Source organism: Bacillus sp. V59.32b (assembly GCF_003429085.1).
In the GTDB taxonomy this organism is placed as follows: Bacteria; Bacillota; Bacilli; order Bacillales; family DSM-1321; genus Peribacillus.
The window spans coordinates 1-50,232 of record NZ_QVTC01000012.1 but is presented as its reverse complement, the minus strand read 5'-3'; the positions used below and the strand labels follow the sequence as shown (position 1 = coordinate 50,232).

Below are 50,232 nucleotides of genomic sequence, written 5' to 3'. Positions count from 1 at the left end.
AAAGCGAGTAGATTCCATGACCATTTGAAAATCAACAATGGAATTTAACAGAGCCAATACTTAAAATACATTAGTGCAACACTAATGAAAAATAATCTATATTATATAGGCCCTCGAGTTTCTGCTGTAAAACTCGCCGTTTTGCTGATACTATGGATATTAAGAAAATAGAAACCGGTGATACATATATGTTTAAAATCGGATATCGAACGATGAAAACCGCTTTAGGGGCGACGCTTGCGATTATGATTGCCCAGTTTTTTGGCCTGGACAATTTTGCTTCAGCGGGTATTTTGACGATTCTTTGCGTCCAGGTTACGAAGAAGAAATCACTGAAGGCGGCCTGGTCGAGATTCTTGGCCTGCCTGCTGGCGATTGTGTTTTCAGCGATCCTTTTTGAAGCCATTGCCTATCATCCGATTGTAATCGGGCTGATGCTATTGTTATTTATCCCAACGACTGTAACGCTAAAGATCCAGGAAGGGATTGTCACAAGCAGCGTCATCGTCCTTCATTTTTATATGGCCGGGAATTTGACGGTGGATCTGGTGCTCAATGAAACGGCTCTGATTATAATCGGTATTGGTGTTGCCCTGATTATGAATCTTTACATGCCAAGTCTTGAGAATAAACTGGTCACTTACCGGGTGGAAATTGAAAAAAACTTCAGTGTCATTCTGCGGGAGATTGTTAATTACTTGCGGACCAATGAAAGCGATTGGGACGGTAAGGAAATAACCGAGACGAACCAGCTCTTGGAAGAGGCAAAAACAATGGCTTTCCGGGATGTCGAGAATCATTTTCTAAGGGGCGAGGATGTCTATTATCATTATTTTAAAATGAGGGAAAAGCAATTTGAGATAATCGAGCGGATTCTGCCCCTAGTGACGAGCATCCCGACAAATGTCAGGCAGAGCGGGATACTGGCTGATTTCATTCAAGAATTAAGTGAGAACGTCCATCCGCAAAATACGGCCATTGTATATTTACAGCAACTCGAGGAAATGAGAGGAAAAATCAAAGAAATGGAGCTTCCGAAAACACGGGAAGATTTTGAATCCAGGGCGGCTTTATTCCAGCTGGTGAGGGAAATGGAGCGTTATCTTGAGATTAAGCTATCCTTTAAGGGACTCCCTTTAGAAACGAAAGGCCGAATGAAAAACGACTCCCTTGTTTAAAATAAACGAAAAACGCAAGGGAGCGTTAACAACATGAAGCTACTACTATCCATTTTGCTTGCCATGATGGTTTCGCCAATCCATCCGGATGTACCTGCTGTCAAACCGGGTGACCCGTTTATAATCGTGAACAAGGCTACGAATAAGCTGGCATTCATCAAGGACAATGCAGTCCAAGAAGTTTTGCCTGCCGGGACGGGAAGAAGTCAGGAACTTACACCGGAAGGATTATTTACCGTAAAAGTGAAGGCGGTCAATCCTTATTACCGCAAACAGAATATTCCTGGCGGTGACCCGAAGAATCCGCTCGGGACCCGGTGGATTGGCTTTGATGCAAAAAATACAGCCGGGAGAATATATGGGGTCCACGGGACGAATCAGCCATGGACGGTCGGTAAATATATTTCAAACGGCTGCATCCGCTTGAAAAACGCCGATGTAGAAAGGTTATATAATAAAGTTCCGATCGGGACGAAGATTTTGGTTACGAAAACCAATAAAGATTTTTATACGCTTGCCAAAGAACAAGGCGCGATTAAATAAATAAACAGGGTCTTAGCAAATGTGCTAAGACCCTTAATTTTACATAAAAAATGCTATCATTCCTGACAATAATGAGGTTAACAGCATCGTTGCGATCATCAAATAAACGACCATTTTCCTGAAATTTCTATTTCTCATCATACTCTCCCCTACCTGAATTGATTACTATTATTGTAACGTGAGTGGTTACCTGTAGACAAGCAATAATGACGAACATATTTTACCCGTAGCATAAGCAGGATTATGCTGATTATTGTTGAATATTGTTATAGTCAGATAATTGTCAAACGTAAATGGGGGACTGTTATGATAAAAAATATTGATCATATTGGAATCGCTGTTTTTTCGATTGAAGAAGCCCTTCCGCTTTATACAAATGTCTTTCAATTGAAGCTTGAAGGCGTTGAAACGGTTGAAAGCCAAGGAGTCAGGGTTGCTTTTGTCTCTGCGGGTAATACGAGGCTGGAGTTATTGGAAGCGTTATCACCTGACAGTCCGATTGCAAAATTTATTGAAAAACGGGGGCAGGGTATCCACCATATCGCTCTGGGTGTGGAAGATATTGAAGCCAGGATCCAGCAAATTAAGGAAAATGGCGTTAAAATGATAGATGAGAAGCCAAGGCTCGGGGCACACCATGCAAATGTCGCCTTTATTCATCCAAAAGGAACCGCTGGCGTTCTTTATGAGCTTTGTGAACGGAATGAGACAGAGGAGGATCAGGAATGACGGACATCTATGAAAAAATCAATGAGCTGTACGACCGGCGCCGGGAAATTGAGCTGGGCGGCGGGGATGAACGAATCGAAAAGCAGCATGAAAAAGGAAAGCTTACCGCGAGGGAACGGATTGATTTGTTGGTTGATCCTGGTACATTTGTTGAATTAAATCCTTTTATTGAACACCGCAGTCGCGATTTTGGGCTTGATGGTGTGAAAGGGCCGGGAGATGGAGTCGTGACCGGTTACGGCAAAGTAAACGGAAAACCGATTTATTTATTTTCGCAGGATTTCACCGTTTTTGGCGGCGCCCTTGGTGAAATGCATGCTAAGAAAATTGCGAATGTGATGGATCTGGCAGCGAAAAATGGCGCTCCATTTATCGGGCTCAATGATTCAGGCGGGGCCCGTATTCAGGAAGGAGTCGTATCCCTGGACGGCTATGGTCATATCTTTTACCGGAACGCGATATATTCCGGGGTAATCCCGCAAATTTCTGTGATTATGGGGCCTAGTGCCGGGGGAGCCGTATATTCGCCTGCGATCACCGACTTTGTCTTCATGGTTGAGAAAACAAGCCAAATGTTCATCACGGGCCCAAAAGTCATTGAAGCTGTCACCGGAGAAAAGATCAGCTCTGAGGATCTAGGCGGCGCAAAAGTACATAACAGCATTAGCGGGAATGCCCATTTTCAGGGACAAACAGAAGAAGAAGTGCTTGAAATGGTGCGGAAGCTTATCGGCTATCTGCCACAGAATAATGAAGAAAAACCTTCTCGTGCAGAGTTTAATGAGGAAGATGATTACCGTCCGAACCTGACGGAGGCGATTCCCTTTGACGGATTGCGTCCATACGACGTCCGAACTGTCATTGTAGAAGTCACGGATGAAGGTTCATTTATGGAAGTGCAAAAGGATTTTGCAAAGAATATTGTAATCGGCCTCGCACGAATTAAAGGAGAAGTGGTTGGACTCGTATGCAACCAGCCTAAATTCATGGCCGGCGGTCTAGATATCGATTCTTCCGATAAAGCGGCCCGCTTTATTAGGTTCTGTGATTCCTTCAATATCCCGATCATTACATTTGAAGACGTTACCGGCTTTTTCCCGGGCGTAAAGCAGGAGCACGGCGGCATAATCAGGCACGGTGCTAAGATACTATACGCTTATTCAGAGGCGACTGTACCGAAGCTTACGGTCATTTTGCGTAAAGCATATGGTGGTGCCTATGTGGCTCTTAACAGTAAATCGATCGGGGCTGACCTGGTTTACGCCTGGCCGAATGCGGAAATTGCCGTCATGGGGCCACAGGGAGCGGCTAACATTATTTTTGCCCGGGAGATCCAGAACAGCGAAAACCCTGAACAAACGCGCGCCAAAAAGATCGAGGAGTACCGCGAAAAGTTTGCGAACCCGTATGTTGCAGCAAGCCAGGGAATGGTCGATGATGTGATCGATCCGCGCGACACAAGGATCAAGCTTGTCCAGGCACTTGAAATGCTCCGCAACAAGAAGGAATCCCGGCCGTTCAAAAAGCATGGCAATATCCCTTTGTAAATAACGTTTAAAATGCCTTATGTTCTATCCCGGATATTTGCCGCCGGTCGAGTATCAGGAGTATACTGATACAGTAGATCATTTTTGGAGGTATTGACATTGATTAATGAAGAGCGATTAGTCCAGGAGTTTATGGAACTGGTTCAAATTGATTCGGAAACAAAATTTGAAACCGAAATTTCCAAAGTACTAAAGGATAAGTTTACAGCGCTTGGCGTTGAAGTTTTTGAAGATGACACAACCGGCTTGACCGGACATGGAGCCGGTAACCTTGTCTGTACGCTGAAAGGCAGAAAAGAAGGAATCGACACGATCTACTTCACATCCCATATGGATACAGTGGTGCCGGGTAAAGGAATCAAGCCATCGATTAAGGATGGATATATTGTTTCAGACGGCACGACGATCCTCGGTGCGGATGATAAAGCCGGGCTTGCTGTCATGCTTGAAACAATCAGAGTATTAAAAGAGCAAAATATCGCGCACGGCACGATTGAATTCATCATAACTGTCGGGGAAGAATCCGGTTTAGTCGGAGCAAAAGTGCTTGACCGTTCCTTGGTTACTGCAAAATTCGGGTACGCACTTGATAGCGATGGGAAAGTCGGCAATATCATTGTCGCTGCTCCGACACAGGCGAAGGTCAAAGCGATTATTCAGGGAAAAACAGCGCATGCCGGCGTTGCTCCCGAAAAGGGGATTTCCGCGATTACGATTGCTTCGAAAGCAATCTCAAGAATGCCGCTTGGCAGAATTGATGAAGAAACAACAGCCAACATCGGGCGCTTTGAAGGCGGTACACAGACTAATATCGTTTGCGATCATGTTGAGATCCTTGCAGAGGCTCGTTCTCTAATTACAGAAAAAATGGAACAACAGGCCGACAAAATGAAAGAAGCATTTGAAACCGCCGCAGTAGAAATGGGCGGACGTGCCGATGTTGAAATAACCGTTATGTATCCAGGATTTAAGTATGGTGCGGGTGATCATGTTGTGGAAGTCGCTAGAAAAGCAGCCGAAAAAATTGGCCGCCCTTGTGAACTGCAGCAAAGCGGAGGCGGAAGCGACGCAAACGTCATTGCAGGTTTCGGCATTCCGACTGTTAACCTTGCAGTGGGATACGAAGAAATTCATACAACGAATGAAAAGATCCCGGTCGAGGAATTGTCAAAGCTTGGCGAAATGGTCATTGCGATTGTCCAAGAAGTAGCTAGAAAGTAAAGAAGTCAGAGGACGCTGAATTTTCAGCGTCTTTATTTTACATACAGAGTGGTAGTGTACCTGTTGACGAGTTTTGTTAAAATAGAAGTAAACGGAGTTTGACAAGGAAGTGACGGCGTGAACGAGATGTATCCCAAGAATGGCAGAGTAATCCTCCATGTAGATATGAATAGCTTTTACGCCTCGGTTGAAATGGCTTACGATCCCTCTTTAAAAGGCAAACCGCTCGCAATTGCCGGCAATCCCGAAGAAAGGAGGGGCATCATTGTAACCTGCAGCTATGAGGCAAGGAAATTCGGTGTAAAAACAACGATGCCCCTCTGGGAAGCTAAAAAACTGTGCCCTCAGCTGACTGTGATGACGCCTAATTTCGAAAGATATAAGAAAGCTTCATTGGCTATTTTTGAGCTTTTCCGAGGGTATACGGAGTTGGTGGAGCCTGTTTCAATAGATGAAGGATACCTTGATATTACAGACTCAGGTGATATTGGTTCACCGATCGAAATTGCTGAAAGCATCCAAAAGCGAATCTTTGAAACGATGGACTTGCCATGCAGCATTGGGGTCGCTCCAAACAAATTTCTTGCCAAAACAGCCTCCGATATGAAAAAACCGATGGGCATCACCATTTTGCGAAAACGCGACGTCCCGATCAAGATGTGGCCGCTTCATGTTGGTGAAATGCACGGAATCGGCAAGAAGACAGCTGAAAAGTTGGAAAACATCGGGATCAGCACGATTGGCGATTTAGCGAAAGCAAATGAAATTCAATTGAAACAGGTGTTGGGAATTAACGGACTCCGCCTGAAAGAGCGTGCGAATGGAAACGATCAAAGACAGGTCGATCCCGAGTCTATTTTTGAACATAAAAGTATTGGCAATTCAACCACCCTGCCGCATGACTCCACCAACCAAAAAGAATTGATCGATATATTAAGAAAGCTGTCGGAAAAAGTGGCTCTTCGCTTGAAGAATAAAGGGCTGGTTGGCCAGAAAATCGGCATCACCATCCGCTATAAAGATAGAAAAACGATCACGAGAAGCAGGATCGTCGAAAATCCTTTTTCAGCGGCGGACGAAATCCATGCCATGGCAGTTCGGCTTTTTAAGAAGCATTGGAAGGGAGAAAAGATCAGGTTGCTCGGGGTGACGGCCTTTGATGTCACCGAGAGAGAAGCAGCCTTCAAGCAGCTTGATTTATTTTCCTATCATAAGGATGCCGAAAAGGAGCCTTTATATAAAGCTTTAGACCAGTTACAGAATAAATATGGCAAGGATATCATTACAAAAGGGCCTTCTGAAATGAAAAATTCCCCGGTTGTGGCTGAGACCAGTTTTGGTAAAGACTTTTTTGATAATTTCAGTTTAAAGGACAGGAACATTGATGATTCAAAAAAAGAAAATAAATAATAACAAGTTAACGGGTAAAATATAAAGGAAAAAGCATGATGTTTGAACATCGCTGAGATAGTTGATATAGTAAGCCGATAAGGTAAAGAAGGGAAGAGAATCCATGTCAAAACAGCAAATTGGTGTAGTCGGACTTGCCGTAATGGGTAAAAACCTTGCGTTTAATATTGAGAGCAGAGGTTATTCTGTTTCGGTATACAACCGTTCAAGAGAAAAAACGGATGAGATGATGAGTGAGGCACAAGGTAAAAACGTGGTTCCTACATATAGTGTCGAAGAGTTTGTTTCTTCGTTGGAGAGTCCTCGCAAAATCCTGTTAATGGTCAAAGCCGGAGGCCCGACTGACGCCACAATCGAGCAGCTTAAGCCTTTGCTTGATAAAGGTGACATCTTAATTGACGGCGGTAATACATTCTTCAAGGACACTCAGCGCCGCAATGAAGAGCTTAGCGCGCTTGGCATTCATTTTATCGGTACTGGCGTTTCCGGCGGTGAGGAAGGTGCGTTGACCGGTCCTTCGATCATGCCTGGCGGACAAAAGGAAGCGTATGAACTGGTTGCGCCGATCTTAAAGGATATCTCTGCCAAGGTAAATGGAGACGCATGCTGTACATATATTGGTCCGGATGGTGCCGGTCATTATGTAAAGATGGTCCATAACGGAATTGAGTATGGAGACATGCAGCTTATCTCAGAATCGTATTTCTTATTAAAAAATATCCTCGGACTTTCCGCGGAAGAGCTTCACAGCGTATTCGCCGATTGGAATCAAGGCGAGCTGGACAGCTATCTCATTGAAATTACCGCTGATATTTTCAAGAAATATGATGAGGAAACCGGCAAGCCGATGGTTGATGTCATCCTCGATAAAGCCGGCCAGAAAGGCACAGGCAAATGGACAAGCCAGAGTGCACTAGATTTGGGCGTTCCACTCCCAATCATTACAGAATCCGTGTTTGCCCGTTTTATTTCTGCCCTTAAGGACGAGCGTGTTGCAGCAAGCAAAATACTAAGCGGACCTGAAATCAAACCGTTTTCCGGTGATCGGGACGGATTCATCGAGAGCATCCGAAAAGCACTATATATGAGTAAAATTTGTTCATACGCACAAGGCTTTGCGCAAATGAAAGCCGCCTCTGAGGAGTACGGCTGGGACCTGCGCTACGGGGAAATTGCGATGATTTTCCGCGGAGGCTGTATCATCCGGGCGCAATTCTTGCAGAAAATCAAGGATGCTTATGACCGCGATGGCCAACTGAACAATCTGCTTCTCGATTCGTATTTCAAAGAAATCGTCGAAAGCTATCAGGGAGCTCTTCGTGAAGTAGTATCCACAGCAGTCATGAACGGGATTCCGGTTCCAAGCTTCGCTGCTGCGCTTTCTTATTACGACAGCTATCGCACGGAAACGCTGCCTGCCAACCTAATCCAGGCACAGCGTGATTACTTCGGGGCACACACTTATCAACGCGTCGACAAAGAAGGAACTTTCCATACAGAATGGATGGAGAAATAGGTTTCATATAATGACGAAAGCGGACTAATCTTAGAGGTTAGTCCGTTTTTGGGTATAATTTTAGGAAATGCCGTTACTTCATGGTGATTTTAAGAAGCGATTATGAATTTGTACTAGATGATCCGGATTTGTGCTCGATGATGTGAATTTGTGCGCGATCATCCGAATTTGTGCTCGATGATCTGGATTTATGCTCGATCATCGGAATTTGTGCTCGATGATCCGGATTTGTGCTCGATGATCAGAATTTGTGCTCGATGATCCGGATTTGTGCTCGATGATCTGGATTTATGCTCGATAATCCGAATTTGTGCTCGATGATCTGGATTTGTACTCGATCATCGGAATTTGTGCTCGATGATCAGAATTTGTGCTCGATGATCTGGATTTATGCTCGATCATCGGAATTTGTGCTCGATAATCTGGATTTATGTTCGATCATCGGAATTTGTGCTCGATGATGTGAATTTGTGCGCGATCATCCGAATTTGTGCTCGATGATCTGGATTTATGCTCGATCATCGGAATTTGTGCTCGATCATCGGAATTTACGAGCTATTATTAAAATTACAGTAAAAGGAGCACAGATCTGTGCTCCTCCATTGTTAACGACGATGTTCCACAAGGTCAATGACGCCAAGAACCACATGGGCCAATCCAAATCCGAATATGGTATTAGCAACCATTTTATTGGAACCCTCGTTCTGTTTCATTGCATAACCAGCAGCTGTTACAGCAGTACCTAAAGCAGTGGGAATCAGGCCTTCACGAACGTTCATGGTTATACCCTCCATTCGTAGTCAGGTTCGGTGAAAAATCACCATTGTTAGTCTTGCCGAAGCAGGCGGAAGTATGTAAGGAACATATACACAAAGGAGCGATATGAATGAACATCCGAAATATAAAGGAAGATGATTATCCACACATCATTTCCCGCTTGAATGATTGGTGGGGTGGGCGTAAGATGAGTTCCATGCTGCCCAGGCTTTTCTTTCAGCATTTTAATGATACGAGTTTTGTCATCGAAAAGGATAGAGAAATAGCCGGTTTCATCGTCGGATTTCTTTCACAGACGGAACCCAATACAGCGTATGTGCATTTTGTAGGGGTTAACCCCAATTTCCGCAAACAGGGCATTGGCAGACAGCTGTATGATAGGTTCGCAAGTTCTGTTGCTGTGTAAAAGGTGTGGACACGATAAAATGCATAACATCGCCGGTTAATCGGAATTCGATATCCTTTCACAGTCAGCTTGGCTTTACGATTATTCAGGGAGATAAAGAGATAGATGGGATTTCCGTACATAGCAATTACGACGGGGAAAATGGGGATAGAGTCGTTTTTGCGAAAAAAATTTAGTCAGAAAATCCTATGGAAAATAGTCCATATCGGATTTTCTTTTTTTTGTCCAAAAAGATACCCTTAAAGAAAAAGATCAGATAATATTTGATGATTTCCAACATAAGCTGATAAGACAAAAGGGAGGATGAACATGCCGATGCTTTGGATTGTTGGATCAGTGTTTCTCTTTTTGATCATCCTGGAATCAGGCGTGTCGTTTTGGATGAATAAAGGAACGGCTAAAAAACACCGAGAGATCCTCGATTCAATTAGAGGGAAGATTTTTAGAAATAAATCCAAGTCAGTAAATAATTAATTAATCCGATTCGGTGGATATTTAATCCAAACTCGCAATAATTAATCCAAATCACCAAATAAGGCGCATCATGAGAAAAAGGATATCCCGGTCGGGATATCCTTTTTCTTTAAGCGTTACTCTTCAAGGTCGAGGTTTTCTACAGGCCACCAGAAATGTTCGTCTTTTTCCAGCAGTTCGTCAGCGCATTCAGGTCCGGTTGTACCGGCTTTGTAGTTCGGGAAAGTGCTGTCCTTTGTCGTTTCCCATACTTCGGAAATGCTATCGACAAATTTCCATGATAAGGCCACTTCGTCCCAGTGCGTAAAGTTCGTGGCATCGCCTCGCATGCTATCGAACAGAAGCTTTTCATACGCCTCTGGTGTGTTAAGTTTGTCGCTGCTTTTATTTGAATATGACAGCTGTACCGGTCTCGATCTCATACCATTTCCAGTTTTTCTAGCGTTCAGGAGAAGGGTGATGCCTTCCTCAGGCTGAATATGGATGACAAGGAGGTTAGGGTGAAGCGTTTCTCCCGTTTTGTAATACAAATTCATCGGAATGTCCTTAAATTGGACCACGATTTTAGTTGATTTAATGTCCATCCTTTTCCCGGTACGAATATAGAAAGGTACACCGGCCCAACGGAAGTTGTCAATCATCAGTTTCCCAGCGACGAATGTTTCCGTGTTTGACTCGGGATCAACCATTTGCTCTTCCCGGTAACCGGGAACATTTTCCCCATTCATTGTGCCTGAGCCATACTGGCCACGCACAAAATATTGATTCACTTCTTCCGCAGTCATCGAACGAAGGGAACGAAGCGCACGCACTTTCTCGCTGCGGATTTCCTCGGTAGTCAACCGGATGGGCGGTTCCATCGCAAGAAGTGCAACCATTTGCAGCATATGGTTCTGGACCATGTCTCGTAATGCCCCGCTCGTTTCATAATAACGGCCGCGTTCCTCTACACCAAGCGTTTCACTTGAAGTCACCTGAATATTGGAGATGTAGCGGCTGTTCCATAATGGTTCAAAAAGAGCGTTGGCAAAACGGATGACCTCAATATTTTGTACCATTTCTTTACCGAGATAGTGGTCAATGCGATAGATTTCGTCTTCTTCAAACGCAGTACGGATCCGTTTGTTAAGCTCCAAAGCACTTTGAAAACTGTGTCCAAACGGTTTTTCAATGACAAGGCGTTTATAGCCGGTTGTGTCAGTGAGACCTTGCTCTCTCACCTGTTCTGCGATTGTTCCGAAGAACTCAGGAGCCATGGCAAGATAGAAGACACGGTTGCCTTCAAGCTGATAATGGCTATCTAAACGGTCTGCGATCTCCTTCAACTGTATGTACGATTCGGAACTGGTCACATCATGCGAATGATAAAAAAAGTGAGAGGCAAAGTCGTCGATGTTTTCCTGTTCATTGGTGAAGGTTAGAATCGAGTCCTTCACATTGGCTTGGAATTCTTCATTGGTAAGAGGCCTTCTTGCCACGCCGACAACGGCAAATTTATCTATCTTTTCTTTTTGGAATAATCGATAAATGGAAGGGAACAGCTTGCGCTTAGCCAAGTCCCCGGTTGCTCCGAATATCATGATTAGTGCGGACGGTTTATTATTTTGAACCAAAGCTAAAACCTCTTTTCCTGATCAATTGCTTCTGAAAAAATACTCTTTCAATATATAATTTGTTAAACAGTAACGCAAACATATTGCATACATCCTTATTCTTTTTCAAAGAAATGTATTATATTCTTCTATTCCTTATGAATAGATTAAAACTTCCCGATATATGTAAATAGGTTTTTTGGCCTATGAATTTTGACTTTTCTGATAAATACTTTATATTTAATTAAATAGAATAAATTAATGTATATCAGGGGGAATGGAGCGATGAAGGGTTTTCACTATCGGGATTATGATGCGCTGGGGCTTGCGGAATTGCTTAAAGGAAAGGAAGTTCAGACCCAAGAAATATTGGAAGAGGCCATCAACCAGATTGAAGCGATTAATCCCAATTTGAATGCGGTTATTAATAAAATGTACGAGCAGGCAAAAGCTGCCGTCGGCACACTTGATATGAATAGCACTTTTGCAGGCGTGCCAATGCTTCTAAAGGATATAACCCAGGAGATTGAAGGAGAAAAGATTACATCGGGATCAAAATCGTTCCAGAATTATCTTGCTGTTCGTGATGCCGAATTTGTACGAAGGGTCAGGAACACAGGAGCCGTTTTTCTTGGACAGACGAATGTGCCTGAATTTGCTTTAATGGGCATTACAGAGCCTGCTTTTCACGGCCCAACGAGAAATCCTTGGAATACAGAGCATACACCCGGTGGTTCTAGCGGTGGATCAGGGGCGGCAGTCGCTTCTGGCATGGTGCCGATTGCCGGAGCAAATGATGGAGGAGGCTCCATTCGGATACCTGCTGCTTATTGCGGCTTGTTTGGATTAAAGCCAACAAGAGGCAGAACGCCTGCCGGGCCGAAATTGGGCCGTCAATGGCAGGGTGCTTCCTCAGACCATGTGCTAACCAGAAGTGTTCGGGACAGTGCGGCGATGCTCGATCAAATCGCTGGATATGAAAAAGGAGCTGCTTTCCATGCTCTCCCGTTTGATGGGTCATACTTGGAAATTGTCCAAAACCCAACAGAAAGAAAATATCGAATCGCTTTTTCGACTGAATCCCCGATAGGCACCGAGGTGGATCCAGAATGCATCGAAGCAGTGAGGAAAACAGCCAAATTGCTGGAATCGATGGGGCATTCGGTCGAGGAGAAAAAACCCGCGGTCAACGGGAACAAGCTCGCGAATAGTTATATGATGATGTACTTTGGAGAAGTGGGAGCAACCATAAGCGATCTTGAACAGCAGCTGGGGCGTAAAGTCAAATTCGATGACGTAGAACCAACGACATGGCTTTTAGGCCTTCTTGGTAAAGCGGCAAGCGCAGAAGAATTTGTCCTCGCTTTACGGGAATGGGATCAAGCAGCCTTTGAAATGGAAACCTTCCATGAAACTTATGACTTGTATATGACACCTACCACTGCGTTTCCACCAGCAAAAATCGGCGAGTTGAATTCAAGGGGAGCGGAAAAGGTGATGCTTGACATTATCGGGAAGCTTGGCGCTGGAGGGCTGGTCAAAAAAAGCGGGATGGTTGATAAAATTGTAGAAAACAGCTTAAAGCGGACACCGTTTACCCAATTAGCCAATCTGACAGGCCAGCCGGCCATGTCCGTTCCGCTTCACATTACTGCGAACGGACTGCCTTGCGGGGTACAATTCATTGCCGGGAGGGGGCGGGAGGACTTGCTATTTGAATTGGCGGCCCGGCTTGAGACTTTGGAAGAGTGGACTGACGTAAAAAGAAATCCCATGTTTTTGGGGCAGCCAATAGGTCAGAATTAGAAATGTTTTTATAAATTGGAGAGGGAATCGCTCACTTAAGCGAATTCCCTTTTTATGTTATAGTGGTTGCATACATATTAGGTGGAGGTAGTGGATGTGGATTTTGTTTTTTTAGGGACAGGAGCAGGAATGCCGGCGAAGGCAAGAAATGTATCCTCGATTGCCCTGCAACTCCTTGAAGAGAGAGGGGCAGTGTGGCTGTTCGACTGTGGCGAAGCGACCCAGCATCAAATTCTTAAGACGCCTGTGAAGCCTGGCAAAATCGAGAAAATCTTTATTACCCACCTGCACGGGGATCATATCTTTGGATTGCCCGGCTTGCTTGGAAGCCGATCATTCCAAGGAGGCACGGACGAGCTTATCGTTTACGGTCCAGTGGGAACAGAGGAATTCATTACGACCAGCATTCGAGTGAGTGGAACTCATTTGAAGTACTCGCTCAAGATCGTTGAAATTACAGAGGGCATTGTGTTTGAGGATGAACAGTTTACGGTAACGGCACTTCCGCTTGATCACGGGATTATGTGTCTGGGCTACCGGATTGTTGAACGCGATCGCCCGGGAAGTCTGCTTATCGACAAGCTCCGCTTAGAGGGAGTAAAGCCTGGTCCCGCCTTCAAGGCATTAAAGAATGGCGAAATTGTCCGGCTTGAGGACGGCAGGATTTTGCACGGAGCCGATTATCTGAATCCTCCGCAAAAGGGCCGGATTATCACGATTCTTGGCGATACGCGAACCTGTGACAATGCCGTGATCCTGGCCGGGGATGCCGATTACCTTATCCATGAAGCGACATTTTCAAAGCATGAATCTGAAATGGCGCGTGATTATTACCATTCGACAACTACACAAGCGGCCCAAACCGCAAAACAAGCTAATGCCAAACAACTGATCTTGACTCATATAAGTTCGAGATATACGGAAGAAGATGCGAAAATACTCAGGGCAGAAAGCAGAGAAATCTTTCCAAAAACCGTCATCGCTGAGGATTTGCTTAGTATCAAAATTCCGCTATATCCGGGGAATGGAAGTTAAAAAAGCCCTCTTAATCGAGGGCTTTTTCATACACTATTAATCAATTCATATTTTCTTCAGGTGTTGACACTTCCACCGCGATAATAATTCCAACAACTGAAACGATTACTAAAGAAAGCACGATTAAAAACATTTTCTAACGCCTCCTTTTAAAAAACTTTTGATGAATGATTTAAAACAGCTTAAATCCTTTTGAACCAGGTGGTGCGTGTTCGATCATATTCATGAATGGAATCGCATAAGCAATCAAAATGAGCGCAACCAATACCCCAATCCAGACATACCAGTTTTCGAAAATGGCCGGCGTTTTCCCTGAATGCTCGGAAACTTCAGCGACCGGAAATTCTGTTTCCCCTTTCGGAGCAAAGAACAACAGCTGTATGAAGATGTAAATCATTAAGATAATACCGATGAATAAAATGCTTCCGCCAATCGCCTGAAGAATCTGGTAAGGGACCCATTCGGTTGCCTGAGCGCTGCCGCCGTATGTTGAATAAGAAGAGCGTCTTGGAGCTCCGAGTAAACCCTGGAAATGCATCGCTCCCGACATAATCGTCATCCCGACTGTCCAAACGATGGTTTGGACGATGCCTAAGCGGTTGATGCTTTTTGTAAGTGTCCTTCCTGTAAGAGAAGGGATGAGCCAGTAGCAAATTCCAAAGAACGTCAACAATACCGTCGTCGCCACCGTTAAATGAAAATGTCCTGTAACCCAGATGGTGTTGTGAATCACCTGATTCATTTGGTGGGATGCGTTAATTAAGCCGCCCGCGCCGCCTGGAATAAAGGCGAGCATCCCGACAAAAGGAGCAAAGAAACGGACATCTCCCCAAGGAAGGGTTTTGAACCATCCGAACAATCCTTTTCCGCCGTTTTTCCTGCCTGCTATTTCAAAGGTCGCGAACATGGAAAATGCCGTCATCAAGGATGGAATCACGACCATAAAGGTGAGAACAACCTGGACAAACTTCCATCCCGGGTCTATGCCGGGTTCTGTTAATTGATGGTGAAAACCGACTGGAATCGAAAATAATAAGAATAAGATAAATGATAGCCTTGCAAGTGAATCCGAAAATATCTTGCCCCCGATGATTTTAGGAATGGACACATACCAAACCATATAAGCAGGCAACAACCAAAAATAGACAAGAGGGTGACCGAAATACCAAAACAAGGTTCTGCTGACCAACACATTGATTTCATCGGTTATCCCGAGTGACCACGGGATAAATTGGATTAATACAGTCGCAGCCACTCCCAATGTCGCCACAAGCCATAAAACCATCGTAATCACGGCCATAAAACTGAGGACGTGCGGCATCTGGCCTTTATTTTCCCGCTTCCACCTGATATATTTGGCAAACATGCTGAAACCGCTAACCCAGCTTCCAACAACAAGAAGGGCAAGGCCGATATAGAAACCTGCGTGAGCCATAAGCGGTGCATAGAAGGTATATAAAACAGATGCCTCTCCGATTAAAATGTAAAAGGCTGTAAGAGCGGTTCCCACAGTCATGAGCCAAAATCCAACCCAACCTGTTACTCTTTCCCCTTTTGAAAAAGCACCGCTTGTTTTGCTGATGCTAGCAAATAGAAATCCGATAATGAAAAATGTAGTTAATACAAGTCCTAATAAAACTCCGTGTACCGTTAACAGCTGATAGTATCCAATTCCGGCGGGCAACTGATAGGTTCCAGAACGCACGAGCGTCTGAAGCAACCCGCAAAGACCACCTAAAAGCAAGGCTGTGAAAGCGACATAAATATGAGCCAAAGTCAGTTTTGCATCTTTTTTATCAATCCCTAATTTACTTTGCATTATCTGTCACCTCGATTGTTCCGTACATCATGTGATGTCCTGTTCCGCAATATTCATTACACACGACAGTAAACTTTCCCGTTTTTTCATGGGTGACCGTTAATTCACTCACATAGCCTGGTTCTACTATCATGTTTACATTCGTTCCTGCTACGGAGAATCCGTGAACCACATCAGTGGTGGCTACTTTATAGGTTACTTTTGCTCCTTTAGGAATCGTGACCGTCTTATCATCTTCGCCCAAGTCATAATTGAAAGCGGAAGCGACAATGACCAATTCATATTCGTTTTCCCCAATCTTGTGGAGGCCTGGTTCTGTAAATGGAGCTGTTTCTTTTACCTTTTCAGGATCGATCATATGGTGTCCGCTTGGCGGATGATTCCCCATAGAAAAAGCCTGGACCCCGACAATGGTTAAAAATAAAATTAATGAGCCGGTACCAAATAGAAGCCAAATCTTTTCAAACTTATGGATTTTCATATTTTTCACCTACTTGTCTATGTATTATCTTGAAAGAAATAAAGCGTAAACACTAAACCAGGAGACGATCAGAAACACTCCCAATATCATGACGGAAGCGAGTGTCCCTTTTAGCGTATCTTCCTTCTCCTCTTTCTTTTTTTGGGCCAATTTAATCACCTCTTTTTTTAAAAAAGTCCATCGCTTACATGTTTAATTTTACCATTGGCATAGATTGCAAGTTATCTATGTTATCAACAAAAATGTGAACGTCGCCATCTTGCTTCCACAATGTACCTCTATTCTTTTAACGTTTCACCATAGTAAACTATGAAAGTTAAAAATCTATGAAGGAGAATGGAAATAGTGAAAAAGTTTTTTAGCTTTGTTATCATAGCTTTTCTTTGTATAAGCCTTAACCCGGCTAAAGGGGAAGCGGCAAATCATACCCTTTCGATCGGTACTGTTAAAACAGACGATGCGAAAGTATACAGTTCACCTAAACTGGGTTCTCCGGTTTTATCGGTCTTAAAAAAGGGAGAGCAATACCCGATTATCTCTTCGGCAGCGGGGGATTCCGCAATTAGCGTCATCCATACCGTAGTCTCCGGCAACACCCTATGGATCATCGCTAATCAGTATGGGATCACCGTAAGCGAGCTGCAAAAAGAAAACAAATTAACGACTACCAAAATCAGTGTCGGTCAAAAGTTGAAAATACCGCAGAAATATCAGGTCTATACGGTCGCATCAGGTGATACGCTTTGGAAAATTGCAACAAAATACGGGGTTACAGTCAGCGATGTAACGAAGCTGAATAACTTACGTTCAACGAAGCTGTCCATCGGCCAAAAAATCAAGATTCCGGATTATTATGCCCAGGTTCAATTACTTGGCGGTAAAAAAGGCTGGATGAAAAAGTCCCTTCTGCAAACGAAGGCACAAAAACGCATCGTCATGGGCTGGAATTATAATGGGACGACAGACAGTTATATTCAACAACTAAAACAGCCAAATTTAAATGTCGTATCACCGCGCTGGTATGCATTAAACAGCACGGAAAACGCAGTCTCGGTTTCTGTTGATGCACGGTATGCCCAAGCCGTCCATGCCGAGGGGAAACAACTTTGGCCGCTATTTGGCAATAAATTTGACCCTGCCTTAACCGATTCTGTGCTCAGCAATCCGCAGAAACGGCTAAAAGTAATCTCAACGCTAAGAGATTCACTCGTGCAAACCGATAGCGATGGAATTAATGTAGACTTTGAAAATATCAATATCAAAAACAAGCAGGATTATGTAGTTTTTATCGGGGAACTTAAAAAGGCTCTTCAGCCACACGGAATCATCGTGTCTGTGGATGTGAGCCGGGAAAACGAAGACCCGTTCTGGTCAGGAAGCTTTGACCGGAAGGAGCTTGGCAAGATTGCCGATTATATCGTGATGATGGGATATGACGAGCACTGGGGAGGAAGCCCGAAAGCGGGATCGGTCGCCTCCTTGCCATGGACGAAAGAAGGGATCGAGCTCTTGATGAAAGAGGTGCCGTCCCACAAGATCATTCTTGCTGTACCATTCTACACCCGGGAGTGGGTTACGAATCTATCAACAGGAAAAGTAACCAGCCATGACCGGACGATGGCCCAGGCGAATCAAATCATTTCATCCAAGGGCCTTCAAAAGGTGTGGGATCAAAAAACCTCACAAAATTATGTGGAATATACAGCGGGTGGAGAAAAGCATCAAATCTGGCTCGAAGATCAAAAGTCAATCGGGCTTCGCATGAATTTGGTAAAACAAAATCACTTGGGCGGAGCAGCTGCCTGGTATATCGGTTCGGAAACAGCTGATATCTGGGGCGTTTATCATTTTAATTAATGAAAGAAAAAGACCGTCGGGGCGGGAACGCCGGACGGTCTTGCAACAGGAAAGACAGAAGTAATCCACCAACACCAGGTGGATTATTTTTTTAGAGATTAGTAAGTACCCTCATTCTCTTTAATGTCTTTGTAAATACTTGTTTTTAAATGGATCATTATTAGTCTTAAATAAGCATAAATAGATGTGATAATGAAAAAACAATAGAATAGGTGTCTCAAGGGTGGTCAGCTCATCCCCGTTAGAAAGGGGGTGGTGCTGTACAGTTTCTGACGCTTTGATGTTTGCTTGTGCTTTTGCAAGCTTGATCCTTGCTGTACTGTCATTCGATAAGAACCACAAAAAATAATCCACCCTTGAGCTAGACGGCTAGTGGTGGATTATCTTCCCTATTATGCTGAGCCCCTTTGAAGGGAACCTCTATTGCAGGACCGTTTGGTGCTCCAACACCAAATGGTCTTTTTTAATATATGCAATACTTTTGTTCTATTATACCCTGGATTTTCAAAAAATCAAACAAGCTATGCTTTGTCACTTGCAGAAAAAAGTCGAGCGAAAAACTCTTTCTTTTGTTTACTTGCAGTATCCTTGATCCAGGCCTGTCTGGGATTTCCGGAACCTCAATAAATTTTCGTCCCATTATTTCAGTGAATCCGAGATGTATGGTCTCTGTTTTTCAGTTTTGTAGGGTATTTCTAATTAAAGTCAAACGGACTTTACTCAGCGGCGGAGCACTGTGCCCTTTGAAATCTCCTGGCTGATTTGCTGTCCCATTCGTTTGGATTGCTGCGCTGCTTCCTGAATGCAGGAGATGAGTGCTTCTTGCACACCGTGTGCTTCAAGCACTTTAATGCCTGCTTCCGTTGTCCCTCCAGGGGAGGTGACCTCTTTACGGAGAGTGGCCGGGGTTTTGTCCGAGTTGCTTAGCATTTCAGCGGCGCCGATTAATGTCTGGATGATTAATTGCTTTGCCGTTTCTCCGTCCAAGCCGATTATCTCCGATGATTTCTCCATCGCTTCCACAAGATAATAAATATAAGCAGGACCGCTTCCAGATAACCCGGTGACGGCGTTCATTTGTTCTTCCGCAACGATGGCGACCGAACCGATGGTTTCAAATAATTGGCAGGCAAGTTCAAGATCGTCCTGTTTCGTGTATTGATTGACGGCAAGTGCAGTTGCGGACTGGCCGACTGCCGCCGATGTATTAGGCATCGCCCGGATGATCGGAATTTTTTTGGAAAGAATTGCTTCAAGGCTTGAGATATTCACGCCTGCCGCTACCGATATAAATAGCATTTTTTCAGTAATGTGAGACTTCACCGCATCCATTGCCGCCAGCACATCCTTCGGTTTAACAGCGAGCACGACAATTGCCGCTCCATCCAACAGTTCAGCGCTGGATCTGCAAACAGTCACGCCATAGCCATTTTGTAAAGAAGATAGTCTCCCCTCATCTGACCTATTTGCTATATGAATGTCTCCCGGTTTTGTGACACCCCTTGTGATCATTCCTGATATGATGGCCTCGGCCATTGAACCCGCACCAATAAATGCGATTTTGCTCATGAATATCCGTCCTTTTGTGTAAACGATTTTTTAATAAAAACAAAAAGACCCCTCATCCAATAAAGGACGAAAGGTCTAGCTTCCGTGGTACCACCTTTGTTCATCTTTCGCGCTGAAAGATGCAACTCAAAATCCGTTATCGCCGGAATTACGTTAGGTTTGCCTAAAGGCTCATAAGGTAGGTTCAATAAACCAGAGGGCGGTGAAGCTTTTCAGCCGCTGGGCTTCACTCTCTTTCGCCATAATTTATCTACTAGCCTTATTCTAATGCCGTGTCGTATAGTTACTAGTGATTATGGAGGATGGACAAGCTTGCTGTCAAGTTTATTTTTTTGAGAAAAATCAAAAAAATTCTATCATCATGTTCATGAAAATAATGACAATTATCCAGCATAGAGGTAAAATATTTACTATTAAATCGTTTTCTATATAAATATAATAATTCAAGGTGGATAAGTGACTATGTGGAAAAATAATATTGCTAAAATTTCCTTGCCGACCCCGTTTGCGGTAGGAAATGTAAATGTGTATCTCATTAAAGGCGATACATTGACATTGATCGATACAGGCTTGCAGACCGAAGATGGGAAAGAAGCACTTGAACAGGGGCTCCGGGAGCTTGGTTTGAAACTGGGTGATATTGAACAAATCGTATTAACGCACCATCACCCTGATCATGCAGGCGGTCTTGGTTTTTTTTCTGAGGATGTTTCGATATACGGTCATCCTAATAATCAGAGATTTCTGCTTATGACTGAAGATTTTATGGTGGAGCACGAAAAATTTTATCTCGATTTTGCAACACAGCTGGGGGTTCCGGCCGAATATAGATCATTGATTACGCAATTCCGTCGCTCGGCAAAGTATATTAGTCCGCGTACGCTTCGTTCCGGCCTTTTGGAAGGAGACAGTATACCGGGCCATCCGGATTGGAAAGTGATCGAAACCTTTGGTCATGCCCAAAGCCATATTTCTCTTTACCGTGAAAAAGATGGTGTGATGATTGGCGGAGATCATTTGCTCGAAAAAATATCGCCCAATCCACTGATGGAGCCTCCAATCGAAAAGGGGAGTGAACGGCCAAAACCGCTGTTGCAATACAATCACTCTTTAAAGAAATGCCTTGAATTATCGATAGCCATGCTGTACACAGGCCATGGCAATGAAGTGTTTGACGTTCCGGGATTGATCAAAAAACAAAGGGAACGGCAGCATCAGCGGGCCATGAGCGTCAAGAAGATGATTGAGGAAAAGCCTTCCACTGGCTTTGAAATATGCAAGCAGCTCTTCCCTAGTGTCTACCAGAAGGAATTGGGGTTAACGCTTTCAGAAACAGTCGGCCAGCTTGACTATTTAGAGAATTTGGGAGAAATCAAAGCGGAAACCAATTCAGGAACAACGATTTATTCTGTCAACCAATGATGGAGGTGAAACAAGTGAGCAGACTGCAAGGCAAATGTGTGGTCATAACCGGAGCTTCAGGCGGGATTGGCAGGGAGACGGCAATCCGCTCTGCAAGGGAGGGCGCACGCGTCGTCCTTCTCGCCCGAAGCATTGATAAATTAAATGAGCTTAAAAAGGAAATCACAGCGCAATATCAGACAGAAGTATACGCTTTTAAACTGGACGTGGCGGATACGATAGCCATCAAACGGGTATTTGAAGAGATTAAGGCAACTGCCGGGGATATTGATGTGCTGATCAACAACGCGGGCTTTGGCGTTTTTAAAGAAGCCCATGAAGCGGACCTCGAGGAAACAAAAGCGATGTTCGATGTAAATGTTCTTGGCTTGATTGCCTGTACCCAGATGGTTCTTCCTTCCATGAAACGGCGCCAAACAGGGCATATCATTAACATTGCCTCGCAAGCCGGGAAAATCGCCACGCCCAAATCAGGTGTCTATTCGGCAACGAAGCATGCGGTATTGGGCTACTCGAACAGTCTCCGGCTTGAATTAATGAAAGACCATGTTTTTGTGACAACCGTTAATCCGGGACCGATTGCGACAAACTTTTTTAATGTCGCGGATGAGTCGGGCACGTATGTGAAAAACGTCGAAAGATTCATGCTGCAGCCTGATTATGTCGCCGAGAAAATTGTCGCCGCGATTTTTACGAAAAGACGGGAAATCAATCTCCCGGGCTGGATGAACCTGGGGAGTGTTTTTTATACGCTATTCCCGAGGACGGTGGAAAGACTGGGGAAAAAGGCGCTTTTTAAGAAATAGGGACGATATCCTGAATTTATGTGTTTAATGCGCGTGTAACCACTTCCGAGATTTTTGATCAGATAGAAGAGCGTAGACTTTCCTATCTTCATAAGGACAACTACACCTAATCTTCGCCTTATGACTCGCCAATTCTTTATCTATTGTTCTGGAGGGGGAAGAAATTGATGGCAAGGGTTATTTTGCTTCTGCATGTATTTGTTTGTATCCTGCTTGCCGGCTGCAGTCTAGAGTTTGGAACTCATAACGAGGCAATCAGCATCGGGGCAGCCGGATTTATCACGGACCTGGCAGACGGAGAAAGCGTACTCATTAAAAATACATACTACACACTATCAGAAGATACATCCATTAAAGACTCCGACGGGGAGGAACTGAGCTTTAAAGATTTAGAAATAGGCATGAAGGCAAAGGTATGGTACGAAGGGGACCTGAAAGAGTCCATTCCAAGCCGGGCTGATGCGAGACTGATTATGATCCAGAAAGACAGACAAAGTTTGACGGAGCAGAAAGTTGTCGCATCGGCTATTTCTTTTCTGCAAGAAGGTGAAAGTCAGCGTTTTTTTGTGAGAAAGGTCACCTATCTGGCCGCAGAAAAGGCTTATCAGCTTGAGATGATGAGCCGGTCGAACACGGACGCTTCTTTTTTCGTGACCGTTGATGAGCTTTCCTATGAAATAATATATCAGGATTGAAACTTGCTAAAGCCCCTGGTGCGAGCCAGGGGCTTTACGTTTATTTTCGATCGATCTCTATATTAAGTATATCCTCAAACGATATATGATGCTCCTCGCCTGAATCATCCATAACCGAAATCACTTTAACAAGCTCATTAATTTTGGCTATTTGCCCTCTCACAGAATGAAATCCGTGATGCCGATAAAACGTAACCTTAACATTCAACGTGTGGCCCAGCGCTACTCGTATAATGTCGTTTAACTCTTCCAGCTTCTGCTCGTCAAGCTCTGGCTTCGTTACGTGCTTTTGTTCCTCATAAAGATCGGCAAGCATTTTCTTATGTTCGGGTAACATCATGGCCGTCCATTTAATCGAACCTCTGTCTCTCATGCGCGGTGCCCCCCGATCTTCTTGCTTCGTTCAAGGGCAACGCCGGCGTCCGTGTAGCTGCGTGCCCGCAGAATGGCCGTTGAGCCGTATTTAGCCCGAATGCTGTCCATTACATAGCCGAGCTGGTGTTTTCTCTCGTTGTTTTCAAACAGGTTGAGCTGGGCGCCGTCGTCGGGGCTTAAGTTATTAAGTGAAAGGTGGACAGAACGGATGATGCCTCCGCTATGATTCTCTTTAAACAAGTCCATACAGATATTATAGACATCAAGGGTGACGTTTGTTGGGAGGTCAACACTCCGGGATCGGCTAAAACCACCCCCGCCCTGGTATGTGGAGTAGCCGATGCCGAAATGGATCGTGCGGCCACTCATGTTAGCGGTGCGGGCGCGCCGGCATACTTCTTCCGCCAAATCGAGCAACACGGCCGGTACCTCATCACCGGTATAGTCCCGTAAAAGGGTGATGCCGTGTCCGTATCCCTTTTGCGTGCTGTGGCTGTTGTCGCCTGGATTTCCCAAGACAGGGGAACGATCAACGCCCCAGGCATGGTACCATAATTGTTCGCCCATGATGCCATATCGCTTCTGTAAGAGGGGGAGAGGATACTGGGCGAGATCACCCAGTGTGACGATCCCCAGACGGTTCAGGTTTCCTTTCATCCGGCGGCCGATGCCCCAGATTTCCTCAATCGGCAAAGGCCAAAGCTTTTCTTGGACATCTTCATATTGGCATTCGGCGATTCCTTCCTTTTTGGACTTCGTGTCAAGAATAACCTTTGAGAGAAAGCGGTTTGGGCCAATGCCAATGCAGCTTGGCAGGCCAAAGTCCTGCAAGATCGCCTTTTTGATTTTCTCGGCAACCTCGAATCGATCCCCAAACAAAGCCCGGGTGCCATCAGCCGTGAGCCAGAATTCATCAATCGAATATTGGTGAATCGCTTCCATGGGGACGAATTCATTCATTCGTCTTGTAATGGCAGTCGATATTTCTAAATAAAGACCCATGTTTGCTTCGACCACGCGAATACTGGGGTCGTGAGTCGGGATTTCAAATAAACGGCTGCCTGTTTTAATGCGATAGTGCTTTTTCATCATCGGTGAAGCTGCCAGAACAATGCTTCCTGACCGTTTTTTGTCGCCGACAACTGCGATAAAGGCAGTCAATGGATCCAACCCAAGATTAACGGCTTCAACTGAAGCAAAAAATGATTTCATATCCACGCAAAGAACATCGTGGCGGGGAAGGGTTGAGTAATCGATCATGACATGATCCCAACTCTCTCCACGAACCTAAACCGGAACTGGTCCCTGTAAAGGCTTTTGCTGCCATCTTTTTTATCTCTGTTGTTATTCATGATTATGCACCCCTGTATAGCACTTTTGTTCTATTATATGCGAACATATGATCCGTATTCAAGATTTAAAAGATGGAAATGAGAACAAATGTTTCATATTTTGTTTGGAGATAGGAAAATGTAATAGCAGGAAAATCCCAGAGACTGAAATCAGATTAATTAACAGAGTGTATTACTTAAGGTATAATAATAACAGGGTTTCCTGAAGAGAAAGGGGATTTAAGATGAACATAGAGTGGACTGAAGGAGCGATTAAAAAGGCTACCGAGAAAGTGAATGGACAGAACGGATATCTTACATTAAAATACGATACGGACGGATGCGGCTGTGTTGTTAGCGGAGTAACAGCCCTTTGGTTTGCCGATGATGTTGAGCAGAATAGTGAAAGAATCGAAACGAATTATCTGCCGGTTTATATAGAAAAGTCCAAAATGATTTTTATGGACGATGTGATGAAAATTGATTTTGTACCAGATGCAAACAGCTTCCAATTAAAAAGCCCAAACGGGATGCTTAATCCGCGCATGAGCTTTTTTGACCGGACAGCAGGATAAAATGAAGCGGGGCTGACATTTACGTCAGCCCCTTTCATTTTCTTCAGAAAAAACAAATTCGCTCAGGAAACGGTCAATCACTTCCTCGTATTCTTCCTTGTTTTCATTATAAGATTGGGCGTGGGCTCCGACGGCGGGGAGATAGAGCTGTTTCGCACCTTCTTTTGCTTTGTATAGCTCTTTTGTCATCGCGACCGGGATGAAATCGTCCGGCACGCTATGGATAAACAATACCGGTTTTCGTATGTTTTTTACAGAAGCGATTGGGGATATATCCCTGATGCGGTAGCCGCCCCGTAGCTTGATGAAAGCATTCCCGATCGGAAGCACCATCCAATCAGGAAGCGGAACCTCTTTTCTTAATTGATGCTTTAGCTGTGCTTCAAAATCCGAAAATGGACAATCGGCGATATAAAAATCGGCTCCATCCTCAATGGTACCCGCATATAACAAAAGCGTGGCCGCTCCCATTGATTCACCGTGGATACCAAGCGTGATATCGCTGCCCTTTCTTCGCTTTAATTCATCAACGACCGCTTTTAAATCAAGCTTCTCATAGTGGCCATAGCTGCTTGTGCGGCCCCCGGACCCGCCATGACGGCGATGATCATAGATGACTGCATTGAAACCGCGCTTCAAAAAGATATTCATATATTTAATCGAGTTTATTTTATTCTCTGTGACACCGTGGCAGATAATCATCCATTTTTTGGTCTCATGGGGTTCAATGAACACACAATTCAATGGATAGCCGGAAGGGGAAGAAACCCAGACTTCTTCTTTCCGGAGGGCATCGAATTCAGAAACGATAAGACGCTTTGCTGTAATTTCCCGATCACGGACAAACGTTTCTTCCTTCTTTTTCATATACAGCACCCGATTTGAAAAATAAACACCGATACCGATTATGTAAGCGAAAATGCTTCCCAGGATAACAAACCATTTCTTCATAAAAAATCCTCCAGTTCATTCCACAATCATTACTTAATTTTACCATTAAGTAAATGGGAAAAGCACCTTTGAAAAAGAAGCAAGGCAGACGTGGTATAATGAAATCATGAATCCAGGGAGGAAATGCTGATGAAAAAGAAACAGCAAACACATAAAAATCAGAATCAAAGCAAGAAAAAAGAAGATGATTCCTTAAAGCTTGGAGACCTTATTAATGGCGATATAATGGCGAAGCTTCGCGAACAGCAAAAACAACTTTCTGAAGAGGAAGCGACGAAAAAGGCAGCCGAGGAAGCGAAAAGGAAAGAGGAACGCAGACAGAAAGAAAAAAATAAATCCTTCGAGGAACTGCTAAATGAAAGCGGGATGGATTGGAAGAACTTTAAGTAAGTGATAAGGGAGTCCGATCGACTCCCGTTTTTATTGGCAGAAAGGAAAGTATAAACTTTCCTTTCTGCATAAGTGCAACTTCGTCTCTGCCTTCGCCTTAAAAGGCTCGTCAATCGACGAGTTTTCTTTAAAAATTAAGTGTGTGGCGGATTTTAGTTGAGGAATAATAAACTTTCCTCTCATTTTTCCAAAATCGTGACAAGATTGAAATCGGGGACTGGCTACAAAATGGAGTTTCACGCTCCAAAAGTCCTTAACCCGGCTACAATCAGCAGAAAACCGACGACAAAAAAGAAATTTCCGCTATGAAATGCTGCGTTGACTACAAAACGAAAATCTCCGCTACAAAAGTCCTCAACTCGGCTACAATCAGCAGAAAGTCAGCTACAAAAAAGAAATTTCCGCTACGAAATGCCGCGTTGGCTACAAAACGAAAATTCCCGCTACAAAAGCCCTCAACTCGGCTACAATCAACAGAAAGTCAGCTGCAAAAAAGAAATTTCTGCTACGAAATCCCGCTCTGGCTATAAAACGAAAATGCCCGGAACAAAAGTCCGCAACCTGGCTACAATCATGAGTAAGTTAACTACAAAAAATCCTCGCTACAAAACCCGGAACCAGCTACAAAAAATCAGATTCCTTTATCTAATCCCGGTGTGCTTCATAGGTGCTGGCTTTTGTCAGCTTTTTAAGAAGGGTGATTTCTTCCTCGGAAAGCGGAGCCGCATTGAGGGCCCGGCAATTTTCACGTAGCTGCTGGATTGAACTGGCTCCCGGGATGACCGCGCCGACAGCCTTGTGTGATAGTACATACTGAAGGGCAATTTCATTCATATATCTTGGTGAAAGCTTGTCTTTTAAAGCAGGCAATAATTCTTCAAGCTCCGCATAGCTGTAGTCTAGAAAACCTTGTTCCTTAACAGTAGTTGAAGCTTTTTCAAGCATTTTATCGCTCAATAGCCCTTTCGCGACCGGACCTCTGGCGATGATATGGATGTTGTTTTCCGATAAAAGCGGCATCCATTCCTCAGGACGCCGGTCAAGCAGGCTGTACTGCATCATGACGGAAACAAGCCCGGATTTTTTAACATATTGCTTAATGACGTTCGGTCGTATGGAAGAAATCCCGTAATAACGGATGACTCCTTCTTTTTTCAAATCCTCAAATGCCCCGATGGTCTCATCGATATTGTCTTCTGTCGTGCCGCCGTGAAGTTGGTAAAGGTCGATATAATCGGTAGCTAGACGCTTTAAGCTGTCTTTGACTGCTTTCTTTATGTAGGCACCGGATGGATCCCAGCTCCAGCTGTCTTTGCTTTCATTCCAGCGGTTGCCGACCTTTGTGGCAATGACGACCTGGTCCCGGACAGACTTTAGCGTTTTGCCGACAATTTCTTCATTGCGACCGAAATCATATAAATCAGCAGTATCAAAGTAATTAATCCCTGCGTCTAGGGCTGTTTTTATAATGCGGGCTGCTTCTTTCTCGTTCGTTCCAAGCGACATGCAGCCCAGTCCCATTTCCGAAACGTTCAAATCGGAATTGCCCAATCTTCTTTGTCTCAATGTACCCACTCCCTTTTTAAATATATTGTATAGCAGGGAGCGGCTCATCACAAAGAATTCACTTGACTCGTTTTGCCGGTGCCTGTCGATGCACATCCCGAACCCAGTCGTTTACATACGCATATTGATTCTGATATTCTTTGAGCTTTTCTCTGATTTCCCAGCCTTTTCCCACCAGTACGATTCCTTTGTCCAATACATATACCTTCATTCATAACAGCCTCCATAAGTGAAGTTTTCCTGTGTTATGGTAAAATGTATGAACAATTGTCCTTACCTTAGAACAGGGAGTGAAAAAATGAAGAAGTTTGAAGAAAAGACAGTATCAACGGAAAAGATATTTGAAGGAAAAGTAATCAGCCTGCAGGTCGATGAAGTTGAACTGCCAGATGGAAATCGAAGCAAAAGAGAAATCATCAAGCATCCGGGTGCGGTTGCAATCATCGCTATTACGCAAGAAAATAAAATCGTCATGGTGGAGCAGTACAGAAAAGCAATGGAGCGCAGCCTTGTTGAAATACCAGCAGGAAAGCTTGAAATCGGCGAAGAGCCGCTGCACACCGCATCCCGGGAGCTAGAAGAGGAAACTGGTTATGAGTGTGAAAGAATGGAGCATGTCATCTCCTTTTATACTTCCCCGGGATTTGCCGATGAACTTGTCCACATTTACTTTGCCCATAACCTCCAGAAAAAGGAAAATGCGGCCCCGGGAGATGAAGATGAATTTGTAGAGGTGTATGAACTAACGCTTGAAGAGGCAGAACAATATATGAAGGAAGGAAAAATCCGCGACGCAAAAACCGCTTATGCCGTTCAATATTTGCAGCTTAGAAAGGCGCTGGAACAATAAATGAAAGCTTATTACGTCGACCTGCATATCCATATCGGCAGGACGAAGAGTGGAAAGGCTGTAAAGATTACAGGTGCCAGGACATTGACGCTCGAAAATGTGCTAAGAATATCCCGGGAACGAAAAGGCCTTGATATGATTGGGGTCATTGATTGTCATTCGCCTGAAGTATTGGAGGAAATCGAGGATCTCATCAGGAAAGGGGAGATTTCCGAGAATCCGGAAGGTGGCCTCCAATACGGCACAACCACGCTCATTCCCGGCTCTGAAATTGAAGTGTATGACGGGAATAGCAAGGGACCCATTCACGTGCTGGCTTATTTTCCAACTCTTGCAATCATGAAGGAATTTTCAGCGTGGATGAGTGGCTATGTCTCAAATATTACGCTGAGCTCCCAAAGAATTTACTGTGATGCCCGGACGCTGCAGCGCACAGCAAAAGCTCTTGGCGGCCTGTTTATTCCAGCGCATGTTTTCACCCCTTTTAAGAGCCTTTACGGAAAAGGAGTGGATAAGAGCCTGGAGGAAGTGCTTGATCCCGCTCTGATAGATGGGGTTGAGCTCGGACTTAGTTCAGATACGTCCATGGCTGTAAATATAAGCGAGCTGAACCCGTTTACATTCCTAACGAATTCAGATGCCCATTCACTTAATAAAATTGCGAGAGAATACCAGAAGATGGATCTTGCGAACCCGAATTTTATCGAGCTGGAAAAGGCGTTGAAAGAAATGGATGGGAGGAGAATTTCAGCCAACTACGGGCTGAATCCCTGGCTTGGCAAGTACCACCGCACCGTTTGCCAGGTATGCTTGTATCCTGTGGAGGATATAGATCGCATCTGTCCGGAATGTGGGAGCAAAAAGATCATTAAAGGCGTCTCACACCGGATTAAAGAGCTTTCAGCGGAATCTCCGCCGACAAATTTAAGAGAACGTCCTCCATACATCCATCAGGTACCGTTAGAGTTCATTCCCGGCCTCGGACCAAAGTCGATGGAACGTCTGCTTCAGGCGTTGGGAACGGAAATGGACATCCTGCACCGCGCGAACATCGAACAAATAAAGGAAATCGTCCCCGACAAAATCGCCGGCTATATCGATTTAGCAAGAAAGGGGAGGCTTGACATAGAAGCCGGCGGTGGTGGCAAATACGGGAAAGTAAAAACGGAATAGGTGTTTTGGATAATAAAATCCCAGCTTGGATAATAAATCTTCAGTTTAGATAATAAATCGCTATTCCGACAATAAAAACATGCTTGTTCGGGCAATAAAACCGTTAGTTCGAATAACAAACCGATCTCGCCGTCTATCCAGCCTCTATTTTGACAAAAGAAATTGCCCGTCCACCACAGTGGACGGGTCAGACTGTAGACAAACTGGATGAAATCGAGTTTGCCTGCAGTTATTTTTTTATTTGGCCTGTTAATGGGGTCTGTTGATTTCCGTTCCAGGCGCTTCGCGCACCTTAGGGGCGGGCGGTGAGCCTCCTCGTCGCATGCTCCTGCGGGGTCTCACCTGTCCCGCTGCTCCCGCAGGAGTCTTCGCGCCTTCCACTCCAATCAACAGGCTTTTAAACGTTTACTATGGAACGTTCCTAAAATCCATTTTAAAATGGGGACAACGTTAAGGGGACTTAAAAAATTGTTGATGCAGGCGATGCTTACTTTCGCTGCCGTGAATTTGAAGAAGATAGCAAACTGGACATGGCAAGGTCCAGAAATGGCCTAATAAATAAGGCTAAGTGAGGTCCATTCACACTCAAAATAAGCAAAAATAGAAATAATCACTAAAAAGGGGTTCGGAATGAGACCATTCCGAACCCCTTTTGTCGACAATCTGGCCCGTCCACCATTCAGTGGACGGGTTTTCATCTCTCATTTAGCAATCTTCGCATACACGCATGTATCTCTCAAGTCCAAACCATCAGCGCTCAAGCTGCTATTCCGCAGGATGCCTTCGAGCGTGAACCCTAGTTTTTCAGGAATATGCCGGCTGTTTTCGTTTGCCGGGTCGCAGCGGATTTCTACCCGGTTTGCCCCGTAATAGTCAAATGCAAAGGCGGTAAGCGCTTCGACCGCTTCAGTCATATAGCCTTTTTTCCTATGTCTCGTATCAATCCAGTAGCCAATCTCGAATTTCGGCAGATCCCAATCTATTCTATGAAGTCCCGTAGAACCGATAAACATATCATCCGCTTTCCGGTAAATATGCAGACGGAAATCCTCCCGTTCGATAAAACTCGCATAAGCCTTGCGGATGCCCGCTTCAGTATCGTCTTCCGTGGAATCATGCTTAGCAAATGGAAGCCATTCTATCAATTCTGTTTTTGAGTGTGTAATCGCTTTATGGACCGTTTTTCCATCGCCAGGCATGCAAGGTCTAATGTAAAGCCTTTCTGATTCTATCCTATCAGGGAATTCCCTCAATATCGGTTTCATTAAAATACCCCCAGATAAACAATATGGAAAATCATAACATATGTCAGCGGATATGGTAACCTTTTTTGCCGGATCACAGTCATAAATGATTCTTCCAAACATAGAATCTAGTAACGACAATTGGGAGGATTGAAGATGAAAAGAAGGTCTGTCATTCAAAACGCTGCAATTAAACATATCACTGAGCATTCCTCGCTGTATGTATTCATAATCGTTTTGTTTTTAATGGGTGTCATATTTGGCGCCGTCCTTGTGAATAGCCTGAGTTTTACGCAAAAAGAGGATTTATTTTATTATCTATCCCAATTTTTTGGACAGGTTTCACAGGGGAAGATCACGTCCGACCATGAAATGTTCTTACAAAGCCTGTCCCATAATGTAAAATATATCGGGTTTATCTGGATTCTTGGCATCTCGGTTATCGGCTTGCCGGTTATTTTGATTCTATTATTCTTGAAAGGAATGGTAGTTGGGTTTACCGTCGGCTTTTTGGTCAATCAAATGGGATGGAACGGTTTTTTGCTTTCCTTTGTCTCCATCTTGCCGCAGAATGTCTTTATCGTTCCAATCTTTATCATTATTGCCGCTCTTTCCGTTTCACTCTCAATGAAAATGATCCGGAGAGTGTTTTTAAAGCAGGTTCGCGAACCGTTAAAGCCGATTATCTCCCGCTATGTCTTTTCGCTGGCGGTTTCAATCGTATTTCTCTCAGTCGCGGCGGCAATTGAAGCTTACGTGTCGCCTCCACTGATGAAAAGCGTCGTAAGTTTTCTTGGCAATTAAACATTCCTTGTATCATAATATTTTTCCGAGGGTCCTTTAAATCAGTTTTGACAGTTTTCCCTCTTTTGTTATAATAATATAGATAGCGGCGCGCGGGAGGGAAAAGGGATGGAAAACAGAATTGATAGAATAAAAAAACAGTTGCACTCGTCAAGCTATAAACTTACGCCTCAGCGGGAAGCAACCGTCCGCGTGTTACTTGAACATGAAGAGGATCATTTAAGCGCCGAAGACGTTTACCTCCTTGTCAAAGAAAAATCGCCGGAAATCGGTTTAGCAACTGTGTATCGTACGCTTGAATTGCTTACTGAATTAAAAATAGTAGATAAAATAAATTTTGGGGACGGAGTATCCCGCTATGACCTGCGGCAGGAGGGTGCCGCCCACTTTCACCACCATCTGGTGTGCATAGAATGTGGTGCTGTCGATGAAATCCAGGATGACCTGCTTGAAGACGTGGAGGCCATTGTTGAACGGGATTGGAATTTCAAGATCAAGGATCATAGATTAACGTTTCATGGAATCTGCCATCGATGCCATGATAAATTAAAAGATGAAAATGAATGATAGCCGCCCTTTCCCGTCATGGAAAGGGCTTTTGTATAGATAAATTCCTTATTATGGACCATTCTCTCCGTTATTATGTATAAAACTTGTCCTTCTTGGCATAAATTGAAATAAGTGTGAGGCGCAAGAAGTAGAACGGAGGGGAAGAAAAGCACATGAGATCATCGATTAAGCTTGTTCTGCATACAGGAAAAGTTTTCATTCTTTTTGTGGGCTTTACTGTTCTTTTTTATATCGGAATGATATGGTTAAATGAGGAATATGAAAACTACCATCGGTATGACGAACCCAAAGGAGCGGCAATTAAAGTTACAAAGGCTGTGGAAGCTCGCGAGGGTTCCTGGGTAGACCGGTTAATGCTTTTCTATTTAGACGGGGAGTAATGCAAATGGAAGACCAGCTAAGAGATTTTATTCATTTTTTAACAGTTGAAAAAGGGTTGGCCAAAAATACGCTTATTTCATATGAGCGTGATTTGAAGTCGTATATGTCCTATGTGAAAAATGTTGAACAGCTGCCGGATTGGAATGACTGCCGCAGAGTGAATATCATTCATTTTCTAGCTCATTTAAAGGATCAGGGGAAGTCTTCGAAAACGCTTGCCCGCCATATCGCATCGATCCGTTCTTTCCACCAATTTCTGATTCGCGAAAAGGTAAGTGATACCGATCCATCGGTTCATATTGAAACACCCCAGGCGGAGAGAAGTCTGCCGAAGGTTTTGAGTCAGGAAGAAGTTGAGGCTCTTCTTGAAGCTCCTAAACTTAAGGATCAATACGGGTTCAGGGATAAAGCGATGCTTGAGCTGCTTTATGCAACTGGCATGCGGGTGAGTGAGCTGATTAATCTCGAGATCAGCGATATTCATGGATCGATGGGATTTGTCCGCTGTGTCGGAAAAGGGAATAAGGAACGGATCATTCCGATCGGCAAAACAGCACTGGCTGCGATTGAACAGTATTTGGACCGGGGCCGGGGGAGGCTTGCCAGCCATAAGAAAAAAACGGATTCCCTTTTTTTAAATCACCATGGAAACAGGCTTACACGCCAAGGCTTCTGGAAAATTCTTAAAAAGCTGGCCCGGGAAGCGAATATTGAAAAAGAACTAACCCCGCATACGTTAAGGCACTCATTTGCGACGCATTTATTGATAAACGGGGCCGATCTCCGCGCTGTCCAGGAAATGCTCGGCCACGCGGATATTTCAACAACACAAATTTATACACATGTAACGAATGTTCGTTTGAAGGATGTCTACTCCAAGTTTCATCCGCGTGCGTAAAATAACTAGATTAATAGTTAAGAGAGCTGACTAAAGGATAGTCAGCTTTTTAGGCACATAGGAAAAACCAATCTGTAATATGTACAGCTATGTTAAAGTATCGGCTTGGAAGATCGTCAATCTGCTAGTCTTCTATAGAAACAATCAGAGGGTGTTCTTCGTTTTTACATAACATTTGGCAGAAACAGAACCAATCGTTTACAATATAGATGTCAGACTTCCGACATTAAAAGCGGTTACATATGATGAGAGATTATTTGTTCGTTATAAGGGTAAAATGAAACCATATATAGCCTTGAAAACATTATATTTTTATAGGAGGGATAGCATGAAGGAGAATTCAGACTTTAAACGAATATTTTTGATGGTGATGGACTCTGTGGGGATCGGGGAGGCACCTGATGCTGAACTGTTTGGAGATAAGGGAGCCGACACTCTTGGCCATATTGGAGAAAGAATGAATGGATTAAACATGCCGACTCTTGGCAAAATGGGCTTAAGCAACATTCGGGAAATTAAAGGGATTCCAAAGGCTGATCAGCCAACTGCTTATTATACGAAAATGAAGGAAGCTTCAACGGGCAAGGATACGATGACCGGCCATTGGGAGATTATGGGGTTGAACATCACTACCCCGTTTCGTGTCTTCCCGGATGGCTTTCCTGAATTGCTCATCCAGGAGCTTCAGGCCAAAACGGGCCGCAGCATCATTGGCAATAAACCGGCAAGCGGAACCGAAATTCTAGATGAGCTCGGCGAAACGCATATGAAAACAGGGGCGCTGATCGTCTACACATCTGCGGACTCCGTTCTGCAAATTGCCGCACATGAAGATGTAGTGCCAATAGACGAGTTATATAAAATCTGTGAGATTGCCCGTGAAATTACAATGGCTGATGAATTCAAGGTTGGCCGGGTAATTGCCCGACCGTTTGTCGGTGAACCGGGAAGCTTTAAAAGGACATCCAATCGCCATGATTACGCGTTAAAGCCGTTCGACAGGACCGTCATGAATGAATTAAAGGACGGAGGGTACGACGTGCTTGCGATCGGCAAGATTTCCGATATTTATGATGGCGAGGGCGTAACCGAATCATTGCGAACAGTATCCAATATGGATGGCATGGACAAATTGCTGCAGACAATCGATATGGACTTTACCGGATTAAGCTTTTTGAATCTTGTTGATTTCGATGCGCTATATGGACATCGCCGGGATCCGGAAGGTTATGGCAAGGCGCTGGAAGAATTTGATGCCCGCATGCCGGAAGTACTTGATAAACTGACAGAGGATGATTTATTAATCATTACGGCAGACCACGGAAACGATCCCGTCCATTCCGGGACGGACCATACACGTGAGTATGTACCGCTGCTCGTTTACTCCAAGCGGTTTGGAACCGGGAAAGAGCTTCCGGTAAGAGAAACGTTTGCTGATATCGCGGCTGCCGTAGCTGCCAATTTTAAAGTGAAAATGCCGTCTTACGGCAAAAACTTTTTAGGGGATATTAAATAAGGAGAGTTATAAACATGTTTGAAAAACTGGAAAAAGCAGCTTCATTTATTGAAGGAAAGCTAGATGGAAAGCCTGAAATCGGGTTAATACTTGGATCCGGCCTCGGTGTCCTTGCAGATGAAATTGAAAATCCTGTGAAAATCCCATATGAAGAGATCCCTGAATTTCCTGTTTCAACAGTGGAGGGGCATGCCGGCCAGCTGGTGCTTGGGGATTTAAGCGGCAAGAAAGTCGTGGCAATGCAGGGAAGGTTTCACTTTTATGAGGGCTATTCCATGGATAAAGTCACTTTTCCGGTCCGTGTCATGAAGCTTTTAGGGGTCGGAAAACTGATTGTCACGAACGCGGCAGGCGGGGTCAATGAAGGGTTCCGCGCAGGAGATTTAATGCTGATAACCGATCATATTAACAATACGGGGACAAACCCGCTGATCGGTCCGAACGATGCGCGTTTTGGCCCGCGTTTTCCTGACATGTCAGAAGCTTATAGCAGGGACCTCCAGGCTGTAGCAAAAGACGTTGCCGGAAAACTGAATATTGATCTTAAAGAAGGTGTGTACGTTGGCAACTCTGGGCCAACCTATGAAACTCCCGCTGAAGTTAGATTAGCGAGAGTGCTTGGCGGCGACGCGGTCGGCATGTCTACCGTACCGGAAGTGATTGTTGCCAGGCATTGCGGCCTGAACGTTTTGGGGATTTCCTGCATCACAAACATGGCAGCCGGAATCTTGAATCAACCGCTCTCCCATGAAGAAGTAATCGAAACGACGGAGCAGGTAAAAAGCAGCTTTTTAAGCTTCATCAAAGAAATCGTAAAAGCTATATAGAATAAACCTCTATTCTAAAACCAAAAGAAGTGGTGAATCGAAATGAGAATGGTTGATTTAATTGAGAAAAAGCGTGATGGCCTGGAATTAAAGAAAGAGGAAATTGAATTTATCATTACAGGTTTTACAGATGGCTCCATTCCTGATTATCAAATGAGCGCGCTCTCTATGGCGATCTATTTTCAAGGAATGACAGAACTTGAGCGCGCTGATTTAACGATGGCCATGGTTAATTCCGGGGACAAAATTGATCTTTCGGCGGTTGAAGGCATTAAGGTCGACAAACATAGTACGGGCGGTGTCGGCGATACGACCACTCTGGTACTTGGCCCGCTTGTAGCTGCCGTCGGTGTTCCTGTCGCCAAGATGTCCGGCCGCGGCCTTGGGCATACAGGTGGGACGGTTGATAAACTGGAAGCAGTCAAAGGCTTTCACGTTGAAATTGAAAACAGGCAATTCATTGACCTGGTAAATAAAAATAAACTGGCCGTGATCGGGCAAAGCGGAAACCTGACTCCTGCCGATAAGAAGCTTTATGCGCTTCGCGACGTAACCGGGACGGTCAACAGCATGCCGTTGATCGCAAGCTCGATCATGAGCAAAAAGATCGCGGCGGGTGCCGATGCGATCGTGCTGGACGTGAAAACAGGCGCAGGGGCTTTTATGAAAACGCTTGAAGATTCAGAAGAACTGGCAAGAGCGATGGTCAATATCGGGAACAATGTCGGCCGCAATACGATGGCGGTCATCTCTGATATGAGCCAGCCGCTTGGGTTTGCGATCGGAAATGCTCTGGAAGTGAAGGAAGCGATCGATACGCTAAAGGGAGAAGGCCCTGAGGATTTAACCGAGCTTTCTCTTACGCTTGGGTGCCACATGGTTTATCTAGCGAAAAAAGCCGATACCCTAGATGAAGCTCGTACATTGCTTGAAGAAGCGATTAAAAACGGGTCAGCCCTTCATGCATTTAAGGTGTTTCTCGAAGCCCAAGGCGGGGATCCATCAGTTGTGGATGAACCATCGAGACTGCCTCAGGCAAACTTCACTATCGAATTGGAAGCGAGAGAAGAAGGGTATGTGTCTGAAATCGTAGCGGATGAGGTGGGGACTGCTGCCATGCTGCTCGGGGCAGGACGTGCAACGAAGGATTCGGTGATTGACCTGGCGGTAGGTCTGGTACTGCGCAAGAAAATTGGCGATGAAGTGAAGAAGGGTGAATCACTTCTAACGATCTATAGCAATTTTGAAAATGTAGATGAAATTAAACAAAAGCTATATGAAAATATTACGATCTCCAAGGATAAAGTCGAAAAACCAACGCTGATCTACAAAGAAATAACTGAATAATCTATAGAAAAAAGCTGCGGCAAAAGTTCTCAACCTTTTGCCGCAGCTTTTTTGTATGCAAAAAACGGCAACTGTACACTTATGCTTTCTTTCAAGGCTCTTCACCATAACTGGTCATTTAATATTGATTAACATAATATCTCAGTCAATTTTGCAACAAAGTTGATTGGCGAGGATATGCCGAACTCCTCGAAAATGCATACGCATTTTCTCGTGCGGTGCCTATGCATGGATGATGATTCAACGTCCTGCGGGAAAAGCAGGCCAGTTAACGGAACGTCGACTAAGATCTGCCACGTCCTTATGTCTTACGTCGACGCCAATACATCCTGTGTAAGTCCCGGAGGCGTGCCATTTGCCGAGGAGGCTTCCGGACTGCCCGCGGAAAGCGAACACCTGGAGCGGAAATCAACGGATAGTCAAAGCTTAAACGACTTCTTTTGGTGAAGAACCTCTTTCAAGATATTTCTCCTTTTTTGGAATCATATTTGTATAAATATGGTGCGTTTGGAAATGCTGTTAGCGTTACATTGAATTTTCCCGAGTGGATGATTCCGTTTCGGGTTAACGCGTGATTAAGATTAGGAGGGATTTCTTAGATGAAGCGATTTCTTTTTCTTTGCTTCACAGTATTGATAGCTACTAGTGTAATCGTTCCAAATGTTTTTGCGGAAGGAAAAACGAGTGTGAATTTGGCTGAAAATGCGAAATCAGCCATCTTGATAGAACGAGATACTGGGACCATTTTGTATGAAAAAAATTCAAATGAGGAACTCCCACCCGCAAGCATGACCAAGATCATGACCATGGTTTTGATCATGGAGGCCATCGACAAGGGAGAATTAACGCTTAAGGAGAAAATTCGGACAAGTGAATACGCTGCGTCAATGGGCGGATCGCAAATTTTCCTTGAACCAGGTGAAGAAATGACCGTAGAACAAATGCTTCAAGGCATCGCTATCGGGTCTGGAAATGATGCATCTGTAGCAATGGCTGAAAGGCTTGCGGGTTCAGAAGAGGAATTTGTGGAACAAATGAACCAAAAGGCAAAGGAGCTGGGATTGAAGCATACAAAATTCCAAAATGCGACCGGATTGCCGGAAGAAAATCATTACAGCACTTCACACGACATGGCGATTATGGCTAAAGAGCTGGTTAAATACGAGATGATCACGAAATTTACAGGGACTTATGAAGCTTATCTACGTGAAGATACCGACAAAAAATTCTGGCTTGTTAATACAAACAGACTGGTTAAGTTTTATCCTGGTGTAGATGGACTGAAAACCGGTTTTACAAACGAAGCAAAATATTGCCTGACTGCGACTGCGAAAAAAGGGGACATGAGAGTGATTGCTGTCGTGATGGGAGCTTCTTCTCCTAAAGAAAGAAATGCCCAGGTGACCAAAATGCTCGACTATGCTTTTTCGCAATATATGGCCCATCCCATTTATAAGCGGGATGTCGCTTTGAAGCAAGCTAAGGTCAGTAAAGGGAACAGAAAAACGGTGACTGGGGTGACAAGCGAACCGATATCGATCTTGACGAAAAAAGGCGGCAATCCTAAAGACTTTACTCAAAAAATCATTCTGGATAAAGATCTGAAAGCCCCAATTAAGCAAGGCGATCAAATCGGCACTTTGAAATTTTTCAAAGATGGAAAGACCGTGGTGGATTCACCGATCGTTGCAAAGGAATCGATCGATTCGGCAAGCTGGTGGGAAATGTATAAACGTGCTTTTGGCATGTTTACCCAAACAAAATAAAACACCTGTCAGAAAAAAGAATATGGAAACTACTTTCGACGAATAGGCACTAGTTTTGTCAGGTAAGAAGGAAAACGCCATACGAAAATCGAATTTGACTCACTAGACGACAGATAAGGAGGCTGTAAATAGTGAGTCTTGTCATTGATATGGAAGCCAAGAATGCTGTGCTTTGCATCCGATTAAAAGGAGAACTGGATCATCATGCAGCAGAAGAACTGAGAACCCGGGCCAGTACAGCCATTGAAAAGGGTAGCATCAAGCATATAGTCCTCAACCTGGGAGAACTTTCTTTTATGGACAGTTCAGGGCTTGGAGTGATTCTGGGCCGCTATAATCAAATCAAACAAAATAAGGGCGAAATGATCGTCTGCGCAATCTCTCCTTCGGTGAAGCGGTTATTTGAAATGTCAGGATTGTTTAAAATCATTAAATTGGAACTTTCCGAGGAAAACGCTTTACAAAGATTGGGGGTTGCGTAGTGATGAAAAATAAGATGGATATTAAGTTTTCAGCGTTAAGCCAGAATGAATCTTTTGCCCGTATCACAGTGGCTGCTTTTATTGCCCAACTTGATCCAACTCTGGATGAATTGACGGAAATTAAAACGGTCGTATCAGAAGCGGTCACAAACTCGATCATTCATGGGTATGAAAATGACCCGGATGGAATCATCTATATTTCGGTTGTGATCGACGGGGAAGCCGTTGAGTTGGAGGTCAGGGATGAAGGCAGTGGAATTGACGATGTAGACGAAGCCGTTCAGCCGTTATATACGACAAAACCGGAATTGGAGCGTTCCGGAATGGGATTTACAATTATGGAAAACTTTATGGATGAGATGAAGGTCATTTCCCATAAAGGCGAGGGAACCATCATTCGATTAAAAAAGCACTTAACAAAAAGTAAAGCTTTGGCGAATTGAGGGAGCAATGCATATGGATGTGGAGGTTAAAAACAAGAAAAGCCAGGTCCATTTAAAAGATGATGAATTACGGGATTTAATCCTGCGCAGCCAGAGTGGGGACCAGGAAGCAAGAGACATGATTGTGAAAAGCAATTTGAGATTGGTGTGGTCTGTAGTCCAACGTTTCTTAAACCGGGGTTACGAGCCTGATGACCTGTATCAAATCGGGTGTATCGGCCTGTTGAAATCCGTTGATAAATTTGATCTGTCATTTGAAGTAAAGTTTTCGACCTATGCAGTTCCAATGATTATTGGCGAAATTCAACGGTTTATTCGGGATGACGGTACAGTGAAGGTCAGCCGTTCATTAAAGGAAATGGCGAATAAAATCCGACGGGCAAAAGAAGAGGTATCGAAAACACTTGGTAGGGTACCAACCGTGAATGAACTTGCCGAGCACCTGCAGCTATCTCCTGAGGAAGTCGTCATGGCCCAGGAAGCAAGCAGGCTGCCATCATCCATCCATGAAACCGTTTATGAAAATGATGGGGACCCCATAACACTTCTCGATCAAATTGCTGATACGAACGAATCGAAGTGGTTTGATAAAATCGCTTTAAAAGAAGCCATTTCAGAACTCGACGAACGGGAAAGGCTTATCGTATATTTGCGGTATTATAAAGACCAGACCCAGTCTGAGGTAGCCGTCCGGCTCGGAATATCACAAGTCCAAGTATCAAGGCTCGAGAAAAAGATACTCAAGCAAATGAAAGACCACATGAATCCATGATTCGTGTGGTCTTTTTTGTTGCGGATTTGACCATTTAGTTGCGGAAATATTAGTTAGTTGGGGATCTCTTTTTTCGTTCCGTAAATGTTGGGTTTATGTTTTGTTGTTTAAAAGCTAAGTAAAAGCAAAATAATATAGTAAGCGAGTGATAGATAACGGTTGATTTGAAGTTTAAAAACGAATATTATAAGTAAGGGATTTGTATTTATTCGGATTTTATATATTGTATGGGGGTTTTTGATTATGTTTGAAAGATATTTTTCACTAAAAGAGCACGGTACTTCAGCACGCACAGAAGTATTTGCCGGTATTACAACCTTTTTAACCATGGTCTATATCATTATTGTAAACCCTGCAATCCTCGGTTCAGTCGGGATTCCATTTGAACAGGTATTTATGGCAACGATTATAGCTGTCATAATCGGTACGTTGATCATGGGGTTTGGTGCGAAGCTTCCGATTGCGATCGCACCCGGTATGGGGCTGAACGCTTATTTCGCGAGTGTTGTAGGAGCACATGGTTTATCATACCAAACCGTTTTTGGAACGGTATTTATCGCCGGATTATTGTTTATTCTTCTGAGTGTCACAAAGTTTCGAGAAATGATCATTACAGCCATTCCAGCTTCATTGAAGTATGGAATTACGTCAGGTATCGGTTTGTTTATTGCCTTTCTGGGCTTGAAACAGAGTGGAATTGTTGTGCCAAATGAATCAACGATGATCACGCTTGGTGATTTACATGAACCTGTTACGGTGTTATCGATTGTTGGTTTGTTTCTGACACTGATTTTGATGGCAAGAAACGTAAAAGGCGCGTTGTTTTTTGGGATGCTCATAACAGCCGTTATCGGTTATTTCATGAATCTGTTGCATTTCGAAAAATTCGTTTCAGCACCGCCGGCTCCTGTTTTTTTCGATATTGATATTGCCGGCGTTTTTTCGAATGGCTTGTATGCAGTTGTCTTTGCCTTTTTGCTTGTCACGCTTTTTGATACAACCGGTACGATGATTGCGGTCACCGAACAGGCCGGGTTGATGAAGGACGGGAAATTTCCAAGAGCTAAGATGGCCTTTCTTGGAGACGCGATTGCGACGACAGTAGGTTCGTTATTTGGTACAAGCCCGTCATCCGCATATGTTGAATCCAGTTCAGGCGTTGCTGCGGGAGGACGAACGGGCTTAACTTCTGTTATTGTAGCGGTATTATTTGCTGTATCGATGTTCTTTTCACCGCTAATAGCGGCGATTGCCTCTCTGCCAGCGATAACCGCCCCTGTTTTAATTATTGTTGGCTGTTTTATGATGGAAGGACTGGCCAGAGTCAATTGGAAGGAGTTTGATGAGGCGTTTCCGGCATTTGTGATCATCCTTACGATGCCTTTGACATCAAGCATTTCGACCGGGATTGCGATTGGGTTCATCACCTACCCGTTGATGAAAGCTTTTAGCGGAAAAGCTAAACAAGTTCACCCACTCATTTTTATTTTTGGTGTCATTTTCTTAATTCAAATGATTTTCTTCCCAACACATTAAATCGAATCTACTAAAAAATGATCGTCTCCTTGCAGACGGTCATTTTTTTTAGTAATTTTTGGTCTTTTTGTTTGATTTGTATGTAAAAGGCCAGGAAATACATACTACACATAAAAGGAAATTGACGTGCGAGGTGTGTGAGTGATGGAAAATCTGGTGTATGTAAGGATGCGTCACCGCGTGCAGGCAAGACAGGATCAAGTAGTGAAAATGCGGGATATTGCAAAAATCTTGGGTCCGAAAAGCATAGTGAGAGAGCTTGAGGAAAAGGATGTATTAAAAGTCACCGCTGAGGATAAAAACATTATCATTGTGGATCTGGTCCAGCTGATAAGAGGGATCCAGGAGCTTGAGGAGGATGTGGAAATTCAGGCAGTCGGTCCGGCCCAGACAATTATTGAAGTCATCTATGAGAAGAAAAAGGTTTCTTGGCCGCTATTTGTTTCGGTCTGGCTTCTTTTATTTATCGGGGCTGCCATCACAATTATGAATTTTCACGTCGATGTAAGCATGCAAACGGTCCATCAAAATCTGTTTAAAATCATTACCGGCAGAGAAGACAGCAAACCGCTGCTCATCCAGATTCCCTACAGTATTGGACTGGGACTTGGCATGATTTTATTCTTTAATCATTTTTTTAGAAAACGATTTAATGAGGAACCGAGTCCTCTAGAAGTAGAAATGTTCAATTACCAGCAGGATTTAGATCAATATGTCATCATGAATGAAAACAAAGAGAGCATAAGGCGAATTGATGACAGGTAAAATCCTCTTCAGTGTTTTTGTCGGATTAGCTGGTGGTCTGGCAGTCGGGGCCGGGTTTGTAGCCTTCCTTACAGTGCTCAAAGTGATTCCGAGGCTGACTCAGCTCACAAAAACGATGAAGATGATTCACTATTATGAAATGGCTATTGTTATGGGTGTTCTTACGGGAGGTTGGTTAGGACTCCAAAATAATATTCTCGGGATGAGCAAGCTTTTCTTAATTCCGATTGGATTAGCGGACGGGATCTTTAACGGAATGCTGGCAGCCGCCTTGACGGAGGTTTTAAATGTATTTCCGATCATTTCTAAACGGATTGGCATTCAGGAAAAAATCGTTTATTTGATTATGGCGATCGTGTTTGGAAAGATTGCCGGTTCATTATTTCAATGGATCTATTTTGTGGACTTATAGCAACCTATATATTTTAATGATTGGCAATTGCCGAAGGGAAAATGGGTATGGCGGAACGAAGAAAAGTCATTTTTATAACAGATGGCGACGAGTATGCAAGACGGGCCGTGGAAATGGCAGCCAGGGAAATCGGAGGCCGGTGCATTTCGATGTCACAAGGTAATCCATCTGTTCTTTCGGGATCTGAAATCGTTTCGCTTATCAAAAAGTCTCTGCACGACCCGGTCCTGGTCATGTTTGATGACAGCGGTTATGTCGGGGAAGGAGCGGGTGAGACGGCGATGCGCTATGTTGCTGGCAGCAAGGATGTCGAGCTATTGGGAGTCATTGCAGTCGCTTCTAAAACAAGGCATGCGGAATGGACGAAAGTGGATATATGCATTGATCGAGACGGGGAGCTAACCCCATATGGAGTAGACAAATACGGGGCCGTGGAGCATGAATTAGGCCGGATAACCGGAGATACCGTTTATTGTGTGGACGAGCTCAAAGCGCCTATTGTAGTCGGAATCGGTGATATCGGTAAAATGGCCAGGAAAGATGATTATAAAATAGGTGCGCCTATCACGAAGTTGGCTATTGAAATCATTCTTGAAAGGAGCGGAAATCATGGCAACCGAAAGTAAGGAAACGATGAAAGCGATTCCTGACAGTACAACCGAAGTAGAACGATACATGAAGGAGAATGCAGGCCTAAACGTCAGCTTTGATTTTGGTGTCAGAAAAATTACAGTTTTGAAAAAAGAAATTCAGATATACTACGTAAATGGACTTGTTGATACAAGATTTGTCATTGAAATCATTGAAGCCATTGTCGGTTTGAATGAAACGGAAAGAAGTACTACCAAATTATATGAAATCGTAAAAAACAGAATCGTACATCAGCAGGTCAAGGAAGTTGAGAATCTGGATGAAATGGTTGTCGAGGTATTATCCGGGCTGATCGCAGTCGTCGTCGATGGCACTGGAAAAGCAATCATCATTGACACCAGAAGCTATCCTGGAAGAATGCCGGATGAGCCGGATACGGAGAAAATCATTCGCGGCTCGCGTGATGGATACGTTGAAAACATCATCATCAATACGGCTTTAACGAGGCGGAGAATCCGCGATGATAGATTGCGTATTGAGATCATGAAAGTAGGCGAACGTTCAAAAACCGACATAGCTATCGGTTACATAAATGAGATTGCTGATCCGGATTTAGTGGAAATCGTCCGTAAAGAACTAAAAAATATTAAAATTGACGGCCTGACAATGGCTGATAAAACAGTAGAAGAGTTCATCGTGAAACAGGGATATAATCCATATCCGCTCGTTCGCTATACGGAAAGGCCGGATGTCGCAGCCACCCACTTACTAGAAGGCCATGTGATTATTTTTGTAGATACTTCACCAAGTGTCATGATCACTCCAACAACGATTTTCCATCATATGCAGCATGCGGAAGAATACAGACAATCTCCGGCTGTAGGAACGCTTGTACGCTGGGTGCGCTTTATTGCCGTGCTTGCTTCATTATTTTTGCTTCCGCTCTGGCTTTTATTTACATTGGATCCTTCATTGCTGCCGGAAGCGCTAAAATTTATCGGACCAAACAAGGAAACGAGTATTCCCATCGTTATACAGATGTTTCTCGCGGACTTTGGAGTCGAATTTTTGCGAATGGCCGCTATCCACACCCCTACGCCTCTATCGACGGCCATGGGCCTGATTGCCGCTGTTTTGATCGGACAAATTGCCATCGATGTCGGGCTGTTCGTTCCTGAAGTCATTTTATATGTTTCAATAGCGGCTATCGGCACATATGCAACGCCGAGCTTGGAACTTAGCTTAGCTAACAAGATCGCCAGACTATTCCTTATGCTTTCCACTGTGTTTTTTCATACTCCTGGCTTGATTATTGGCATAACGATCTATATCCTGCTATTGGCGAATATGAAGGTTATGAACACCCCTTATTTATGGCCCTTGCTTCCATTCTATCCAAAGGCTTTAATGCAGATTCTCGTAAGAAGAACAGTCCCGGGGTCGAGTATCAGGCCGAGCATTGTTCATCCTAGGGATAAATACAGGCAGCCCATTAAACAAAAACATTGAAGTTGTCAGAAAGATATGATACTTTTGTTTTAATCATTAATGCGTTAATGGAGTAAATATCGAGGCTGACTCACATGTTTAGAGCTAAATCGGCTCTATATGGGTCTGCCTCATTTATTTAGGGCTAGTCTGGAAGGAGAAATAAACATGCATTTTTATGGAACTGCTAACGTAAATGGAAAAGGACACCTTGAAATAGGCGGCGTTGATACCATGGAATTGGCTTCTCACTTCGGGACACCGCTTTATGTGTATGATGTGGAACTGATTCGCGAACGGGCAAGAGGATTTAAGAAAACATTTGAAGAACTCGGTGTGAAGGCCCAAGTGGCTTATGCCAGCAAAGCCTTTTCTTCGATCGCGATGGTTCAATTGGCCAAAGAAGAAGGGTTGTCGCTTGATGTTGTATCAGGCGGTGAATTGTATACAGCTTTACAAGCGGAATTTCCAAAGGAACGGATTCATTTTCACGGCAATAATAAAAGTGTCGAAGAGCTGGAAATGGCTCTGGACCATGAAGTCGGCTGCATTGTTGTCGATAATTTTTCCGAATTGGAACTGTTGGAGGAATTATGCTCAAGCAGAAGACAACGCGTTTCGATTTTGCTCAGGGTAACTCCGGGGATTGAGGCGCATACGCATGATTATATCCTGACTGGACAGGAAGATTCCAAGTTTGGATTTGATTTGTTAAACGGACAGGCAGAGAGCGCTCTTAAACAGGCACAGATAAGTGAATGGGTTGATGTGCTGGGGCTGCACTGCCATATCGGTTCGCAGATTTTTGAAACAACCGGTTTTATTCTCGCTGCAAGAAAAATTATCGGGCAATTGAAAAATTGGCATTCTTCTTTGGACTTTCAGCCGAAAGTACTCAACCTTGGCGGAGGATTCGGGATCCGCTATACGAAAGAGGACACGCCGCTTCCTGCTTCTGTATATGTCGAGGAGATCGTGACAGAAGTAAAGAATCAGATCGGGAATTCAGGATTGGACATGCCTGAAATATGGATTGAACCGGGACGTTCGCTTGTAGGGGACGCGGGAACGACCCTTTATAAGGTTGGATCTGAAAAAGAGGTCCCTGATATTAGAAAATATTTAGCCGTCGATGGGGGAATGAGCGATAATATTCGCCCGGCCTTATATGATGCAAAATATGAAGCGGTTTTGGCAAACCGGCCCCTTGAAGAACCGGAAGAAACGGTTTCGATCGCCGGGAAATGCTGTGAAAGCGGGGATATGCTCATATGGGACTTACCGCTACCTAAAGCGGGTCGAGACGATATTCTGGCGGTTTTCTGTACCGGAGCGTATGGCTATTCCATGTCGAATAATTATAATCGAATTCCAAGACCAGCTGTTGTATTCGTGGAAAATGGAGAGGCAAGGCTTGTCATCAGGCGGGAAACATACCAGGACCTGGTCCAATTTGATGTCCCTCTAGAGGAAGTTGTAAATAATAAATAATCAATAAAAAGCGGAACCAGGCAATAACTGCCTGGTTCCGCTTTTTTGCCATACAATATTAAGAGAAGAACGATTTGATTGCGTCGATCAGGCTGACGAAGAATTCTTTCAGCTTATCAAGGAATGACTGACCTTCCTCCGATCCAAGGAATGTTGTCAGTTTTTCTTTTGCTTTGTCCAACTGGTTTCCAACCTGATTCCAATCAATATTCAGATCCTTTAATTTATTGAACAAGTCAACTAAACTTTGGATTTGTTCCTCTGTAAGTGTAATATTGAGATCTTTAGCTGATGATTCAATGACATCGCGCACTTCGGCTTCCGTTTGAGGCGGATTGTCTGCCATATTTTCCTTAATCTTCGTCATAAGGGCTGCTGCTTTGTCAGCGCCTACCTCATCGCCTAGCTCGGCCGTCTTAACCATCTCTTCATTGGCAGCCTGTTTTACATCTTCTGGTATAACCTTATCCGATGAAACTTCATATGCTTTAATAATACCTGTTAATGCAGCCGTACCGGAAACAGGGATTGGAGCGGTAACATAAATGGATGCATCCTTGACGCCTGCTGTGGCCAACGCATTTATATACATTTCCTCACTAACCCAATTGATGTTTTTCGATTCGACTTTCAAGCCTGTTCCAGATTTCTCAAGTGTAATCGCAGATGAAGAAATCGCCTTGGTTCCGATTAAGCGTTTCGAAATATAATCGCCAAGATATTGATGTTCCTCATCGTTCGTGACGGTTAGGATATCTACTCCTTCAGGTGCATTCATTTCTGAAAGAAGCATCTTTTTTTGCTCTTCTGTTAAGTTTTGTCCAAGGGTAACGGTCATGTCACCGACAGCCGCATCGGCAAATGCTTTTATAGGTACAAGTAAACATAAGAGAAGGGTCAATATCAGCCATTTTTTCATGATTTTATTGTTCATTTTTCTTCCTCCTTACTACTATCAGACGAAATAAACATTCAAATGGATTCACTTTTTTTGCTCGAAGAACAATATTCTTCTAAAACAGTATAAGCACAAAGTCTGAGAGTTTCAAAATATTTTATTGTGTTGGTTTAACGAGTGTATGGTTTAGGGAAAAAAGAAATGGGCTTTACATGTGAAATTTGTCAGGAGTGAAGCATATATAGTAGAATATAAACATTGCTTTTAAATTATTTTAAGGATAGCAGGAGAGAGGCAATTCGTATGAGAAAGAGCAACATTGCGATATTTATTATGATCGCGCTGATCGCTGTAATATGGGGAGCGGTCTATTGGATCTTCATCGCTTGATGAGCATGCAAGCGCTTAAAGCGACATGAAAAAGGATAGAATGTTTATGAATGCTAGTTAAACGGGGAATGTTAAAGTAATTACGTGTTCTTAGAAAAAAATACTACGTTCTTTAGTGACGAGGGATATTAAATGTTGATCAAATATAAAAAAAGCTATGAAAAATTTGCAATGGGCTTGCTTTCCTTTATGCCGACCGAAAAGGATATAAAAAAGCTCCAGCAAACAATGAAATCATATGAAAATGATGAAGATATGCAGCTGTTCCTTTGGAAGGAAGATGAAATCATCGGCCTTATTGGCGTCAATCTGGCAGACAAACAGGAATTCATCATTCAGCATGTTTCTGTCAACCCATCCTTCCGTCATCAAGGTGTCGGAAAGCGCATGGTCAAGGCGTTGAAAGATATGTACCCTGATACGGAAATGAGTCCGAATAAATTCACGGCCTCTTTTTTGGAAAAATGTGATCTGGAAAATACCAAAAACGCAGAATGAATAGAAAAAGGGGCTGTCCCGAAAGTAGAAATTCAGCCGACATCTGGATAAAAGCAACCCAAGAACACTGTTAAATCAGCATTCTTGGGTTTTAATTTGGTACATTTTAATCTTAAGTGGACTTTTTAGACAGCCCCTTTTCAATTCTGCTTATTTTTCAATGTCAATTGGCGTTTTCTTTCCATGATCACGTCAGTGCGGTCACGCAAAGAGTGCCTGTGGATGAGCATTTGATCATCCATGTTGCTGACTGCACACCAGACAAAGCCACGATCCTTGCAACCTGTTTTACATTGCTCGATTAACGCAGGATCGGCAATTGGAAGAACAACGCTTTGATAAGGGATATGTTCTTCGATATCTTTAATGGTTTTCTCTAATAATGAAATGAGCAGGATGTGGTCAATCCCAAGATTTGTAATCTCGTCTCTTTTCATTTTGAGGTTAGAGACAGCCTTCATCATGGTCGTAAGGGCGCCTTTGAAGTTTATCCGCCTGTAGTGATAAAAGGCCACCGCGATTTGAATAAGTCCGACCCAATGGGATTCACGTTCCCTTGGAGCGACTTCCTTCCAGTACTCCTCTAACACCTCATGACATTCAAAATAATCTCGGTCTCCATGAAAATGGAGTAAATAAGTGATATATGGCACAGGATAATTCAAGTCCCACAGCTCCTTTTTCTATGTATTCGTATTTTAACATATTAGGGGAAGCGGCCGCTCTTATATGAAAAAGGGGCTGATCATCCATCAGTCCCCAAACATTCCTTATATTAAAACCAAGCTGCCCCTACGATAATCAATAAAATAAACAGTACTACGATTAAAGCGAAGCCGCCTCCGTAATCGAACCCTTTGTCACCCATGTAAAATACCTCCCCTTAACATTAAGTTAAACTCATTACATATTCAGATTATGAAAAAAACCCAAAAATGACTGGGCGGAGCCCTTTTTTATTTTGGCTCTGTTAAACGATAATGTTGTTTTTGGGAAGGGAATCTGCGAGACTCCTCGAA

52 protein-coding genes and 1 pseudogene are annotated in these 50,232 nt (G+C 43.9%); 37 read left to right on the top strand and 16 right to left on the bottom strand.

Annotated elements, in window-relative coordinates:
• Window positions 1-188: 188 nt before the first annotated feature.
• Entirely contained in the window at window positions 189-1,178 is a 990-nt protein-coding gene (locus D0463_RS03145; RefSeq protein ID WP_117304966.1) for an aromatic acid exporter family protein, read from the top strand.
• A gap of 33 nt (window positions 1,179-1,211) precedes the next feature.
• Window positions 1,212-1,721 carry a L,D-transpeptidase gene (locus D0463_RS03140; protein ID WP_117304964.1) on the top strand — a complete coding sequence of 170 codons (510 nt, stop codon included), beginning with the start codon at window positions 1,212-1,214 and terminating at the stop codon, window positions 1,719-1,721.
• A 39-nt stretch (window positions 1,722-1,760) separates the two neighbouring features.
• Here D0463_RS03140 and prli42 read toward each other — a convergent pair whose 3' ends face one another.
• Entirely contained in the window at window positions 1,761-1,859 is a 99-nt protein-coding gene (gene prli42 / locus D0463_RS19295; protein WP_160118355.1) for a stressosome-associated protein Prli42, read from the bottom strand.
• Between the two features lie 168 nt (window positions 1,860-2,027).
• Here prli42 and mce point away from each other — a divergent pair, with 168 nt between their 5' ends.
• The 5 genes from mce to gndA all read left to right on the top strand — a co-directional run bounded on the left by mce (window position 2,028) and on the right by gndA (window position 8,144).
• On the top strand, window positions 2,028-2,450 hold the full coding sequence (gene mce / locus D0463_RS03135; protein ID WP_117304962.1) for a methylmalonyl-CoA epimerase: 423 nt from the start codon (window positions 2,028-2,030) through the stop codon (window positions 2,448-2,450).
• Window positions 2,447-3,997: an acyl-CoA carboxylase subunit beta gene (locus tag D0463_RS03130; protein ID WP_117304960.1), complete on the top strand. Its 1,551-nt coding sequence runs from the start codon at window positions 2,447-2,449 to the stop codon at window positions 3,995-3,997. The genes mce and D0463_RS03130 overlap by 4 nt, the downstream gene beginning before the upstream one ends.
• A 99-nt stretch (window positions 3,998-4,096) precedes the next feature.
• Window positions 4,097-5,218 (top strand): M20/M25/M40 family metallo-hydrolase, encoded by a 1,122-nt coding sequence (locus tag D0463_RS03125; protein ID WP_117304957.1) that lies wholly within the window; start codon window positions 4,097-4,099, stop codon window positions 5,216-5,218.
• 117 nt (window positions 5,219-5,335) lie between these two features.
• Window positions 5,336-6,628, top strand: coding sequence for a DNA polymerase IV (locus tag D0463_RS03120; RefSeq protein ID WP_117304955.1), 1,293 nt, complete (start codon window positions 5,336-5,338; stop codon window positions 6,626-6,628).
• Window positions 6,629-6,731: 103 nt separating this feature from the next.
• Window positions 6,732-8,144 carry an NADP-dependent phosphogluconate dehydrogenase gene (gndA, locus tag D0463_RS03115; protein WP_117304953.1) on the top strand — a complete coding sequence of 471 codons (1,413 nt, stop codon included), beginning with the start codon at window positions 6,732-6,734 and terminating at the stop codon, window positions 8,142-8,144.
• A gap of 605 nt (window positions 8,145-8,749) precedes the next feature.
• Here the strand turns inward: gndA and D0463_RS03110 are convergent.
• The gene (locus tag D0463_RS03110; RefSeq protein ID WP_117304950.1) at window positions 8,750-8,923 is read right to left on the bottom strand and encodes an asparagine synthase; all 174 of its coding nucleotides are present in this window, start codon (window positions 8,921-8,923) and stop codon (window positions 8,750-8,752) included.
• A 107-nt stretch (window positions 8,924-9,030) separates the two neighbouring features.
• On the opposite strand from D0463_RS03110, the pseudogene D0463_RS03105 reads away from it, so the two are divergent.
• Both D0463_RS03105 and D0463_RS19290 read left to right on the top strand, forming a co-directional pair.
• Window positions 9,031-9,503, top strand: a pseudogene (locus D0463_RS03105) (GNAT family N-acetyltransferase).
• Between the two features lie 133 nt (window positions 9,504-9,636).
• Entirely contained in the window at window positions 9,637-9,801 is a 165-nt protein-coding gene (locus D0463_RS19290; RefSeq protein WP_160118354.1) for a hypothetical protein, read from the top strand.
• Between the two features lie 116 nt (window positions 9,802-9,917).
• Here D0463_RS19290 and zwf read toward each other — a convergent pair whose 3' ends face one another.
• Window positions 9,918-11,414 (bottom strand): glucose-6-phosphate dehydrogenase, encoded by a 1,497-nt coding sequence (gene zwf / locus D0463_RS03100; protein WP_117304948.1) that lies wholly within the window; start codon window positions 11,412-11,414, stop codon window positions 9,918-9,920.
• Window positions 11,415-11,678: 264 nt separating this feature from the next.
• On the opposite strand from zwf, the gene D0463_RS03095 reads away from it, so the two are divergent.
• The gene (locus D0463_RS03095) at window positions 11,679-13,199 is read left to right on the top strand and encodes an amidase (protein ID WP_117304946.1); all 1,521 of its coding nucleotides are present in this window, start codon (window positions 11,679-11,681) and stop codon (window positions 13,197-13,199) included.
• Between the two features lie 96 nt (window positions 13,200-13,295).
• A complete protein-coding gene (gene rnz, locus D0463_RS03090) occupies window positions 13,296-14,234 on the top strand; it encodes a ribonuclease Z (protein WP_117304945.1) in 939 nt (312 codons plus the stop codon).
• A 172-nt stretch (window positions 14,235-14,406) separates the two neighbouring features.
• Here rnz and D0463_RS03085 read toward each other — a convergent pair whose 3' ends face one another.
• From D0463_RS03085 to D0463_RS03075, 3 genes are read right to left on the bottom strand one after another with little or no spacing between them, the layout of a single operon-like run.
• Window positions 14,407-16,053, bottom strand: a complete 1,647-nt coding sequence (locus tag D0463_RS03085; protein WP_117304944.1) for a b(o/a)3-type cytochrome-c oxidase subunit 1 — start codon at window positions 16,051-16,053, stop codon at window positions 14,407-14,409.
• Window positions 16,043-16,534 (bottom strand): cytochrome c oxidase subunit II, encoded by a 492-nt coding sequence (locus tag D0463_RS03080; RefSeq protein ID WP_117304943.1) that lies wholly within the window; start codon window positions 16,532-16,534, stop codon window positions 16,043-16,045. Before D0463_RS03080 ends, D0463_RS03085 begins: the two co-directional genes overlap by 11 nt.
• A 24-nt stretch (window positions 16,535-16,558) precedes the next feature.
• Complete coding sequence (locus D0463_RS03075; RefSeq protein WP_117304942.1) at window positions 16,559-16,693, bottom strand: cytochrome c oxidase subunit 2A; 135 nt, start codon at window positions 16,691-16,693, stop codon at window positions 16,559-16,561.
• A 177-nt stretch (window positions 16,694-16,870) separates the two neighbouring features.
• On the opposite strand from D0463_RS03075, the gene D0463_RS03070 reads away from it, so the two are divergent.
• On the top strand, window positions 16,871-18,391 hold the full coding sequence (locus D0463_RS03070; RefSeq protein ID WP_117304941.1) for a LysM peptidoglycan-binding domain-containing protein: 1,521 nt from the start codon (window positions 16,871-16,873) through the stop codon (window positions 18,389-18,391).
• Between the two features lie 720 nt (window positions 18,392-19,111).
• On the opposite strand, the gene proC is transcribed toward D0463_RS03070, so the two are convergent.
• Window positions 19,112-19,960 (bottom strand): pyrroline-5-carboxylate reductase, encoded by an 849-nt coding sequence (gene proC, locus D0463_RS03060; RefSeq protein ID WP_117304938.1) that lies wholly within the window; start codon window positions 19,958-19,960, stop codon window positions 19,112-19,114.
• 462 nt (window positions 19,961-20,422) lie between these two features.
• Here proC and D0463_RS03055 point away from each other — a divergent pair, with 462 nt between their 5' ends.
• The 3 genes from D0463_RS03055 (at window position 20,423) to D0463_RS03045 (ending at window position 22,883) form a co-directional block, all read left to right on the top strand.
• Window positions 20,423-21,382, top strand: coding sequence for an MBL fold metallo-hydrolase (locus D0463_RS03055; RefSeq protein WP_367946563.1), 960 nt, complete (start codon window positions 20,423-20,425; stop codon window positions 21,380-21,382).
• A gap of 14 nt (window positions 21,383-21,396) precedes the next feature.
• Window positions 21,397-22,188 carry an SDR family NAD(P)-dependent oxidoreductase gene (locus D0463_RS03050; RefSeq protein ID WP_117304933.1) on the top strand — a complete coding sequence of 264 codons (792 nt, stop codon included), beginning with the start codon at window positions 21,397-21,399 and terminating at the stop codon, window positions 22,186-22,188.
• A 167-nt stretch (window positions 22,189-22,355) separates the two neighbouring features.
• A complete protein-coding gene (locus tag D0463_RS03045) occupies window positions 22,356-22,883 on the top strand; it encodes a DUF3221 domain-containing protein (protein ID WP_117304930.1) in 528 nt (175 codons plus the stop codon).
• Between the two features lie 40 nt (window positions 22,884-22,923).
• On the opposite strand, the gene D0463_RS03040 is transcribed toward D0463_RS03045, so the two are convergent.
• Both D0463_RS03040 and D0463_RS03035 read right to left on the bottom strand, forming a co-directional pair.
• A complete protein-coding gene (locus D0463_RS03040; RefSeq protein WP_117304928.1) occupies window positions 22,924-23,256 on the bottom strand; it encodes a YolD-like family protein in 333 nt (110 codons plus the stop codon).
• Entirely contained in the window at window positions 23,253-24,518 is a 1,266-nt protein-coding gene (locus D0463_RS03035) for a DNA polymerase IV (protein ID WP_367946562.1), read from the bottom strand. The genes D0463_RS03040 and D0463_RS03035 overlap by 4 nt, the downstream gene beginning before the upstream one ends.
• 316 nt (window positions 24,519-24,834) lie before the next feature.
• On the opposite strand from D0463_RS03035, the gene D0463_RS03030 reads away from it, so the two are divergent.
• Window positions 24,835-25,164, top strand: a complete 330-nt coding sequence (locus D0463_RS03030) for an iron-sulfur cluster biosynthesis family protein (protein ID WP_117304925.1) — start codon at window positions 24,835-24,837, stop codon at window positions 25,162-25,164.
• A 24-nt stretch (window positions 25,165-25,188) separates the two neighbouring features.
• Here D0463_RS03030 and D0463_RS03025 read toward each other — a convergent pair whose 3' ends face one another.
• Window positions 25,189-26,115, bottom strand: coding sequence for an alpha/beta hydrolase (locus D0463_RS03025; RefSeq protein ID WP_117304923.1), 927 nt, complete (start codon window positions 26,113-26,115; stop codon window positions 25,189-25,191).
• A 129-nt stretch (window positions 26,116-26,244) separates the two neighbouring features.
• Between D0463_RS03025 and D0463_RS03020 the strand changes: the two genes are divergently transcribed.
• Complete coding sequence (locus D0463_RS03020; RefSeq protein ID WP_117304920.1) at window positions 26,245-26,505, top strand: YqkE family protein; 261 nt, start codon at window positions 26,245-26,247, stop codon at window positions 26,503-26,505.
• A gap of 645 nt (window positions 26,506-27,150) precedes the next feature.
• Here the strand turns inward: D0463_RS03020 and D0463_RS03015 are convergent.
• Both D0463_RS03015 and mciZ read right to left on the bottom strand, forming a co-directional pair.
• Window positions 27,151-28,071, bottom strand: a complete 921-nt coding sequence (locus tag D0463_RS03015) for an aldo/keto reductase (protein WP_117304918.1) — start codon at window positions 28,069-28,071, stop codon at window positions 27,151-27,153.
• Window positions 28,072-28,129: 58 nt separating this feature from the next.
• A complete protein-coding gene (mciZ, locus tag D0463_RS03010) occupies window positions 28,130-28,282 on the bottom strand; it encodes a Z-ring formation inhibitor MciZ (RefSeq protein ID WP_117304915.1) in 153 nt (50 codons plus the stop codon).
• An 87-nt stretch (window positions 28,283-28,369) separates the two neighbouring features.
• Here mciZ and D0463_RS03005 point away from each other — a divergent pair, with 87 nt between their 5' ends.
• Window positions 28,370-28,921 carry an NUDIX hydrolase gene (locus D0463_RS03005; RefSeq protein WP_117304913.1) on the top strand — a complete coding sequence of 184 codons (552 nt, stop codon included), beginning with the start codon at window positions 28,370-28,372 and terminating at the stop codon, window positions 28,919-28,921.
• Window positions 28,922-30,094 (top strand): endonuclease Q family protein, encoded by a 1,173-nt coding sequence (locus D0463_RS03000; protein ID WP_117304911.1) that lies wholly within the window; start codon window positions 28,922-28,924, stop codon window positions 30,092-30,094.
• A gap of 701 nt (window positions 30,095-30,795) precedes the next feature.
• On the opposite strand, the gene D0463_RS02995 is transcribed toward D0463_RS03000, so the two are convergent.
• Window positions 30,796-31,359, bottom strand: coding sequence for a GNAT family N-acetyltransferase (locus tag D0463_RS02995; protein WP_117304909.1), 564 nt, complete (start codon window positions 31,357-31,359; stop codon window positions 30,796-30,798).
• A gap of 135 nt (window positions 31,360-31,494) precedes the next feature.
• On the opposite strand from D0463_RS02995, the gene spoIIM reads away from it, so the two are divergent.
• The 17 genes from spoIIM to lysA all read left to right on the top strand — a co-directional run bounded on the left by spoIIM (window position 31,495) and on the right by lysA (window position 47,427).
• On the top strand, window positions 31,495-32,142 hold the full coding sequence (gene spoIIM / locus D0463_RS02990; protein ID WP_117304907.1) for a stage II sporulation protein M: 648 nt from the start codon (window positions 31,495-31,497) through the stop codon (window positions 32,140-32,142).
• A gap of 108 nt (window positions 32,143-32,250) precedes the next feature.
• Window positions 32,251-32,709, top strand: coding sequence for a ferric iron uptake transcriptional regulator (gene fur, locus D0463_RS02985; RefSeq protein WP_117304905.1), 459 nt, complete (start codon window positions 32,251-32,253; stop codon window positions 32,707-32,709).
• 155 nt (window positions 32,710-32,864) lie between these two features.
• On the top strand, window positions 32,865-33,092 hold the full coding sequence (locus D0463_RS02980) for a YqzK family protein (RefSeq protein ID WP_117304902.1): 228 nt from the start codon (window positions 32,865-32,867) through the stop codon (window positions 33,090-33,092).
• A gap of 5 nt (window positions 33,093-33,097) precedes the next feature.
• The gene (gene xerD / locus D0463_RS02975; protein ID WP_117304900.1) at window positions 33,098-33,991 is read left to right on the top strand and encodes a site-specific tyrosine recombinase XerD; all 894 of its coding nucleotides are present in this window, start codon (window positions 33,098-33,100) and stop codon (window positions 33,989-33,991) included.
• 328 nt (window positions 33,992-34,319) lie between these two features.
• Window positions 34,320-35,507: a phosphopentomutase gene (gene deoB, locus D0463_RS02970; protein WP_117304898.1), complete on the top strand. Its 1,188-nt coding sequence runs from the start codon at window positions 34,320-34,322 to the stop codon at window positions 35,505-35,507.
• Between the two features lie 14 nt (window positions 35,508-35,521).
• Window positions 35,522-36,334 (top strand): purine-nucleoside phosphorylase, encoded by an 813-nt coding sequence (locus D0463_RS02965; RefSeq protein WP_117304896.1) that lies wholly within the window; start codon window positions 35,522-35,524, stop codon window positions 36,332-36,334.
• Between the two features lie 42 nt (window positions 36,335-36,376).
• Window positions 36,377-37,681, top strand: coding sequence for a pyrimidine-nucleoside phosphorylase (locus D0463_RS02960; protein ID WP_117304893.1), 1,305 nt, complete (start codon window positions 36,377-36,379; stop codon window positions 37,679-37,681).
• A gap of 599 nt (window positions 37,682-38,280) precedes the next feature.
• Window positions 38,281-39,447 (top strand): D-alanyl-D-alanine carboxypeptidase family protein, encoded by a 1,167-nt coding sequence (locus D0463_RS02955; protein ID WP_117304891.1) that lies wholly within the window; start codon window positions 38,281-38,283, stop codon window positions 39,445-39,447.
• A 131-nt stretch (window positions 39,448-39,578) separates the two neighbouring features.
• Entirely contained in the window at window positions 39,579-39,929 is a 351-nt protein-coding gene (gene spoIIAA, locus D0463_RS02950; RefSeq protein ID WP_117304889.1) for an anti-sigma F factor antagonist, read from the top strand.
• Between the two features lie 2 nt (window positions 39,930-39,931).
• Window positions 39,932-40,372, top strand: coding sequence for an anti-sigma F factor (gene spoIIAB, locus D0463_RS02945; protein WP_117304887.1), 441 nt, complete (start codon window positions 39,932-39,934; stop codon window positions 40,370-40,372).
• Between the two features lie 13 nt (window positions 40,373-40,385).
• Window positions 40,386-41,144, top strand: coding sequence for an RNA polymerase sporulation sigma factor SigF (sigF, locus tag D0463_RS02940; RefSeq protein ID WP_117304885.1), 759 nt, complete (start codon window positions 40,386-40,388; stop codon window positions 41,142-41,144).
• A 243-nt stretch (window positions 41,145-41,387) separates the two neighbouring features.
• A complete protein-coding gene (locus D0463_RS02935; RefSeq protein WP_117304883.1) occupies window positions 41,388-42,680 on the top strand; it encodes an NCS2 family permease in 1,293 nt (430 codons plus the stop codon).
• Between the two features lie 144 nt (window positions 42,681-42,824).
• Window positions 42,825-43,445, top strand: coding sequence for a stage V sporulation protein AA (locus D0463_RS02930; protein ID WP_117304881.1), 621 nt, complete (start codon window positions 42,825-42,827; stop codon window positions 43,443-43,445).
• Complete coding sequence (locus D0463_RS02925; protein WP_117304879.1) at window positions 43,435-43,857, top strand: stage V sporulation protein AB; 423 nt, start codon at window positions 43,435-43,437, stop codon at window positions 43,855-43,857. The genes D0463_RS02930 and D0463_RS02925 overlap by 11 nt, the downstream gene beginning before the upstream one ends.
• Before the next feature lie 47 nt (window positions 43,858-43,904).
• Complete coding sequence (spoVAEA, locus tag D0463_RS02920) at window positions 43,905-44,483, top strand: stage V sporulation protein SpoVABEA (protein ID WP_117304876.1); 579 nt, start codon at window positions 43,905-43,907, stop codon at window positions 44,481-44,483.
• Window positions 44,467-45,957 carry a spore germination protein gene (locus D0463_RS02915; RefSeq protein WP_117304874.1) on the top strand — a complete coding sequence of 497 codons (1,491 nt, stop codon included), beginning with the start codon at window positions 44,467-44,469 and terminating at the stop codon, window positions 45,955-45,957. Before spoVAEA ends, D0463_RS02915 begins: the two co-directional genes overlap by 17 nt.
• Before the next feature lie 147 nt (window positions 45,958-46,104).
• On the top strand, window positions 46,105-47,427 hold the full coding sequence (lysA, locus tag D0463_RS02910) for a diaminopimelate decarboxylase (RefSeq protein WP_117304871.1): 1,323 nt from the start codon (window positions 46,105-46,107) through the stop codon (window positions 47,425-47,427).
• Between the two features lie 58 nt (window positions 47,428-47,485).
• On the opposite strand, the gene D0463_RS02905 is transcribed toward lysA, so the two are convergent.
• Window positions 47,486-48,346: a DUF1002 domain-containing protein gene (locus tag D0463_RS02905; RefSeq protein ID WP_117304971.1), complete on the bottom strand. Its 861-nt coding sequence runs from the start codon at window positions 48,344-48,346 to the stop codon at window positions 47,486-47,488.
• Between the two features lie 501 nt (window positions 48,347-48,847).
• On the opposite strand from D0463_RS02905, the gene D0463_RS02900 reads away from it, so the two are divergent.
• The gene (locus tag D0463_RS02900) at window positions 48,848-49,213 is read left to right on the top strand and encodes a GNAT family N-acetyltransferase (RefSeq protein ID WP_117304869.1); all 366 of its coding nucleotides are present in this window, start codon (window positions 48,848-48,850) and stop codon (window positions 49,211-49,213) included.
• A gap of 140 nt (window positions 49,214-49,353) precedes the next feature.
• Here D0463_RS02900 and D0463_RS02895 read toward each other — a convergent pair whose 3' ends face one another.
• Together D0463_RS02895 and D0463_RS02890 are read right to left on the bottom strand one after the other, a co-directional pair.
• Window positions 49,354-49,878: a DUF309 domain-containing protein gene (locus tag D0463_RS02895; RefSeq protein ID WP_174234285.1), complete on the bottom strand. Its 525-nt coding sequence runs from the start codon at window positions 49,876-49,878 to the stop codon at window positions 49,354-49,356.
• 110 nt (window positions 49,879-49,988) lie between these two features.
• Window positions 49,989-50,081 (bottom strand): YjcZ family sporulation protein, encoded by a 93-nt coding sequence (locus tag D0463_RS02890; RefSeq protein WP_117304867.1) that lies wholly within the window; start codon window positions 50,079-50,081, stop codon window positions 49,989-49,991.
• Between the last annotated feature and the right edge of the window lie 151 nt (window positions 50,082-50,232).

Bases quoted from the DNA above. Each gene is read 5' to 3' on its own strand.
- D0463_RS03145 (WP_117304966.1), top strand. From the start codon at position 189: ATGTTTAAAATCGGATATCGAACGATGAAAACCGCTTTAGGGGCGACG.
- D0463_RS03140 (WP_117304964.1), top strand. From the start codon at position 1,212: ATGAAGCTACTACTATCCATTTTGCTTGCCATGATGGTTTCGCCAATC.
- prli42 (WP_160118355.1), bottom strand. From the start codon at position 1,859: ATGAGAAATAGAAATTTCAGGAAAATGGTCGTTTATTTGATGATCGCA.
- mce (WP_117304962.1), top strand. From the start codon at position 2,028: ATGATAAAAAATATTGATCATATTGGAATCGCTGTTTTTTCGATTGAA.
- D0463_RS03130 (WP_117304960.1), top strand. From the start codon at position 2,447: ATGACGGACATCTATGAAAAAATCAATGAGCTGTACGACCGGCGCCGG.
- gndA (WP_117304953.1), top strand. From the start codon at position 6,732: ATGTCAAAACAGCAAATTGGTGTAGTCGGACTTGCCGTAATGGGTAAA.
- D0463_RS03110 (WP_117304950.1), bottom strand. From the start codon at position 8,923: ATGAACGTTCGTGAAGGCCTGATTCCCACTGCTTTAGGTACTGCTGTA.
- D0463_RS19290 (WP_160118354.1), top strand. From the start codon at position 9,637: ATGCCGATGCTTTGGATTGTTGGATCAGTGTTTCTCTTTTTGATCATC.
- D0463_RS03095 (WP_117304946.1), top strand. From the start codon at position 11,679: ATGAAGGGTTTTCACTATCGGGATTATGATGCGCTGGGGCTTGCGGAA.
- D0463_RS03085 (WP_117304944.1), bottom strand. From the start codon at position 16,053: ATGCAAAGTAAATTAGGGATTGATAAAAAAGATGCAAAACTGACTTTG.
- D0463_RS03080 (WP_117304943.1), bottom strand. From the start codon at position 16,534: ATGAAAATCCATAAGTTTGAAAAGATTTGGCTTCTATTTGGTACCGGC.
- D0463_RS03070 (WP_117304941.1), top strand. From the start codon at position 16,871: ATGGAAATAGTGAAAAAGTTTTTTAGCTTTGTTATCATAGCTTTTCTT.
- proC (WP_117304938.1), bottom strand. From the start codon at position 19,960: ATGAGCAAAATCGCATTTATTGGTGCGGGTTCAATGGCCGAGGCCATC.
- D0463_RS03055 (WP_367946563.1), top strand. From the start codon at position 20,423: ATGTGGAAAAATAATATTGCTAAAATTTCCTTGCCGACCCCGTTTGCG.
- D0463_RS03045 (WP_117304930.1), top strand. From the start codon at position 22,356: ATGGCAAGGGTTATTTTGCTTCTGCATGTATTTGTTTGTATCCTGCTT.
- D0463_RS03040 (WP_117304928.1), bottom strand. From the start codon at position 23,256: ATGAGAGACAGAGGTTCGATTAAATGGACGGCCATGATGTTACCCGAA.
- D0463_RS03035 (WP_367946562.1), bottom strand. From the start codon at position 24,518: ATGATCGATTACTCAACCCTTCCCCGCCACGATGTTCTTTGCGTGGAT.
- D0463_RS03030 (WP_117304925.1), top strand. From the start codon at position 24,835: ATGAACATAGAGTGGACTGAAGGAGCGATTAAAAAGGCTACCGAGAAA.
- D0463_RS03025 (WP_117304923.1), bottom strand. From the start codon at position 26,115: ATGAAGAAATGGTTTGTTATCCTGGGAAGCATTTTCGCTTACATAATC.
- D0463_RS03020 (WP_117304920.1), top strand. From the start codon at position 26,245: ATGAAAAAGAAACAGCAAACACATAAAAATCAGAATCAAAGCAAGAAA.
- mciZ (WP_117304915.1), bottom strand. From the start codon at position 28,282: ATGAAGGTATATGTATTGGACAAAGGAATCGTACTGGTGGGAAAAGGC.
- D0463_RS03005 (WP_117304913.1), top strand. From the start codon at position 28,370: ATGAAGAAGTTTGAAGAAAAGACAGTATCAACGGAAAAGATATTTGAA.
- D0463_RS03000 (WP_117304911.1), top strand. From the start codon at position 28,922: ATGAAAGCTTATTACGTCGACCTGCATATCCATATCGGCAGGACGAAG.
- D0463_RS02995 (WP_117304909.1), bottom strand. From the start codon at position 31,359: ATGAAACCGATATTGAGGGAATTCCCTGATAGGATAGAATCAGAAAGG.
- spoIIM (WP_117304907.1), top strand. From the start codon at position 31,495: ATGAAAAGAAGGTCTGTCATTCAAAACGCTGCAATTAAACATATCACT.
- fur (WP_117304905.1), top strand. From the start codon at position 32,251: ATGGAAAACAGAATTGATAGAATAAAAAAACAGTTGCACTCGTCAAGC.
- D0463_RS02980 (WP_117304902.1), top strand. From the start codon at position 32,865: ATGAGATCATCGATTAAGCTTGTTCTGCATACAGGAAAAGTTTTCATT.
- xerD (WP_117304900.1), top strand. From the start codon at position 33,098: ATGGAAGACCAGCTAAGAGATTTTATTCATTTTTTAACAGTTGAAAAA.
- deoB (WP_117304898.1), top strand. From the start codon at position 34,320: ATGAAGGAGAATTCAGACTTTAAACGAATATTTTTGATGGTGATGGAC.
- D0463_RS02965 (WP_117304896.1), top strand. From the start codon at position 35,522: ATGTTTGAAAAACTGGAAAAAGCAGCTTCATTTATTGAAGGAAAGCTA.
- D0463_RS02960 (WP_117304893.1), top strand. From the start codon at position 36,377: ATGAGAATGGTTGATTTAATTGAGAAAAAGCGTGATGGCCTGGAATTA.
- D0463_RS02955 (WP_117304891.1), top strand. From the start codon at position 38,281: ATGAAGCGATTTCTTTTTCTTTGCTTCACAGTATTGATAGCTACTAGT.
- spoIIAB (WP_117304887.1), top strand. From the start codon at position 39,932: ATGAAAAATAAGATGGATATTAAGTTTTCAGCGTTAAGCCAGAATGAA.
- sigF (WP_117304885.1), top strand. From the start codon at position 40,386: ATGGATGTGGAGGTTAAAAACAAGAAAAGCCAGGTCCATTTAAAAGAT.
- D0463_RS02935 (WP_117304883.1), top strand. From the start codon at position 41,388: ATGTTTGAAAGATATTTTTCACTAAAAGAGCACGGTACTTCAGCACGC.
- D0463_RS02930 (WP_117304881.1), top strand. From the start codon at position 42,825: ATGGAAAATCTGGTGTATGTAAGGATGCGTCACCGCGTGCAGGCAAGA.
- D0463_RS02925 (WP_117304879.1), top strand. From the start codon at position 43,435: ATGACAGGTAAAATCCTCTTCAGTGTTTTTGTCGGATTAGCTGGTGGT.
- spoVAEA (WP_117304876.1), top strand. From the start codon at position 43,905: ATGGCGGAACGAAGAAAAGTCATTTTTATAACAGATGGCGACGAGTAT.
- D0463_RS02915 (WP_117304874.1), top strand. From the start codon at position 44,467: ATGGCAACCGAAAGTAAGGAAACGATGAAAGCGATTCCTGACAGTACA.
- lysA (WP_117304871.1), top strand. From the start codon at position 46,105: ATGCATTTTTATGGAACTGCTAACGTAAATGGAAAAGGACACCTTGAA.
- D0463_RS02905 (WP_117304971.1), bottom strand. From the start codon at position 48,346: ATGAAAAAATGGCTGATATTGACCCTTCTCTTATGTTTACTTGTACCT.
- D0463_RS02900 (WP_117304869.1), top strand. From the start codon at position 48,848: ATGTTGATCAAATATAAAAAAAGCTATGAAAAATTTGCAATGGGCTTG.
- D0463_RS02890 (WP_117304867.1), bottom strand. From the start codon at position 50,081: ATGGGTGACAAAGGGTTCGATTACGGAGGCGGCTTCGCTTTAATCGTA.